48 protein-coding genes (2 of these 48 running past the window's edge) are annotated in these 57007 nt (G+C 73.1%); 20 read left to right on the top strand and 28 right to left on the bottom strand.

Going from position 1 to position 57007, the window contains the following annotated elements; genetic code table 11:
• The 4 genes in view from ACIGHB_RS09650 to ACIGHB_RS09635 are tightly spaced (at most 32 nt apart) and all read left to right on the top strand, a layout consistent with a single transcriptional unit that may run on beyond the window.
• Positions 1-636 carry the 3' portion of a DUF6457 domain-containing protein gene (locus ACIGHB_RS09650; RefSeq protein ID WP_399911140.1) on the top strand. It extends 420 nt beyond the left edge of the window, so 636 of the gene's 1056 nt are visible here — the last part of the coding sequence; the start codon falls outside the window, past its left edge; its stop codon occupies positions 634-636.
• Positions 606-2078, top strand: a complete 1473-nt coding sequence (locus tag ACIGHB_RS09645) for a molybdopterin molybdotransferase MoeA (RefSeq protein WP_399911137.1) — start codon at positions 606-608, stop codon at positions 2076-2078. Before ACIGHB_RS09650 ends, ACIGHB_RS09645 begins: the two co-directional genes overlap by 31 nt.
• Positions 2066-3157 (top strand): potassium channel family protein, encoded by a 1092-nt coding sequence (locus ACIGHB_RS09640; RefSeq protein ID WP_360308052.1) that lies wholly within the window; start codon positions 2066-2068, stop codon positions 3155-3157. The genes ACIGHB_RS09645 and ACIGHB_RS09640 overlap by 13 nt, the downstream gene beginning before the upstream one ends.
• A 32-nt stretch (positions 3158-3189) precedes the next feature.
• The gene (locus ACIGHB_RS09635) at positions 3190-4170 is read left to right on the top strand and encodes an NAD(P)H-quinone oxidoreductase (RefSeq protein WP_399911134.1); all 981 of its coding nucleotides are present in this window, start codon (positions 3190-3192) and stop codon (positions 4168-4170) included.
• Positions 4171-4419: 249 nt separating this feature from the next.
• Here ACIGHB_RS09635 and ACIGHB_RS09630 read toward each other — a convergent pair whose 3' ends face one another.
• The 6 genes from ACIGHB_RS09630 to ACIGHB_RS09605 form a co-directional block, all read right to left on the bottom strand.
• Positions 4420-4977 carry a bacterial proteasome activator family protein gene (locus ACIGHB_RS09630; protein ID WP_360308058.1) on the bottom strand — a complete coding sequence of 186 codons (558 nt, stop codon included), beginning with the start codon at positions 4975-4977 and terminating at the stop codon, positions 4420-4422.
• Between the two features lie 98 nt (positions 4978-5075).
• The gene (locus ACIGHB_RS09625; protein WP_399911131.1) at positions 5076-7940 is read right to left on the bottom strand and encodes an ABC transporter permease; all 2865 of its coding nucleotides are present in this window, start codon (positions 7938-7940) and stop codon (positions 5076-5078) included.
• Positions 7937-8680, bottom strand: coding sequence for an ABC transporter ATP-binding protein (locus ACIGHB_RS09620; protein WP_360308064.1), 744 nt, complete (start codon positions 8678-8680; stop codon positions 7937-7939). The genes ACIGHB_RS09625 and ACIGHB_RS09620 overlap by 4 nt, the downstream gene beginning before the upstream one ends.
• Before the next feature lie 95 nt (positions 8681-8775).
• On the bottom strand, positions 8776-9504 hold the full coding sequence (locus ACIGHB_RS09615) for a PadR family transcriptional regulator (protein ID WP_399911126.1): 729 nt from the start codon (positions 9502-9504) through the stop codon (positions 8776-8778).
• A gap of 98 nt (positions 9505-9602) precedes the next feature.
• The gene (locus tag ACIGHB_RS09610; RefSeq protein ID WP_399911123.1) at positions 9603-10718 is read right to left on the bottom strand and encodes a hypothetical protein; all 1116 of its coding nucleotides are present in this window, start codon (positions 10716-10718) and stop codon (positions 9603-9605) included.
• A 79-nt stretch (positions 10719-10797) separates the two neighbouring features.
• A complete protein-coding gene (locus tag ACIGHB_RS09605) occupies positions 10798-12450 on the bottom strand; it encodes a protein kinase (protein WP_360321826.1) in 1653 nt (550 codons plus the stop codon).
• A gap of 290 nt (positions 12451-12740) precedes the next feature.
• On the opposite strand from ACIGHB_RS09605, the gene ACIGHB_RS09600 reads away from it, so the two are divergent.
• A complete protein-coding gene (locus tag ACIGHB_RS09600; RefSeq protein WP_399911119.1) occupies positions 12741-14462 on the top strand; it encodes a protein kinase in 1722 nt (573 codons plus the stop codon).
• A 14-nt stretch (positions 14463-14476) separates the two neighbouring features.
• Here ACIGHB_RS09600 and ACIGHB_RS09595 read toward each other — a convergent pair whose 3' ends face one another.
• From ACIGHB_RS09595 to ACIGHB_RS09585, 3 genes are all read right to left on the bottom strand, one after another.
• A complete protein-coding gene (locus ACIGHB_RS09595; protein WP_399911116.1) occupies positions 14477-15493 on the bottom strand; it encodes a phosphotransferase in 1017 nt (338 codons plus the stop codon).
• 15 nt (positions 15494-15508) lie between these two features.
• The gene (locus ACIGHB_RS09590) at positions 15509-15940 is read right to left on the bottom strand and encodes a pyridoxamine 5'-phosphate oxidase family protein (protein ID WP_399911113.1); all 432 of its coding nucleotides are present in this window, start codon (positions 15938-15940) and stop codon (positions 15509-15511) included.
• 154 nt (positions 15941-16094) lie between these two features.
• Entirely contained in the window at positions 16095-16754 is a 660-nt protein-coding gene (locus ACIGHB_RS09585) for a response regulator transcription factor (protein WP_360321814.1), read from the bottom strand.
• Between the two features lie 344 nt (positions 16755-17098).
• Here ACIGHB_RS09585 and pdhA point away from each other — a divergent pair, with 344 nt between their 5' ends.
• The 6 genes from pdhA (at position 17099) to ACIGHB_RS09555 (ending at position 23037) form a co-directional block, all read left to right on the top strand.
• Entirely contained in the window at positions 17099-18280 is a 1182-nt protein-coding gene (pdhA, locus tag ACIGHB_RS09580) for a pyruvate dehydrogenase (acetyl-transferring) E1 component subunit alpha (protein ID WP_360321811.1), read from the top strand.
• A 2-nt stretch (positions 18281-18282) separates the two neighbouring features.
• A complete protein-coding gene (locus ACIGHB_RS09575) occupies positions 18283-19263 on the top strand; it encodes an alpha-ketoacid dehydrogenase subunit beta (RefSeq protein WP_399911109.1) in 981 nt (326 codons plus the stop codon).
• A gap of 10 nt (positions 19264-19273) precedes the next feature.
• Entirely contained in the window at positions 19274-20707 is a 1434-nt protein-coding gene (locus ACIGHB_RS09570; protein WP_399911106.1) for a dihydrolipoamide acetyltransferase family protein, read from the top strand.
• A 73-nt stretch (positions 20708-20780) separates the two neighbouring features.
• Positions 20781-20993 (top strand): hypothetical protein, encoded by a 213-nt coding sequence (locus tag ACIGHB_RS09565; protein ID WP_399911103.1) that lies wholly within the window; start codon positions 20781-20783, stop codon positions 20991-20993.
• A 59-nt stretch (positions 20994-21052) separates the two neighbouring features.
• The gene (locus ACIGHB_RS09560; protein WP_360321949.1) at positions 21053-21724 is read left to right on the top strand and encodes a GntR family transcriptional regulator; all 672 of its coding nucleotides are present in this window, start codon (positions 21053-21055) and stop codon (positions 21722-21724) included.
• Positions 21721-23037 carry a nitrate/nitrite transporter gene (locus tag ACIGHB_RS09555; protein WP_399911100.1) on the top strand — a complete coding sequence of 439 codons (1317 nt, stop codon included), beginning with the start codon at positions 21721-21723 and terminating at the stop codon, positions 23035-23037. The genes ACIGHB_RS09560 and ACIGHB_RS09555 overlap by 4 nt, the downstream gene beginning before the upstream one ends.
• A gap of 5 nt (positions 23038-23042) precedes the next feature.
• Here ACIGHB_RS09555 and ACIGHB_RS09550 read toward each other — a convergent pair whose 3' ends face one another.
• The gene (locus ACIGHB_RS09550) at positions 23043-23870 is read right to left on the bottom strand and encodes a maleylpyruvate isomerase family mycothiol-dependent enzyme (RefSeq protein WP_360321943.1); all 828 of its coding nucleotides are present in this window, start codon (positions 23868-23870) and stop codon (positions 23043-23045) included.
• A gap of 163 nt (positions 23871-24033) precedes the next feature.
• Here ACIGHB_RS09550 and ACIGHB_RS09545 point away from each other — a divergent pair, with 163 nt between their 5' ends.
• Positions 24034-24843 (top strand): carbon-nitrogen family hydrolase, encoded by an 810-nt coding sequence (locus tag ACIGHB_RS09545; RefSeq protein WP_360321940.1) that lies wholly within the window; start codon positions 24034-24036, stop codon positions 24841-24843.
• Positions 24844-24925: 82 nt separating this feature from the next.
• Here ACIGHB_RS09545 and ACIGHB_RS09540 read toward each other — a convergent pair whose 3' ends face one another.
• Positions 24926-25534 carry a hypothetical protein gene (locus tag ACIGHB_RS09540; RefSeq protein WP_360321937.1) on the bottom strand — a complete coding sequence of 203 codons (609 nt, stop codon included), beginning with the start codon at positions 25532-25534 and terminating at the stop codon, positions 24926-24928.
• A 190-nt stretch (positions 25535-25724) separates the two neighbouring features.
• Here ACIGHB_RS09540 and ACIGHB_RS09535 point away from each other — a divergent pair, with 190 nt between their 5' ends.
• Complete coding sequence (locus ACIGHB_RS09535; RefSeq protein ID WP_399911095.1) at positions 25725-26936, top strand: trans-sulfuration enzyme family protein; 1212 nt, start codon at positions 25725-25727, stop codon at positions 26934-26936.
• A gap of 7 nt (positions 26937-26943) precedes the next feature.
• Here the strand turns inward: ACIGHB_RS09535 and ACIGHB_RS09530 are convergent, their stop codons facing one another.
• The 3 genes from ACIGHB_RS09530 to ACIGHB_RS09520 form a co-directional block, all read right to left on the bottom strand.
• Complete coding sequence (locus ACIGHB_RS09530; RefSeq protein ID WP_399911093.1) at positions 26944-27429, bottom strand: LURP-one-related/scramblase family protein; 486 nt, start codon at positions 27427-27429, stop codon at positions 26944-26946.
• Between the two features lie 62 nt (positions 27430-27491).
• Positions 27492-28241, bottom strand: coding sequence for a hypothetical protein (locus ACIGHB_RS09525; RefSeq protein ID WP_399911090.1), 750 nt, complete (start codon positions 28239-28241; stop codon positions 27492-27494).
• 3 nt (positions 28242-28244) lie between these two features.
• Complete coding sequence (locus ACIGHB_RS09520) at positions 28245-29867, bottom strand: hypothetical protein (protein WP_399911087.1); 1623 nt, start codon at positions 29865-29867, stop codon at positions 28245-28247.
• Positions 29868-30047: 180 nt separating this feature from the next.
• Here ACIGHB_RS09520 and ACIGHB_RS09515 point away from each other — a divergent pair, with 180 nt between their 5' ends.
• Positions 30048-31856 (top strand): NHL domain-containing thioredoxin family protein, encoded by a 1809-nt coding sequence (locus ACIGHB_RS09515; protein ID WP_399911084.1) that lies wholly within the window; start codon positions 30048-30050, stop codon positions 31854-31856.
• A 13-nt stretch (positions 31857-31869) separates the two neighbouring features.
• On the opposite strand, the gene ACIGHB_RS09510 is transcribed toward ACIGHB_RS09515, so the two are convergent.
• The 3 genes from ACIGHB_RS09510 to ACIGHB_RS09500 all read right to left on the bottom strand — a co-directional run bounded on the left by ACIGHB_RS09510 (position 31870) and on the right by ACIGHB_RS09500 (position 35947).
• Positions 31870-33177 carry a M18 family aminopeptidase gene (locus tag ACIGHB_RS09510; protein WP_360318044.1) on the bottom strand — a complete coding sequence of 436 codons (1308 nt, stop codon included), beginning with the start codon at positions 33175-33177 and terminating at the stop codon, positions 31870-31872.
• Positions 33178-33365: 188 nt separating this feature from the next.
• On the bottom strand, positions 33366-35195 hold the full coding sequence (locus ACIGHB_RS09505; RefSeq protein WP_399911081.1) for an acyl-CoA dehydrogenase: 1830 nt from the start codon (positions 35193-35195) through the stop codon (positions 33366-33368).
• A 275-nt stretch (positions 35196-35470) separates the two neighbouring features.
• Positions 35471-35947, bottom strand: a complete 477-nt coding sequence (locus tag ACIGHB_RS09500) for a hypothetical protein (protein ID WP_399911079.1) — start codon at positions 35945-35947, stop codon at positions 35471-35473.
• 80 nt (positions 35948-36027) lie between these two features.
• On the opposite strand from ACIGHB_RS09500, the gene ACIGHB_RS09495 reads away from it, so the two are divergent.
• The 3 genes from ACIGHB_RS09495 to ACIGHB_RS09485 all read left to right on the top strand — a co-directional run bounded on the left by ACIGHB_RS09495 (position 36028) and on the right by ACIGHB_RS09485 (position 38947).
• Complete coding sequence (locus tag ACIGHB_RS09495; protein ID WP_360318050.1) at positions 36028-36528, top strand: SseB family protein; 501 nt, start codon at positions 36028-36030, stop codon at positions 36526-36528.
• Positions 36529-36683: 155 nt separating this feature from the next.
• A complete protein-coding gene (locus ACIGHB_RS09490; RefSeq protein ID WP_360318052.1) occupies positions 36684-37646 on the top strand; it encodes a pirin family protein in 963 nt (320 codons plus the stop codon).
• Between the two features lie 233 nt (positions 37647-37879).
• A complete protein-coding gene (locus ACIGHB_RS09485; RefSeq protein WP_360318054.1) occupies positions 37880-38947 on the top strand; it encodes an AI-2E family transporter in 1068 nt (355 codons plus the stop codon).
• 15 nt (positions 38948-38962) lie between these two features.
• On the opposite strand, the gene ACIGHB_RS09480 is transcribed toward ACIGHB_RS09485, so the two are convergent.
• Positions 38963-39775: an MBL fold metallo-hydrolase gene (locus tag ACIGHB_RS09480; protein ID WP_399911074.1), complete on the bottom strand. Its 813-nt coding sequence runs from the start codon at positions 39773-39775 to the stop codon at positions 38963-38965.
• A 190-nt stretch (positions 39776-39965) separates the two neighbouring features.
• The gene (locus ACIGHB_RS09475) at positions 39966-42113 is read right to left on the bottom strand and encodes a SpoIIE family protein phosphatase (protein WP_399911071.1); all 2148 of its coding nucleotides are present in this window, start codon (positions 42111-42113) and stop codon (positions 39966-39968) included.
• A gap of 209 nt (positions 42114-42322) precedes the next feature.
• Between ACIGHB_RS09475 and aspS the strand changes: the two genes are divergently transcribed.
• On the top strand, positions 42323-44140 hold the full coding sequence (aspS, locus tag ACIGHB_RS09470; protein ID WP_399911068.1) for an aspartate--tRNA ligase: 1818 nt from the start codon (positions 42323-42325) through the stop codon (positions 44138-44140).
• Positions 44141-44194: 54 nt separating this feature from the next.
• On the opposite strand, the gene ACIGHB_RS09465 is transcribed toward aspS, so the two are convergent.
• From ACIGHB_RS09465 to ACIGHB_RS09450, 4 genes are all read right to left on the bottom strand, one after another.
• Positions 44195-44698 (bottom strand): GNAT family N-acetyltransferase, encoded by a 504-nt coding sequence (locus ACIGHB_RS09465; protein WP_399911065.1) that lies wholly within the window; start codon positions 44696-44698, stop codon positions 44195-44197.
• Between the two features lie 3 nt (positions 44699-44701).
• Positions 44702-45091, bottom strand: coding sequence for a hypothetical protein (locus tag ACIGHB_RS09460; protein ID WP_399911062.1), 390 nt, complete (start codon positions 45089-45091; stop codon positions 44702-44704).
• Between the two features lie 32 nt (positions 45092-45123).
• Complete coding sequence (locus tag ACIGHB_RS09455; protein WP_399911060.1) at positions 45124-45297, bottom strand: hypothetical protein; 174 nt, start codon at positions 45295-45297, stop codon at positions 45124-45126.
• A 64-nt stretch (positions 45298-45361) separates the two neighbouring features.
• Positions 45362-45871: a hypothetical protein gene (locus ACIGHB_RS09450; protein WP_399911057.1), complete on the bottom strand. Its 510-nt coding sequence runs from the start codon at positions 45869-45871 to the stop codon at positions 45362-45364.
• 159 nt (positions 45872-46030) lie between these two features.
• On the opposite strand from ACIGHB_RS09450, the gene ACIGHB_RS09445 reads away from it, so the two are divergent.
• Positions 46031-46369 (top strand): DoxX family protein, encoded by a 339-nt coding sequence (locus ACIGHB_RS09445; protein ID WP_360318070.1) that lies wholly within the window; start codon positions 46031-46033, stop codon positions 46367-46369.
• A gap of 59 nt (positions 46370-46428) precedes the next feature.
• Here ACIGHB_RS09445 and metG read toward each other — a convergent pair whose 3' ends face one another.
• Both metG and ACIGHB_RS09435 read right to left on the bottom strand, forming a co-directional pair.
• Positions 46429-48033, bottom strand: coding sequence for a methionine--tRNA ligase (gene metG, locus ACIGHB_RS09440; RefSeq protein WP_399911055.1), 1605 nt, complete (start codon positions 48031-48033; stop codon positions 46429-46431).
• 84 nt (positions 48034-48117) lie between these two features.
• Positions 48118-50127: a VWA domain-containing protein gene (locus ACIGHB_RS09435; protein ID WP_399911052.1), complete on the bottom strand. Its 2010-nt coding sequence runs from the start codon at positions 50125-50127 to the stop codon at positions 48118-48120.
• A gap of 252 nt (positions 50128-50379) precedes the next feature.
• Here ACIGHB_RS09435 and ACIGHB_RS09430 point away from each other — a divergent pair, with 252 nt between their 5' ends.
• Positions 50380-52446 carry a PhoX family protein gene (locus ACIGHB_RS09430; protein WP_399911049.1) on the top strand — a complete coding sequence of 689 codons (2067 nt, stop codon included), beginning with the start codon at positions 50380-50382 and terminating at the stop codon, positions 52444-52446.
• 40 nt (positions 52447-52486) lie between these two features.
• Here ACIGHB_RS09430 and ACIGHB_RS09425 read toward each other — a convergent pair whose 3' ends face one another.
• From ACIGHB_RS09425 to ACIGHB_RS09415, 3 genes are all read right to left on the bottom strand, one after another.
• Positions 52487-53476, bottom strand: a complete 990-nt coding sequence (locus ACIGHB_RS09425) for a hypothetical protein (protein WP_360318079.1) — start codon at positions 53474-53476, stop codon at positions 52487-52489.
• A 74-nt stretch (positions 53477-53550) separates the two neighbouring features.
• On the bottom strand, positions 53551-55023 hold the full coding sequence (locus ACIGHB_RS09420; RefSeq protein WP_360318081.1) for an APC family permease: 1473 nt from the start codon (positions 55021-55023) through the stop codon (positions 53551-53553).
• Positions 55024-55489: 466 nt separating this feature from the next.
• Positions 55490-57007: the 3' portion of an FUSC family protein gene (locus ACIGHB_RS09415; RefSeq protein WP_399911045.1), read on the bottom strand. The gene runs 435 nt beyond the window's last position; the window shows 1518 of its 1953 coding nt (coding positions 436-1953); its start codon lies off the right edge, out of view; the stop codon is at positions 55490-55492.

The following is a 57007-nucleotide window of genomic DNA, read 5'->3' as shown; positions in this document are numbered from 1 at the left end:
GCCGTGGGGCTTCCCGGTGCCGAGGCCGTGCTCGTGCTCTCCGCCGATCTCCCGTTCCTCGACGAGGCGACCGTCCACCGGCTCCTCGCCGCGCTCGACGCCGAGCCGGAGGCCGAGGCCGCGCTCCTCACCGACGCCGACGGCCGCGACCAGCCGCTCGTCGCCGTCTACCGCGCCGGCCCGCTGCGCCGGGCGCTCGACGAGCTGCGGAACGCCCACGACGGTCTCGGCAACCTCCCCCTCCGCCTCCTCACCGCCGGGCTCCGTGTCGTCCGCGTCCCGGCCGGCCCCGACGAGGCGTCGGCCTCCTTCGACTGCGACACCTGGGAGGACATCGCCACGGCCCGGGCCCGCATCAGGGACCATGGAGCCGTGCTGGACGAATGGATCACCGCAGTCAAGACCGAACTGGGCCTCGACCTGGACGTCGACACCGGCGTCCTGCTCGACCTGGCCCGTGACGCCGCCCACGGCGTCGCCCGCCCCGCCGCGCCCCTGACGACCTTCCTCGTCGGCTACGCGGCGGCGAAGGCCGCAGAGGACGGCACGGCCCCCGCCGAGGCGGTCGCCGAGGCCGCCCGCAAGGCCGCCGCCCTCGCCCAGCGATGGGCGGCCGAACAGGACGAGGCCGGATGACGCCCGGACAACCCGCCCCGGCCCCCGCCCCCGCGTCCGAGCGGGGGCGCGGGCACCACCGCGCCACCCCCTGGCCCGAGGCGCGCGCCCTCGCCGCCCGCGCCGGAGCCGAGGCGCGGGCCGGGAAGGACCGCCCGCCCGTCCGCGTACCGCTCGGGCAGGCCCTCGGCCGGACCCTCGCCGAACCGTTGCGGGCCCTCACCGACCTGCCGTCCTTCGACAGCTCCGCCATGGACGGCTGGGCGGTCGCGGGCCCCGGCCCGTGGACCGTGCGCGAGGAGTCCGTCCTCGCCGGGCACGCCGGAGCCGCCGCCCTCGCCCTCGGAGAGGCGGTACGCATCGCCACCGGCGCCCGCGTCCCCGCCGGCGCGACCGCCGTCATCCGCACCGAGCACTCCCGCACCGAAGGCGACGAGCGCGCCGAGAGCATCGAGGGCGCCGATTGCGCCGAGCGCACCGAGCGCACCGAGCGCGCCCAGAACGCTCCCGCCGTCGGCCGGGCAGCGGCCGGAACGGTTCTGCTGCTCCATCCCCTCCGCGAGGTCGTCACCGGCCAGGACATCCGCCCCCGGGGCCAGGAGTGCCGCACCGGTGACGAGCTGCTGCCCGCCGGTACCGTCGTCGGCCCGGCCGTGCTCGGCCTCGCCGCCGCCGCCGGATACGACGAGCCCGCCGTGCTGCCCCGCCCGAGCGTGGAGATCCTCGTCCTCGGCGACGAGCTGCTGACGGCGGGACTCCCCCACGACGGCCTCATCCGGGACGCGCTCGGCCCGATGCTCGGGCCCTGGCTGACCGCGCTCGGCGCCGAGGTCCTGGCGACCCGCCGGATCGGCGACGACGCGGAGGCCCTGTACCTGGCCGTCACCACCTCCGCCGCCGACCTCGTCGTCACCACCGGAGGCACCGCCGCCGGGCCCGTGGACCACGTCCACCGGGTCCTCGACAAGGCCGGCGCCACCCTGCTGGTCGACGGAGTGAAGGTCCGCCCCGGCCACCCCATGCTCCTCGCCCGCCTCGACGCCGGACGCCATCTCGTCGGCCTGCCCGGCAACCCGCTCGCCGCCGTCTCCGGCCTCCTCACCCTCGCCGCGCCCCTGCTGGCCGCGCTCACCGGAGAGCCGTCGGAGCGGGCCCCCGAGACGACGGAGCGGGCCGACGAGCCGGCCCCCGAGCCGACGGCCAAGGCCACGGGTGGCGCACCCGCCCTCCGTGACGCCGTCCAGGGCCACCCGTACGACACCCGCCTCGTGCCCGTCGTCCACCGGGACGGGCTCGTCGTCCCGCTGCGCTACAACGGGCCGGCGATGCTGCGGGGCATCGCCGCCGCCGACGCCATGGCCGTCGTCCCGCCGGGCGGAGCGGAGCCCGGGCGACGCCTTGAGCTCCTCGCCCTCCCCTGGCCGACCGCGACGCAGCTCGCCCAAGGAGCATGTTTCACGTGAAACTTCCCAGCCGTGACGTCATGGCCCGCCATGCCGACGAGAAGGTCACCGGTGCGCGGATCCACCTGCCGAGGGCGAGGGTGGACCCGCTCCGCCAGGTCGGTCAGCGCCTCCTCATGGCCCTCGGCGTCCTGTTCCTGACGGTCCTCATCGTCTACGCCGACCGCGACGGCTACCACGACAACGCCAACGAGAGCGTCGACTTCCTCGACTGCGTCTACTACGCGACCGTCACCCTCTCCACCACCGGGTACGGCGACATCGTCCCGTACAGCGACGCCGCCCGGCTCGTCAACGTCCTGGTGATCACGCCGCTGCGCGTGCTGTTCCTGATCATCCTGGTCGGCACCACCCTCGAGGTCCTCACGGAGCGGACCCGGGAGGAGTTCCGGCTGAAGCACTGGAGGTCCACCTTGCGCGACCACACCGTGATCGTCGGTTTCGGCACGAAGGGGCGGTCCGCGATCCAGACCCTCTGCGCCACCGGCCTCCGCAAGGACCAGATCGTCATCGTCGACCCCTCCGGCAAGGTCATCGAGGCGGCCAACCTCGACGGCTTCGTCGGGGTCGTCGGCGACGGCACCCGCAGCGACGTCCTCCTCCGGGCCGAGGTGCAGCGGGCCCGCCAGATCGTCATCGCCACCCAGCGCGACGACACCGCCGTCCTGGTCACCCTGACGGCCCGCCAGCTCAACCGGGGCGCGAAGATCGTCGCCGCGGTCCGCGAGGAGGAGAACGCGCCGCTGCTCCGCCAGTCCGGTGCCGACGCGGTCATCACCAGCGCCTCCGCCGCCGGCCGGCTGCTCGGCCTCTCCGTGCTCAGCCCCAGCGCCGGCACCGTCATGGAGGACCTGATCCAGCAGGGCTCCGGCCTCGACCTGGTCGAGCGCCCGGTGACCAAGGCGGAGGCGGGCCGGAGCGTGCGGGAGACCGACGACCTGGTGGTCAGCGTGCTGCGCGGCCACCGGCTGCTCGGCTACGACGACCCGTCGGCCAGCCCGCTCCAGCTCACGGACCGGGTCATCACCATCGTCCGGGCGGCCCCGATCACCCCGCTCACCACGCCGCCGGAAGACTGACGCCACGGACGCGCGGGAGTAGCCTCGCCGCCATGCATGCGATCACGATTCCGGAACCCGGTGGTCCCGAGGCCCTCGTCTGGGCCGAGGTGCCCGATCCCGTGCCCGGCGAGGGCGAGGTCCTCGTCGAGGTGGTGGCGAGCGCCGTCAACCGCGCCGACGTCCTCCAGCGGCAGGGCTTCTACAACCCGCCGCCCGGCAGCTCCCCCTACCCCGGTCTGGAGTGCGCCGGGCGGATCACGGCCCTCGGCCCCGGCGTCTCCGGCTGGTCCGTCGGCGACGAGGTCTGCGCGCTGCTCGTCGGCGGCGGCTACGCCCAGCGGGTCGCCGTCCCGGCCGGCCAGCTGCTGCCGGTCCCGAAGGGCGTCGACCTGGCCACGGCCGCCGCGCTCCCCGAGGTCGCCTGCACGGTCTGGTCCAACGTCTTCATGATCGCCCACCTGCGCCCCGGCGAGACCTTGCTCGTGCACGGCGGGGCCAGCGGCATCGGCACGATGGCGATCCAGCTGGGCAAGGCGGTCGGCGCGAAGGTCGTCGTCACCGCGGGCAGCCCGGAGAAGCTGGCCCGCTGCGCCGAGCTCGGCGCGGACGTGCTGATCGACTACCGCACCCAGGACTTCGTCGAGGAGCTCCGCAAGGCCACCGACGGGGCGGGCGCGGACGTGATCCTGGACATCATGGGCGCCAAGTACCTGGACCGGAACGTCCAGGCCCTCGCCGTCAGCGGCCGTCTGGTCGTCATCGGCCTCCAGGGCGGCGTCAAGGGCGAGCTGAACCTCGGGGCGCTGCTCGCCAAGCGGGCCGCCGTCATGGCGACGACCCTGCGCGCCCGCCCGCTCCAGGAGAAGGCCGCGATCGTCGCGGCCGTCCGCGAGCACGTCTGGCCGCTGGTCGAGGGCGGGACGGTCCGCCCGGTGGTCGACCGGACGCTGCCGATGCCGGAGGCGGCCGAGGCCCACCGCGTCCTGGAGTCCGGCGCGCACGTCGGCAAGGTCCTCCTGCTGACCCCCTGAGCGACCAAGGCCCCCTGAGCGACCAAGGCCCCCTGAGCGACCAAGGCCCCCTGAGCGACCAAGGCCCCCTGAGCGACCAAGGCCCTTCGGCCGGCGCGCCTGAGCGAGCGCCCGAGGCCCTCCGGCCGACCCTCTGAACGACCGAAGCCCCCCGGCCGCCACGGACCTCCGGCCGCTCACCCCCGGGGCATGCGGAGACGGGCCCGGTGCGCTCGTCGCGCGCCGGGCCCGTCACGTACGGGAAGTGCCCTACAGGTACGGCCCCGAGCCGACCGCGCGCCCGCGCCCGCGGCCGCCCTCGTCGTCGTCATCGTCGTCGTGCCCGGCGCCGGGGGGCAGGGCACGCCGCATCTGCTCCAGTTGGGCGCGCGCCGCCATCTGCTGGGCGAACAGCGCCGTCTGGATGCCGTGGAAGAGGCCCTCCAGCCAGCCCACCAACTGGGCCTGCGCGATCCGCAGTTCCGCCTCCGAGGGGATGGCCTCGTCGGTGAACGGCAGGGAGAGCCGCTCCAGTTCCTCCACCAGCTCCGGCGCGAGACCGTCCTCCAGCTCCTTCACCGAGCTGGCGTGGATCTCCTTCAGCCGGACCCGGCTGGCCTCGTCGAGAGGTGCCGCCCGAACTTCCTCCAGAAGCTGCTTGATCATGCTGCCGATCCGCATGACCTTCGCAGGCTGCTCGACCATTTCCGTCACCGGGACCTCGCGGGGTTCGTCGTCGCCCTGGGCGCCGCCGAGAGCCATCCCGTCCTGTCCCACGATGAGGACCTGGGGGCTCTCCGGCGACCTGTCATTCCTCGGCATCTCCATGCCGCCATTCTCTCGCACACACGCTTCAACACGAGGTGTGCCCGGGGAGGAGGGTGATCCACCCTCCTCCCCGGGCACGTTCGGGCCACGGAAAGGTGTCAGGTCGCCGCGCGGCGGGCCACGGCCCCCTTCGAGCGGGTCACCAGGGCGGCGAGCAGCGCCGCGCCGAGCGGGACGGCGACGAGCAGCGCCGCCAGCGTCTCCCAGGGCACCACGATCGGCACGTACGGCGGGGTGAGGTCGCCGCCCCAGCCCTCGGCGATGGTCTGCTCGTGGAAGCGGATCTGCTCGCGCTCCTCGGTGAGCCGCAGGCCCATCGCGGGCAGGAGCCCGGCGACCGAACCGAGCACCACGCCCATCGCGGCGACCACCCCGCACTGGAAGCCGCTGAGGGTGCGGCGGACGCGCGGCGGGGCGCCGACGGCGGCGAGCGTCTTCAGATCGGCCTCGGCGTCGGCCTGGGCCAGGCCGGTGGCGATGCCGGCGGCGCCGATGGTGACCAGGCCGGCGAAGACGGTCAGCGCGATCAGGAAGATGCTGTCGTCGGAGACGTACCCCTCCTCGACGGTGAGGTCGATTCCGGCGCCGAGGGTGGCCAGTTCCGCGTCGAGCTTCTGGCGCTGCTCGCTGCTGGGCATGGCGTCGGTGCCGAAGTAGGCGCCGACGGGGACCGTGGTGAGACCGGCGGCCTTGGCGGTCGCGGGCGTCATGAGCACCTGGAGGCCGTAGGTCTTCGGGTCGCCGGGCACCAGATGGGCCGTGATCGAGGAGACCTTGCCCGGGGCGGGCTTGTTCTCCGCCATCGCCTTGTCCGCGGCCTTCATGTCGGTGATCTGCTTGATGCCGATCGTTCCGTCCTTGGCGACGAGCGGCTTGGAGAAGACGACGGCCTTGCCGGCCGCGAGCGCCTCGGCGGCGCCCGCGTCGGTGATGCCGAGGACCTTCAGGAGGCGGGCGTCGCCGACGAGGAGCCCGCCGTCGACGTAGACACCGCCACCGCCCGAGGGCTGCTTGCAGCGCCAGTCCTCGCGCATCATCGTGCGCCGCTGTTCGGGGGTGAACTTCTCGGACGGGTCGCTGCCGTCGGCGGTCGCGACCCACATCGGGCACACGTTGGCGGGCGGAACGACCACCTCGTACTGGCCGCAGCCGGCGCCGCCGCCCCAGGCGGGGCAGGACGCCTTGCCGACGGCGACGCGGGAGACGTCGGCGCGGGTCTCGACGGAGAAGTAGCGCTGGACGGCGTCGGCGACGGTGGGAACGTCCCGGCCGGCCTCCTCCATCTGGAAGAAGGAGACGGCGCCGTGCGGCAGGCTGGCGGTGTACTCGGCCCGGTACTGGGCGTCGCTGCTCGACGTGTACGTGGCGACGGCGACGGTCCCGGCCACGGCGGCGAGGACGGCGGCGACGGCGGGAGCCGTACGGCCCCGGTTGCGGACGGCGTCGCGGAGCGCGAGCCGCGGGGAGAGCGGCAGCCAGCGGCCGGTCCGGCCGAAGAGCCCGACGATGGCCGGGGTCATGGCGACCACGCCCAGCTCGGCGAGGGCGGAGCCGCCGGCGACGATGGCGAACTGGTCGGTGACGACGGAGCCGTAGAGGGCGATCGCCGCGCCGAGGAGCAGCGCCACGAGGCCGACGACGGGCAGCACCTTGCTGGTGGAACGGACGCCGCGGCGGCCGGTGAGCGAGGCGAGCACGGTCTGCCGGGAGGCGGTGACGGCCGGGACGATCGCGGCGAGCAGGCCGGTGAGGACGGCGAGCAGCGCGATGCCGAGGAGTTCGAGCGGCCGGACGTCGAAGGCGCCGAACCGCTGGCCCATGAAGTCCTCCAGGAACGGCTGGAGGACGAGCGTGAGGATCAGGGCGAGCACCGTGCCGACGACGGCGGCGGCGACACCGATGACGAGGCCGCCGCTCAGCACGATGGCGCGGATGTGGCTGCGGGAGCCGCCGTTGGCGCCGACCAGGCCGAGCTGGCGGCGGGAGCGGCGGGCGCCGACCGCGAAGGCGGGTCCCGCGAGCAGACAGATCTCCAGCATCGCGAGACCGACGACGGTGGCGACGGAGGCCAGGAGCATGGCGTCGGCGGCACCGCTGGAGCGGTAGTCGCCCCAGCCGTCCTTCTGGTAGAGCGGGACCTCTGAGTCGGCCGGCGGGTCGAGCCGGACGGCGCGGGAGACGACCGCGACGCCCTTGGCGTTGATCTCCTTCACGTTGTTCCACGTGAAACCACCGTCGTGCTGCACGAGGTACGAGGTGGTGCCGACGGAGGCGAGCGCCCCGGCCTTCTCCGCGGCCTTCGCGTACGGCGCGAGGAACGCCCCCGGCAGCGCGGTGATCTGGGCGGCCGTCAGGGTGTCGGGCAGCTCGTAGGAGCCGACGATCCGGTACGGCCGGTCGAAATTGCGAGCGGAAACGGTGGAGCCGACGGAGAGCCCGCTCTTCTCCAGGAAGGCCGTGGTGGCGATCACCTCGTCGTTCGCCCGCGGGTACCGCCCGTCGAGGAGCGTGGTGATGCCCTTGGCGAGCGGGTCGTCGGCCTTGAGCTCCCGGACGTCGGTCTGGAGCAGGCCGTGCACGGTGGTCAGCTTGGCCGCGCCCGAGGTGTCGCTGATCCAGCGGGCGCCGGCCGGGATGGCCTTCCGGAGGTCGGTCGTGCCGCTGGGCCAGGGGACGCCGTCCTCGTCCTTCGCCGGGTAGAACTGCTGGCCGTCCGGGGACTGGAAGAGCGCCGCACCGCCGAAGCCGGGATCGCTGAAGGAGGCGTCGGCGGCGCCGATGGACCGCTCCAGCTGTTCGGCGACGGAGAGCTCGGAGCTGCGGATGGTGAGGTCGGCGGCGCTGACCCCGAGGATGGGCAGCGCGATCATCGCGAGGACGAGCGAGCTGCGGCCCTTGGCGCGCCAGGCGTCGCGGCGGGCGATGCGGACGGCCGCCCGCCAGGAGTGGAACCAGGTCTTCACGCGTCCGCCACCCGGCCCGTGAGGAGGGAGTCGGCCTCGCTGCGCACGGTCTGGTCGACGATGGCGCCGTCGCGGAGGAAGACCACGCGGTCGGCCCAGGCGGCGAAGCGCGGCTCGTGGGTGACGAGGACGCCGGCGGCGCCCGCGTCGCAGCGGGAGCGGAGCAGGGCGAGGACGGACTCGCCGGTCTCGGAGTCGAGGGCGCCGGTGGGCTCGTCGGCGAGGACGAGGCGGCGGTCGCCGACGAGGGCGCGGGCGATGGCGACGCGCTGCTGCTGGCCGCCGGACATCTCGTCGGGGAAGCGGTCGGCGAGGTGGCCGAGCCCCATCTCCTCCAGGGCGGCGAGGGCTTCGACGCGGGCCTTGCGGGCCGAGGTGCCGTCGAGCTCCCGGGGCAGGGAGACGTTCTCGGCGGCGGTGAGCGCCGGTATGAGGTTGTAGTCCTGGAAGACGTAGCCGATGCTGCGGCGGCGCAGGGCGGCGAGTTCCTTGAGCCCGGCGGTGGTGATGTCGGTGCCCTCGACGATCACCTGGCCGGAGGTGGGGGTGTCGAGGCCGCCGGCGATGGTGAGCAGCGTGGACTTGCCGGAGCCGGACGGGCCCATGACGGCGACGAGTTCGCCGGGGTGCACGTCGAGGTCGATGCCGCGCAGGGCGTGCACCTCGGTGGCGCCGGACCCGTGGACCCGGGTCAGGTTCTGCAGGCGCAGCACGGGCTGCGCGGCGAGCGGTGTGGACATGGAGGGGTCCCCCTAGGGCGTGCGCGGCGGCTGCGGCGCACGGTGGTGAGCGGTGTGGTGAGAAGAACGCGGTGGTACGGGGCCTGGGCCCCGGGTCAGCGGGTCCGGCCCGCGGCCCCGCCCGGATCCCGGCCCCCCGACCCGGCCCCGGCCCCCACCCCGCCCGTCCCCGCCCCGGGCCCTGGCCGGACCCCTGCCGCGGACCCCGGCTCCTGGACGGAGGCGGGGCCGGGGGCGGCGACGGGGGCGGGAGCGGGCGCGGTGGGAGCGGGGATGAGGGTGGCGGAGAGGCGGATGAGCCGGGACTCGCAGTGGTCGAGCCAGCGGGCCTCGGCCTCGGTCTGGAAGATCAGCTGCTCCAGGACGAGGAGCCAGGCCACGTCGTCGCGTTCGTGCGCGTCGCCGCCTTCGAGGGCGGCGAGGGCCTGGGCCTTGAGGCGGGTGTAGTCCTGCATGGCCTTCACGGTGTGCCGGCGCTGGGACTGGATGACCTCGCGGATGTCGACGCCGGGTGCCCCGACGGCCATGGCGAGCTTGATGGCGAGCTCGTCGCGGGCGGGGCTGGTGCGGTCCACGGGCTGCTCGAACCAGGCGCGGAGCTCGGTGCGGCCGGCGTCGGTGATCGCGTAGAGCGCGTGGCCGGCGCCGTCCTCGCCGTTCTGGGCGACCAGGCCGTCCCGTTCGAGCCGGCCCAGGGTCGTGTACACCTGGCCGACGTTGAGCGGCCAGGTGGCGCCGGTGCGGGACTCGAACTCGGTGCGCAGCTGGGAGCCGTAGCGGGGGCCGTGTTCGAGGAGGGCGAGGAGCCCGTGGCGGATCGACATACCGAGTATGTATACCGGGTATGCCGAGGCCGACAACCGTCCGCAGGGGGACCCGGAGGGTCCGACTCAAGGGGGACGGGGAGGGTCGTCGGGCCGGTTCAGCGGCGGCGCAGGCGGAGCCCGAGGAAGCCGAGTCCGAGGCCCATGAGGGTGAGCCCCACGCCGAGGGTGAGCAGGGGAACGGGCTGGTCGGAGGTGGTGCCGTCGGTTCGCAGGGAGAGCTGCGGGGCGGTGCCGGGGCGGCTGGCGGGGGCCGCTTCGGGGCGGTCGGCGGCCTCCGTCCCGGGTACTCCGGTGTCCTCCTCGGGGAGGCCGGGGTCCTCTTCGGGGAGGCGGTCGGCGGCGGCGGATTCTGTAGCGGTTCTGTCACGGGAGGGGGTGGCGTTGGGCTCCGGCTCCTCGGGGGTGGCCGGTTCGGGGCGGCCGGGCCGGGTGCGTCCCTCGCCGGCGGGCCGGCCAGCGAGGGAGGGGGAGCCGGTGGGCTCGGGGGCGTCGCTGGTCCGGGCGGCGGGCTTGCCGGGGCGGGGCGCGGCGGAGCCCGCGGGCGGGGTGGTGGGGGTGCCGGCGGCGGAGGAGGTGACGGGTGCGGCAGTGCTGGTGCTGGTGCCGGTGCCGGTGCCGGTGGCGGGGGCTGTGGCCGTGCCCGGGCGGGTGCCGGGGGGCGTGGGGGGCCGGCCGGTGCCGGTGGTGGCGCCCGGGGCCGGGGTCGTACCCGGTCGTGGGGTGGCGCCGGGGCCGCCGGTCGTGGCGGGGCCGGTCGTGGTGGCGGCGGGCGGGGTGCCGGGCGGCCGGGTGACGGTGCCGGGCGCGGTGGCTCCGGCGGTGGGGCCGTGCGCGGGGGCGGCGGCCCGTCCGGAGGGCGCCCCGGCGGCCCCGTTGGGGGGTCCCGGGGGGATCTCGGTGGCTTCGGCGAGGGCCGCGCCGGAGATCCCGTACAGGGTGAAGGCGCAGGCCAGCGCGGGTGCGAGGGCGGTTCTGCCGAAGTTCCTGAAGGCGGTGGCGGGGGCGGGGGCGGACCGGGCGGCCCGTGACCGCGCGTGTGTCCCCGCCCGTACGCGGCGGTGTCTGCCGCCTGTTCTCCAGCCGCCTCTACCGCTGCCGCTCTCGCTGTCGCCGCCGCCTTTACCGCTACCGCTACCGCTGCCGCTCTCGCTGCCTCTACCGCTGTCGCCGGCGCTGCCGCGTCCGCCGGTCCCGCCGCGTGTGGGAGTCACCGGGAAACCCTCCCCTGCTGTGCCGCCGAGGTGTCCGACTCAGCGTCACATACAGGGGCAACTCCGGCATCCGGGGCGGCTACTTCTGGGGGTTGCCGGTGGAGATCTGGAGGGTGAAGTCCGCCTCGTCGGGCCGGATGTCCGTACCGGCCGGCGGGTACTGCTCCAGGACCGTGTCCTCACCGTAGGTGTTCTCGTCCACCGGGACCTGCTTCTTCGTCTTCCAGCCGGCCGCGTTCATGCAGTCCTTCACCGAGGTGAGGTTCTTGTAGGTGAAGTCGGGCACCTCGAACTTCTCGGGGTCGTCGCTCGACTCCTTCGGCTCGGTGCACTCCTTGGTGTCGATGGTCTTCGACAGGTCGGGACCCTTGTGGCCGGGGCTGTCGGTCTGCGTCTGCTCGGTGCCCCCGGTGCCCGTGGCGCCCGTGGCACCGGTCGTCCCGCCGGTGTCGTCCTTGTCCAGCATGTTGAACGCGACGACACCGCCGACGGCGATCACGGCGACCGCGAGGGCGCCCGCGAGCAACGGCATGGTGCGGCGCCCGGCGGCGGCCGGGGCGGGCGCCGGCGCGGGCGCGTAGGAGACCGGCGGCGGGGTCTGGTAGCCGGGGGCGGGCGTCGGGGCCTGCTGCGGATAGCCGTACCCGGGCGCCGGCGCGTGGGCCGCTGCCGGGGCGGGGGTCGGCGGACCGTACGGACCGGGCTGCGGGGTGTGCGCCGGGTACGGCTGCTGCACGTGCGGGGCGGAGTGCGGCGGCGGGGTCTGGCCGACCGGCGGGAAGACGGCCGAACCGACGCCCGAGCCGCTGCCGACCGGGGCGCCGGGCACGATCACCGGGGCCGCGGTCTGGCCGGCCGACAGCACCCGCAGGCACTCGTCGCGCATGGCGGCGGCGCTGGGGAACCGCTCGTTCGGGTTCTTCCGCAGCGCACGGGCGATCAGCGCGTCCATCGCGGGCGTCACGGAGCGGTTCACCGAGGACGCGGCGACCGGCTCCTCCTGCACGTGCGCGTAGGCGATGGCCAGCGGCGAGTCCGCGTCGAAGGGCAGGCGGCCCGTCAGCAGCTGGAACAGCATGATGCCGACCGAATAAAGGTCGGAGCGGGCGTCCACCGGCCGGCCGAGGGCCTGCTCGGGGGAGAGGTACTGCGGGGTGCCGACGACCATGCCGGTCTGGGTCATGGAGGTCACGCCGGACTGCATGGCGCGGGCGATGCCGAAGTCCATGACCTTCACGACACCGCGCTTGGTCATCATCACGTTGCCGGGCTTGATGTCGCGGTGGACCAGCCCCATCTCGTGGCTGACCTCCAGGGCGGCGAGCACGTCCGCCGTCACCTTCAGCGCCTTGTCGGCGGGCATCGCCCCGTACTGGCGCACGTCGGCGGCGAGCGCCGAGCCGAGCGGCTGCCCCTCCACGTACTCCATGACGATGTACGGCATGAGCCCGCCGTCGAGGGTGTCCTCGCCGGTGTCGAAGACCGAGACGATGTTGGTGTGCGAGAGCTTCGCCACGGCCTGCGCCTCGCGGCGGAACCGCTCGCGGAACGACTGCTCGCGCCCGAGCTCGGTGTGGAGCGTCTTGATCGCGACCTGGCGGTCCAGCGCGCTGTCGTACGCGAGGTAGACCGAGGCCATGCCGCCCTCGCCGAGGAGGTCGCGCAGCTGGTACCGGCCGTTCGCGACCGAACCGCCCGCGTAGCGGCCGCCCTGAGCGCCGTCGTGGCTCATGTGTGCTGTCCCCCTGCGCCCCGCGGCGTCGGTCCGTCGTCGTCCGGCCGGATCCCGATGTCCCGCCGATTCTGCGCCAAGTCTGCCCGAGGCCCCTGACACGTCAAGCCGGGTGCCCGTTCCGTGACCCTCCGCACAAGCGGAGGCGCGCGGGGACCGGGCGAAACTCACGGAATTTGCACAGGCGTACACGAGAAGGGTTGGATGGCCGGTCATCGCGGACCGTGATGTCGTACGGAGCCTGTAGCGTGACGACTGGACACGGCACGGACAGACGACGGCGAGGACTCATGGAACCCGGATCCGACGCAGGTGGCGGTATGCCGGGCGCTGGCGCCGAGTCATGGGGAGTCGGCCGCGTCGTCGGCGACGGCCGCTACCGCCTGACGCACCGTCTCGGACGCGGCGGCATGGCGGAGGTCTTCGCCGCGGAGGACGTACGGCTCGGCCGTACGGTCGCGGTGAAGCTGCTCCGCTCCGACCTCGCGGAGGACCCGGTCTCCAAGGCGCGGTTCACGCGTGAGGCGCAGTCGGTCGCCGGCCTGAACCACCACGCGATCGTGGCGGTGTACGACTCCGGCGAGGACGTCGTCGACGGCCGCCCCGTGCCGTACATCGTGATGGAGATCGTCGAGGGCCGCACCATCCGTGACCTGCTGGTCAGCGCGGAGGCGCCCGGTCCCGAGCAGGCGCTCGTGATCGTCTCCGGCGTCCTGGAGGCGCTGGCGTACTCGCACCAGCACGGCATCGTGCACCGTGACATCAAGCCGGCCAACGTGATCATCACGCACGCCGGCGCCGTGAAGGTCATGGACTTCGGCATCGCCCGCGCGCTGCACGGCGCGCAGGCGACGATGACGCAGACCGGCATGGTCATGGGCACGCCGCAGTACCTCTCCCCGGAGCAGGCGCTCGGCAAGGCCGTCGACCACCGCTCCGACCTGTACGCGACGGGCTGTCTGCTCTACGAACTCCTCGCGCTGCGTCCTCCCTTCACCGGTGAGACGCCGCTGTCGGTGGTCTACCAGCACGTGCAGGACATCCCGGTCCCGCCGTCCGAGGTCCGCGGCTCGACGCCGCCGGAGCTGGACGGTCTGGTGATGCGTTCACTCGCGAAGGAGCCGGACGACCGGTTCCAGAGCGCCGAGGAGATGCGCGGGCTGATCCAGTACAGCCTGGAGATGCTCCACCAGCAGGGCAGCCACACCGGCACCTGGAACACCGGTCCGGTCACCGTGCACGAGGGCGGGCAGACGCCCGTCCACGGCATGGCCGCCACGACGGCCATGGGCCACCCGCCGCTCGGCGAGACCGCCCAGGGCCGGATCGTCCCGCTGCCCAACCCCGACGACGGCGGGTACAGCGGGTACGGCGGTTACGACGACGGCACCGGCGGCACCGGCGGCTACGGCCAGAACGGCGGCTACGGCGAGCACGGCGACGGCCGGGGCAAGCGCAACAGGATGGTGCTGTTCGCGGCGCTCGCGGTGATCGCGATCGTCGCCGGCGTGGTCTTCGCGGTGCAGATGGCCGGTGACGGGAAGAAGAACGACCCGGTCACGACGCCGACGACGGTGTCGGACTCGCCGTCCACGACCTCCGAGGAGCCCACCGCCTCCGAGGAGCCGTCCGAGCAGCCGAGCACCGAGCAGCCGAGCGACACCACCGGTGGCGGCGGTGGCGGCGACGGCGGCACCACGCAGGAGCCGTGGAACCCGCCGACCAACGCGACGACGAACCCGCCGACGCACACCGAGCAGCCGACGACGGAGCCGACCCCGACCGGGGAGCCGACGACGGAGCCGACTCCCACGGAGGAGCCGACGACGGAGCCGACCCCGACCGAGGGGGAGACGACCGCCCCGACGGACGGCGGTGCCGACAACGGCGGTGCCGACAGCGGCGGTGCCGACAGCGGCGGCCAGACCGACCCGACCGGCGGCGGCAACGGCGACACCAACCCGCCGTCGCCCGGCAACGACACCGGCCTCACCGGCGCCACCACGCCGTAGGGCGTCTCCGGACCTCAGTCGGAGAAGGCGTCGCGGACGGCGTCGTACTCCCGGGTCCACCACACGGCCAGGGCCGACACCGCGGGAAACTGCGGGTCGGCCCTGTGGTCGTTCAGCTGGTACCGCCAGCGCAGCGTCCAGAAGTCGTTCAGCCGCTCCCACCACACCCGGTGCACCGCCGCGGCCAGCTCGGCGCCGTCCGCGCCGGTGGCCCGCCGGTACGCGCGCGCGTAGGCCCGCACCTTCTCCAGGTCCAGCTCGCCCCCCGGCCGTACGAAGAAGATCGCGGCGGCCCGGACGGCCTCCTCGGCGCGCGGGCGCACGCCGAGCCGGTCCCAGTCGACGATCGCGGCCGGTTCGGCGCCCCGGTAGAGCACGTTCAGCGGGTGGAAGTCACCGTGCACCCAGCCGGCCGTGGCGGGCGCCGGAGGGCGCCGGTGGGCGTGCTGGGCGAGCAGCCTGCGGCGCTCCCGCAGCCGGTGCTCGGCGAGCGCGTCGAAGCTGCCGTGCGGGCGGTGGGCGCGGGCGAGGCGGATCAGCTCGGCGATGTCGCTGAACGTGTCCTCGGGGCGGGCGCTGTCGTGCCGGTCGCCCGGCGGCGGGGGCTCCATGACCCGGTCCAGGGTGGTGTGGACGCGGCCCAGGAGGGCGCCGAGGCGGCGGGAGCCCCCGGTGCTGAGCTGGGCGCCGTCGCGGTGCCGGCCCTCGACCCAGGGGTGCAGGGCGTAGCAGCGGCCGCCGATGACGGCGACCGTGCGGCCGCGGCTGTCGGGCAGCGGCGGGGCCACCGGCAGGCCGAGGGCGTGCAGCCGCTGGGTGGCGCGGTGCTGGCGGGTGATGGTGGCCCGGTCGGCGGTGGGGGCGTCGAGGTGCTGCTTGAGGAAGTAGTGGCCGCGGGTGGTGGCGAGCCGGTAGCCGCGGTTGAGCAGGCCCTCGGTGACGGGGACGCAGGACAGGGGCTCGCCGGCGTGCGGGTGGCGGCGCAGCAGGGCGCCGACCGGAGGAGCGGAGTGGTCAGATGAGCGCGGCACTCCGCAGATGTTAGATCACGCTGCGTGGTGGAGATGGCGCGGTGCGGAACCGGCCGCGGGGCCGTAATCGATGCTGTGCACCGTCACGAACTGCGGTTCGATCCGCATGTAGACGGGGACGAAGGGCTCGCCGTCCACGCTCAGGGGTTCGGGGCCGAAGGCGGACAGTTCCGCCGCGGTCGGCTCGACGATCTCGGCGGTGCCGGTGAACTGCACCGTCCACAGGACGCCGGAGGCGGGATCGAGGTCGTCCGCCCCGTAGGCGACGACGCTGCCGCTGCACGCCTGGTGGTAGCCGAGACCCTCGTGCATGCGGATCACCACGCTGTCGCCGGAGACGATGTGCCGGGCGGGCGCGACGAAAGGCATCGCCCGCATGCTCGTGGCGACCCGGCCGTACGACGCACGGCCGAGCAGTTCGATGGCGCGGATCTCCTCGGTGGACATGCCTCCACTCTCCGCCACCGGCACCCTGTCGGGAAAGGGGCCGGGGCCCCGCGTCGGCGGGGACGTAGGTCCCGAATCCCGGCGGCGGGCCCGGGCTGCTCCCTTCGGGTGAGACCGTCGGGGAGGGCGCGGGCCCGGCGGGGCGTGCGGTGGCTCAGTGCCGCTCGGCCTGCATCCGCGCGACGTACGCGGCGGCCTGCGAGCGGCGCTCCATGCCCAGCTTCGACAGCAGGCTGGAGACGTAGTTCTTGATGGTCTTCTCCGCGAGGTGGAGGCGCTCGCCGATGACCCGGTTGGTCAGGCCCTCGCCGATCAGATCGAGGATCTTGCGCTCCTGCTCGGTGAGATTGGCGAGCCTGTCGTCACCCTTCGGATTGTTGCCGTCCCGCAGCCGCTCCAGGACCCGCGCCGTCGCCACCGGATCGAGCAGCGACTTGCCGGCCGCCACATCGCGGACCGCGTTCAGCAGTTCGTTGCCCCGAATGGCCTTGAGGACATATCCCGAGGCCCCGGCCATGATCGCGTCAAAAAGCGCCTCGTCGTCCGCGTACGAGGTGAGCATGAGGCACTTGATCGACTCGTCCTGGGAGCGGACCTCGCGACAGACCTCGACCCCGCTGCCGTCGGGCAGCCGGACGTCGAGCACCGCCACGTCGGGGCGGGTCGCGGGGATTCTGACCAGGGCGTCGGCCGCGGTTCCGGCCTCGCCGACCACCTCGATGTCGTCCTCCACGGAAAGCAGCTCGTGGACGCCGCGCCGGACGACTTCATGGTCATCCAGCAGAAATACCCGGATTTTTCCTTCTTCGCGCACGGAGCCAGTCTCACATATTGGCTCTTCCGGTGCCCGGGGTGCGCGGGTTACGGTGCCGGATGTTCCGACGAGGGTGTCGGGCCGCTGCTCGGTGCGCTGACCTGGGCGACTTTCCGCTTTTCTCGATTTACTTGGAAATCCAAGCAAAATCGCAGGTCAAGTGGGGTTTCGCAGGAATGCCGCGCTATGGGTAACGTGCCTCATGACGGCGCTCGTCCGGGACACCTGTCACGCCCGACCCCGGCCGCGTCGCACCCACCCCGTGCGCAGGGTACGGATAAGGCGGAGAGCCGCACTGGCCCAGCCGGCGAACCCGGGGGCCGGACCGACGGAGGAGCACGCACGTGACCGTGGAGAGCACTGCCGCGCGCAAGACGACGCGACGCAGCAGCGGCGCCAAGCGCACCACAGGCGCCGGCGCCGGCGCCAAGAAGGCCGACCAGACCCTGGCCGGGGAGCCCGAGCTCGTTCAGCTGCTGACGCCCGAGGGCGAGCGCGTCCACCACCCCGACTACGACATCGACCTGAGCGCCGAGGAACTGCGCGGGCTCTACCGCGACATGGTCCTCACGCGCCGCTTCGACGCCGAGGCGACCGCCCTCCAGCGCCAGGGCGAGCTGGGCCTGTGGGCCTCGCTGCTCGGCCAGGAGGCCGCCCAGATCGGCTCCGGCCGGGCCCTGCGCGACGACGACTACGTCTTCCCGACGTACCGGGAGCACGGCGTGGCCTGGTGCCGCGGCGTCGACCCGACCAACCTGCTCGGCATGTTCCGCGGCGTGAACAACGGCGGCTGGGACCCCAACAGCAACAACTTCCACCTGTACACGATCGTCCTCGGCTCGCAGACCCTGCACGCCACGGGCTACGCCATGGGCATCGCCAAGGACGGCGCGGACTCCGCCGTGCTCGCCTACTTCGGCGACGGAGCCTCCAGCCAGGGCGACGTCAACGAGTCGTTCGTCTTCTCCGCGGTCTACAACGCCCCGGTCGTGTTCTTCTGCCAGAACAACCAGTGGGCCATCTCCGAGCCCATCGAGAAGCAGACCCGCGTCCCGCTCTACCAGCGCGCCCGCGGCTTCGGCTTCCCCGGCGTCCGCGTCGACGGCAACGACGTCCTCGCGTGCCTGGCCGTCACCCGGTCGGCCCTGGAGCGCGCCCGCCGCGGCGAGGGCCCCACCCTGATCGAGGCGTTCACCTACCGGATGGCCGCCCACACCACCTCCGACGACCCCACCCGCTACCGCCGCGACGCGGAGCGCGAGGCGTGGGAGGCGAAGGACCCGATCCTGCGCCTGCGCGCGTACATGGAGAAGGCGGGCCACGCCGACGCGGCCTTCTTCGAGGAGCTGGAGGCCGAGAGCGAGACGCTCGGCAAGCACGTCCGCGAGGTCGTCCGCGCCATGCCCGTCCCGGAGCACATGGCCATGTTCGACCACACGTACGCGGACGGGCACGCGCTCGTCGACGAGGAGCGCGCCCAGTTCGCCGCCTACCAGGCGTCCTTCGCGGACGGAGAGGCCGAGTAATCATGGCTGTTCAGAAGGTTCCCCTCGCGAAGGCGCTCAACGAGTCCCTGCGCAAGGCCCTGGAGACCGACCCGAAGGTCGTCGTCATGGGCCTGGACGTCGGCAAGCTCGGCGGCGTCTTCCGCATCACCGACGGTCTCCAGAAGGACTTCGGCGAGGACCGGGTGGTCGACACCCCGCTCGCCGAGTCCGGCATCGTCGGCACCGCGATCGGCCTCGCGCTGCGCGGCTACCGCCCCGTCGTGGAGATCCAGTTCGACGGCTTCGTCTTCCCGGCGTACGACCAGATCGTCACCCAGCTGGCCAAGATGCGGGCCCGCTCGCTCGGCACCGTGAAGATGCCGGTCGTCATCCGCATCCCGTACGGCGGCGGCATCGGCGCCGTCGAGCACCACTCCGAGTCCCCCGAGTCGCTCTTCGCGCACGTCGCGGGCCTCAAGGTCGTCACCCCGGCGAACTCCTCCGACGCCTACTGGATGCTCCAGCAGGCCATCCAGAGCGACGACCCGGTCATCTTCTTCGAGCCCAAGCGCCGCTACTGGGACAAGGGCGAGCTCGACACCGAGGCCATCCCCGGCGAGCTCCACAAGGCCCGCGTGGCCCGTGAGGGCACCGACCTCACGCTCGTCGCCTACGGCCCCATGGTGAAGACCTGCCTGGAGGCGGCGGCCGCCGCCGCCGAGGAGGGCAAGTCGGTCGAGGTCGTGGACCTGCGCTCGATCTCCCCGCTCGACTTCGACACCATCCAGGCGTCGGTCGAGAAGACCGGCCGCCTGGTCGTCGTCCACGAGGCACCGGTGTTCTTCGGCTCCGGCGCGGAGATCGCCGCCCGGATCACCGAGCGCTGCTTCTACCACCTGGAGGCCCCCGTCCTGCGGGTCGGCGGCTACCACGCGCCGTACCCGCCGGCGCGCCTGGAGGAGGAGTACCTGCCGGGTCTGGACCGCGTGCTCGACGCCGTCGACCGCTCGCTGGCGTACTGAGGAGAGCACGATGACGATCCGCGAATTCAAGATGCCCGACGTGGGCGAGGGCCTGACCGAGGCCGAGATCCTCAAGTGGTACGTCCAGCCCGGTGACACCGTCACCGACGGGCAGGTCGTCTGCGAGGTGGAGACCGCCAAGGCCGCCGTGGAACTGCCGATCCCCTTCGACGGCACCGTCCACGAGCTGGTCTTCCCCGAGGGCACCACGGTCGACGTCGGCCAGGTCATCATCTCGGTGAACGTCGGCGGCGCCGCCCCGGCCGAGGCCCCCGCCCCGGCCGCGCCGGCCCCCGTCGAGACCCCGGCACCCGCCACCGCGGAGGACGAGGAGCCGCAGGGCCGCCAGCCGGTCCTCGTCGGCTACGGCGTGGCCGCGAGCTCGACCAAGCGCCGGGCCCGCAGGACCGCCACCGCGCCCGCCTCCGTGGCGTCCGCCCCGGTCGTGCCGGCATCCGCGCCCGCCCCGGTCGTGCCCGAGCAGCTGAACGGGCACGGCAGCGTGACCGCCGCGCCCAGGCCGCTGGCCAAGCCGCCGGTGCGCAAGCTCGCCAAGGACCTCGGCGTGGACCTGGCCTCGGTCGTCGCCACCGGCCCGGACGGGATCATCACCCGCGAGGACGTCCACCGCGCCGCGGCGCCCGCGCCCGCCCCGGTGGCCGCTCCGGCCCCCGCGGCCCCCGCGCCCGCCCCGGTCGCGCCCGTGCCCGCGGCCGTCACGGCCCCGGTCGCCGAGGCCGGTGCGCGCGAGACCCGGATCCCGATCAAGGGCGTCCGCAAGGCCACGGCGGCGGCGATGGTCGGCTCGGCCTTCACCGCCCCGCACGTCACCGAGTTCGTGACCTTCGACATCACGCGCACGATGAAGCTGGTCGAGGAGCTCAAGTCCGACAAGGACATGGCGGGCCTGCGGGTCAATCCGCTCCTCCTCATCGCCAAGGCCGTCCTGGTCGCGGTCAAGCGCAACCCGGAGATCAACGCGGCCTGGGACGAGGCGGCGCAGGAGATCGTCCTCAAGCACTACGTGAACCTGGGCATCGCCGCGGCCACCCCGCGCGGACTGATCGTGCCGAACATCAAGGACGCGCACGCCCAGACCCTGCCCGAGCTGTCCCGCTCCCTGAGCGAGCTCGTCGCCACCGCCCGCGAGGGCAAGACCACCCCGGCGGCGATGCAGGGCGGCACCTTCACCATCACCAACGTCGGCGTCTTCGGCGTCGACACCGGTACGCCCATCCTCAACCCGGGCGAGTCCGCGATCCTCGCTGTCGGCGCGATCAAGCTCCAGCCCTGGGTCCACAAGGGCAAGGTGAAGCCGCGTCAGGTCACCACGCTGGCGCTCTCCTTCGACCACCGCCTGGTCGACGGCGAGCTGGGCTCCAAGTTCCTGGCCGACGTGGCCGCGGTCCTGGAGCAGCCGAAGCGGCTCATCACCTGGTCGTAGTCGTCCGGTTGGCGTGTTTCACGTGAAACATCCGGTGGTGGCCCCGTGCCGCCACCGGATGTTCTGCTTTCCCATGGACCTGCACCTCGAACCGCCCCACACCGCCGGCCCCGTACGCCTCGGCATCGGTGTCGAGGTGCACCTGGAGGAGGACGGCCCGGTCACCGTCGTCGAGTTCCGCTGGCCGGGGGAGGGGCGGACGAGCACCACCCGGGTCCTCCTCGGCGGCGGACGTCGTCGGGGGCGCGGCCTCCTACGACTTCATGCTCCGCTGAGGCGGAAGTAAGGCGTCCAGGATGCGGACGCGCCTGTCAGACGCATCCCAGTTGTATCTATGCTGTGCGCATGCCATCAGCAGCGCCCCCCGTCGAGCAGCCCGCCAAGCAGCCACCCGCCGCCGAACGCGTCTACAGCCACGTCAAGCGCGCGGTCCTCGACCGCCGTTACGAGGGCGGCACCCTGCTCACGGAGGGAGAGCTGGCCCAGGCCGTCGGCGTCTCCCGGACCCCCGTCCGCGAGGCCCTGCTGAAGCTGGAGATGGAAGGGCTGCTGAAGCTCTACCCGAAGAAGGGCGCCCTCGTCCTCGCCGTCTCCGCCCAGGAGATCGCCGACGTCATCGAGACCCGGCTCCTCGTCGAGGAGTTCGCCGTCCGCAAGGCCGTCCCCGCCCCGCCCGCCCTCCTCACCCGCCTCGAAGAGCTCCTGGCGGAGCAGCAGCGGCAGGCCGGCGCCGGTGACCTCGCGGACGTCGCCGTCACCGACCGCTGCTTCCACGCCGAGATCGTCCAGTACGCCGGGAACCAGATCCTCGCCCGCCTCTACGACCAGCTCCGCGACCGCCAGCTCCGCATGGGTGTCGCCGTGATGCAGGCCCACCCCGACCGGGTCGCCCAGAACATCACCGAGCACGCCGAGATCCTCGACCACCTCAGGGCCGGGGACGCGGAGGGCGCCGCGGCCGCCGTCCGCCGCCACCTCGGCCGCGTCGGCGTCCTGGTCCGGGGTGAGGGCCGGTGAGCGGCCGGAACGGCTACGGCTCCGCCGTCACCCTCCCCGGCGACCCGCCCGGCGGCCGGCGCGCCGCCCTCGTCTGGGGCGTCGGCGTCGCCGTCTACTTCGTCGCCGTCATCTTCCGCACCTCGCTCGGCGTCGCGGGACTCGACGCCGCCGACCGCTTCCACGTGGGCGCCTCCGCGCTCTCCACCTTCTCCATACTCCAGCTGCTGGTCTACGCCGGCATGCAGATACCCGTCGGCCTCATGGTCGACCGGCTCGGCACCAAGAAGGTCCTCGCCCTCGGCGTCGTCCTCTTCACCCTGGGCCAGCTGGGCTTCGCGCTCTCCCCCACGTACCCCATGGCGCTGGCCTCCCGCGCGCTCCTCGGCTGCGGCGACGCCATGACCTTCATCAGCGTCCTCCGGCTCGGCGGCCGCTGGTTCCCGGCCCGCCGCGGACCGCTCATCGCCCAGCTCGCCGGCCTCATCGGCATGGCCGGCAACCTGATCTCGACCGTCGTCCTCTCCCGCGCCCTGCACGGCCTCGGCTGGACCACCACCTTCGTCGGCAGCTCCCTCGCCGGCGTCCTCGTCCTGGTCCTGCTGCTGTTCTTCCTCAAGGACCACCCCGAGGGGTACGAGCCCACCCCGGTCCGGCACGCGGGCGCCGCCTACGTCCGCCGGCAGATCGCCGCCTCCTGGCGCGAGCCCGGCACCCGGCTCGGCCTGTGGGTGCACTTCACCACCCAGTTCCCCGCGATGGTCTTCCTGCTGCTGTGGGGACTGCCGTTCCTCGTCGAGGCGCAGGGCCTCTCCCGCGGCACCGCCGGCGAACTCCTCACCCTCGTGGTGCTCTCCAACATGGCCGTCGGCCTCGCCTACGGGCAGATCATCGCCCGGCACGGCGGCGCCCGCGCCCCGCTCGCCCTCGGCACGGTCGCCGCCACCGCCCTGCTGTGGGCCGCGACGATCGCGTACCCCGGCGACCACGCGCCGATGTGGCTGCTCGTCACCCTCTGCCTGGTCCTCGGCGCCTGCGGACCCGCCTCCATGATCGGCTTCGACTTCGCCCGGCCGGCCAACCCGCCGGAGCGTCAGGGAACCGCCTCCGGCATCGTCAACATGGGTGGTTTCGTCGCCTCCATGACGACGCTGCTCGCCATCGGCGTGCTGCTCGACGCGACCGGCGACGACTACCGGATCGCCTTCTCCTCGGTCTTCGTCCTCGAAGCCCTCGGCGTCGCCCAGATCCTCCGCCTGAAGTCCCGCACCCACCGGCGCGAGCGCGAACGGCTCGTCGCCAGCCGCGTGGAGGCCGTGCACGTGCCGGTCTGACGCGCCTAGTTGGGCGTCACCGCGAAGTGGTCGAGGATCGCGGCGGCCAGCTCCGCGTCGCCCTCGGTCTTGATCCGGTCGGCCACCTCGGCCGGCCGGACCCGGCCGCAGGCCAGCCGGACGTACGTCTCCCAGTCCGTCGCCAGCGTCACCGCCGGGCCCAGCGACGGCGCCCCGTCGATGCTGCCCCGCCCCTCCGCGTCCACCCGCACCGTCCGCAGGAACTCCACCGGCCCCGTCACGTCCACCACGACCGCCGAGCTCGCCGGCGCGCCCGCGTCCTTCGCGACCACCTTCGGCAGCGCCTCCAGGAGCAGGTCCCGCACCACGAGCGCGCCCGGCGAGTCCAGGTTCCCCGGCACCCCGAGCGCGGCCCGCAGGTCCTGCTCGTGCACCCACGTGTCGAAGGCCCGCAGCCGGTAGCCCTGCTCCAGGGTCTGCTCCGCGCCCAGCGGGGCCCGGATGACGTGGTCGGGGGAGCGGTTCTCGTTGCGGAGCTGCCGGGCCCGGCGGATCAGGATGTACTCCAGCTCCGAGGTCATCTCCGGCGCCGTGTGGTGCCGCCGTACATCGACCTGCACCTCCATGTAGCGGGCGAAGTCACTGCGCACGTGGTACAGGTCGCGGGGGAGCGAGTGGATCGGCCGCGGGTCGCCGAGCATCTCCGTCTCCATGCCGATCACATGGGACACGATGTCGCGCACCGACCAGCCGGGGCACGGGGTCGCCCGGTTCCACTCGCCCTCCACGAGCGGCTGCACCAGCTCGGCTATCGCTTCGATGGAGTGGGTCCAGGCGTCGGCGTAGTTCTGGAGGCTGGGATGGACGGTCACGGGACCCCTCGACGTTCTTCGGTGCGGGCTGAAAACACGACTGGGCGACAGTGGAATGGGAGGCTCGGACGCTAAGTTACGCTCCCCGGGAGCACCCCGGCAGTGCTTTCGTGTGACGATCGTAGGCCGGTGTTGACGGCTTCAACGCCAGGACGGTGGTAGTGTGCGCGCCTCGCTGATCCAGATCGCGGTAGACCCGGACGAACCGGTCGCCGACCGGCGGGCCCGCGCGGCCCGCCTCGTACGGGAGGAGCGCGGGGCCGCGGACCTCGTCGTCCTCCCCGAACTGTGGCCGGTGGGCGCCTTCGCCGCCGACCTCTTCGGGCCCGAGTCCGAGCCCCTCCACGGCCCCACCTACCGGTCGATGGCCGCCGCCGCGAAGGACGCCGAGGTCTGGCTGCACGCAGGTTCCTTCGTCGAGGCCGCCGGCGGCGCCCTCTACAACACCTCGCTCGTCTTCTCCCCCGACGGCGAGCTCACCGCCTCCTACCGCAAGATCCACCGCTTCGGCTTCGACAAGGGCGAGGCCGTCCTCATGGCCGCCGGCGAGGACCTGGTCACCTTCGACCTGCCGCACCTCACCGTCGGCGTCGGCACCTGCTACGACCTCCGCTTCCCCGAGCTCTTCCGCGGCCTCGTCGACGCCGGCGCCGAGGCGTTCGTCGTCCCCGCCGGCTGGCCCGCCCGCCGCCGCGCCCACTGGCGGCTCCTCGCCCAGGCCCGTGCCGTCGAGAACCAGGCGTACGTCCTGGCCTGCGGCACGGCGGGCAGCCACGCCGGCGTCGAGCAGGCCGGGCACTCGCTGATCGTCGACCCGTGGGGCGAGATCCTCGCGGAGGCCGGTCCCGGCGAGGAGGTCCTACGCGCCGTCCTCGACCCCGCGAAGCCCGCCGCGATCCGCGAGGAGTTCCCCGCCCTCAAGGACCGCGTCCTCGGCGTCGCCGCGCCGCACCGGACCCGGACGCGGACCTGACCGGACGCCGCACCTCGTCTCCGCGTCAGTACCGCGGCTCCCCCTCGGCCGTGCGTTCCCGTCCCGGTACCGCGTCTCGGCCTCAGTGCTGGGTCTCGGCCCAGAAGCCCGTGCCCCGGGACAGGGCCGCGCGGACCGCTCCGCCGCGGGTGAGCGCCGCGCGGTCCACGCCCGCGAAGATTAGGGCCAGCGACAGGTCCGCCGCGACCGCCCGGCCCGTCACCGTGACGTCCAGGCGGCGCGCGCCGGGCAGTCCCGCGCCGCGCACCCGCACGCGGACGCCCGGGTCCTCGGCGTCGGCCGCCCGGGCCAGCGTCCAGGAGCGCCGGTTCTCCGCCCACAGGCGGTAGTCGTCGCCGCCGTACCGCAGCCGGAGCCCGCGCTGCCGGGCCGTGAAGCCCAGCCGGTTGCGCTCCACACGGACCAGCGCGTCACCGAGCCGGAGCGTCGCCCGGTTCAGCGTCGGCAGCCGGATCACGTCCGTGTGGATGCCCCGCGTCTCGTACGAGGCGACCGGCAGCAGCCCGCCCCGCAGCTCCGAGACGATCACCTCCGGCACGGTCTGCCGCAGCGGCGCCTCCACCGTGACCTCGCCGAACTCGGCCGACGCGCCGCGCCAGCCGGCCCGCCGCTCGTACCCCTTCCCCTCCCGCCACGGTCGCAGGGTGAAGGGGGTGACGGTGGTGTGCATCGGGCTCCTCCCGCGGACGCGCTTCCCCCTGACCCTCGCACGTGCCCCGATCGGGCTGGGCGCCGGGTCGAGCCGGGGCTGTGCGCCGGGTCGCGCCCGGCGGGCCCTCGTCGCGCGGTCCGGCGAACTTCGAACCACTTCCCCGGGATTGGCCCTGGGAGCGGTCCGACACCTTCCGGAGACTGGTCCCATGAGCAGCGAACGCGATCACTCCGCCACGCCCGCCGACCTCCGCGCCGAGACCCTGGCCGTCCACCCGCCCCGGGTCGAGGTCACCGGAAGCGTGCCGCTCGGCGTCCCGCTCCACCAGGGCCACGTCTTCGCCTTCGAGTCCGCCGACGCCCTCGCCGAGTCCTTCCACTCCGGCGACTCGTTCCTCTACAGCCGCATGGGCAACCCCACCGTCCGCACCCTGGAGGAGGCCGCCGCCCGCCTGGAGGGCGCGGCCGGCGCGCTCTCCTTCGCCTCCGGGATGGGCGCCATCAACACGCTCCTGCTCGGCCTGCTCTCCAGCGGCGGACACGTCATCGCCCAGCGGTGCCTGTACGGCGGTACGTACGCGATGCTCACCGACCTCGCGGACCGCTGGGGCGTCGAGGTCAGCTACGTCTCCGGCACCGACCCGGAGGAGGTCGCCGCGGCCCTGCGGCCCACGACCCGCCTCCTCTACCTGGAGACCATCGCCAACCCCACCACCCGCGTCTCCGACATCCCCGCCCTCGCCGCCGTCGCCCGCGAGGCGGGTGTCCCGGTCGCCGTCGACAACACCTTCGCCTCGCCGCTGCTCTGCCGCCCGCTCGCGCTCGGCGCCGACCTCGTCGTCCACTCGGCGACCAAGTACCTCGCCGGCCACGCGGACGTCCTCGGCGGCATCCTCGCCGTCGCCGACCCGGAACTCCTCGGCCGGCTGCGTCACTTCGCCGTCGAGCTCGGCGCCTCCACCGACCCGTTCGCCGCCTGGCTGACGCTGCGCGGCATGCAGACGCTGTCGCTGCGGATGGAGCGCCAGTGCGCCAACGCCGCCGAGCTCGCCGCCCGGCTCGCGGAGCACCCGGCGGTCGCCGCCGTCCGTTACCCCGGCCTGGACAACCACCCCGACCGGGCCATCGCCGAGCGGCTGCTGCCGAACGGCGCCGGCGGAGTGATCTCGCTGGACATCGCCGGCGGCCGGGAGGCCGGCCGCGGCTTCGTCGAGACGGTCCGGCTGGCCTCCCTCTCGGTCTCGCTCGGCGATGTGAAGACCCTGGTCATGCACCCGGCCTCCACCTCGCACCGCCAGCTCGACGCCGCCGCGCTGGAGGCGGCCGGCATCGGCCCCGGTACGGTCCGCCTCTCGGTCGGCATCGAGCACGTCGAGGACCTGTGGACGGACCTGGACCAGGCGCTCTCGAAGACGCTGTGACCCGCGGTCAGCCCTCCCGCTCGGCCATCCGGATCACGCACACCGCGACCGCGATCAGCAGCGCCGCGTCGGCGTCCTCGCGGACCACGTCGACCGCGTAGGTGTCCCGGACCCGCAGCCATCGGCGGGAGATGTGGGCGAGGAGTTCGCCGTCGTACTCGACGGCGAACTCCCGGTCCAGGATGCGCCCGCTGACGTCCAGTTCGGTCCCGTCGACGAGCGTCACCCGGTAGTGGTTGCGTAGCAGGGACAGGCGCCTCCGGCGCACGGTCGCCAGCGGTCGCTCGTCCCGCTCGATCGTCATCGCGTCCCGCAGGCTGAGGAGCTTCTCCCGCAGTGTGACGAGCACCCGCCCGTCGGTGTCCTTCAGTTCCAGCGTGTCGCGCAGCCGCAGCGCCTTGCCGTCGACGAGAAAGGCGGGCCGGCCGTTCTCGTCCTCGATCCAGTAGTCGTCGCCGATCGCGAAGATCTTGTCACGTACAAGGTATTTCATGCGAAATGTCTCCCTCTCGTTGTTTCACGTGAAACAGCGAGACGGCGGGGCGGAGAGCCGGCTCACGCGAAATAGCGGGTGAAGGCGTCCGGGTTCGTGCCCAGCATCTCCCCGAACGGCTCATCGAGCTGATGGACCAGCAGCGCGGTGAAGGCGATGAAACCGGCCAGGCCCATCACCATCACCACATGGGTGCGGGTGTGGTGGATCCCGAAGATGAACATGAAGGCCAGGGTGAGCACACCGCCGATGATCAGCCCCGCCCACAGCACCGGCGACAGCCGCTCCTGCGCGGCCGCCTCCCGGCTGCGCCGGGCGTCGTCCACGTACCCGAGCTGGGCGAGCACCTCCTGCGCCGCGATCTGCTCCGAGACGGTCGCGGAGTCGCCGACCTCGCCCTCCTCCCGCAGCTGTTCGAGCAGCCGCCAGCCCGCCGGGTCCAGCGGCTCCCGGGCCGCCATCATCGGCCACTCCACCTCCACGACGTGGTCGGCGTACGTCCGGGCCGCCGCCCGCAGCGGTTCGCGCCGGTCGTCCGGGAGGGCGTCCGCGAGCAGATACGTCTGGTGCAGCGCGCTCGCCTCGGCCTGCACGTGGTCGGAGGCGGCGGCCCGGGTGTCCCAGACGGAGACCAGACAGAGGCCGAGCACGATCGCGTAGAGCACCGAGACCATCATGGCGATGTACTCGGCGACGTCCTCGCGCGGCTCCTCGCTCTCGGGAATGGGGAACAGCCGTGTCTTGACCACGACGGCGAGCGCGCCGAGCAGCGCGACCCCGAGGACGACGACGAGCGTTTCGAGCAGGACCACGGGTCAGTTCCTCCGGTTCCCGAGGAGCGCGGCGGCGAGCGCCGCCGGCACCAGGATCAGCAGCAGCATCACCACGACACCCATCTCGTCCGCCTCCCGCCCCCGGCGCCGCACCCGCCCGAGAAACCCCTCGTCGTCGTCGAGGGCGGCGGCCCGGCGCGCCTGCTCGGCAGGGGTACGCCCACCCACCGGCGCCTCCCCCGCCCCCCGCGCCTCCCCCGCCCCGGCGGCCTCCCGCGCGGCGGCGGCCTCCCGCGCGGCGGGCGGCGCCTCCACACGCCCCTCACCGGCGACACCGGCGACGGGTGCGGTACCGGCGACCGGGGTCCCGGCACCCGCACCCTCCCCCGGGCCGGGTTCCGTTCCAGCGTCGGCCGGAGCCGAAGCCGGAGCCGGAGCCGGTGCCGGAGCCGGTGCCGGAGCCGGTGCGCCCGCGCCGACGGCGGCGAGGGCCGGCGGGGCGTCCGGAGCGGGAGGTCCGACGGGCAGCGGGCCCACCGCCGGAGGAACGGCGGCGGTGGCGCTCCCCGGGGCCCCGGGGAGCGCGGGCACGGGCACGCCAGGGACCCCGGGTGCGCCCCCAGCCCCGGCCTCGCCCCCAGCCTCAGCCCCAGCCCCCGGCGCGGCGGGTGTCCCCGGCGCACCGGGGACCGGGGCCGCGCCCGGCACCGGTCGGGGAACCCCGGGGGGCGCACCACCGCCCCCGCCTCCACCCGCTCCCGCTCCCTCTTCCTCCCCCGCTCCCGCCCCAGCCTCGGCCCCAGCCCCGGGCCCCGCCGCCCCCGGCCCGGCCCCCACCTCACGCTCCGGCTCCCGCCCCGCCTCCCGCTCCGGCACCGTGAACGAGCCCGCCGCGCGTGCGGTGAGCAGCGGCGCGGGGACCAGCCGCCCGCCCGGGGCATAGGTGCCGATCCGGTCGGTCCCGGTGGCGAGGCCGGTGCTGCGGTGCGTCCCGGACGGTCGCCGCACGGTCGCGGTGCAGCGCGCGGCGGTGCCGGGCGCGAGCACCGGGACGAGGCCCGGCCGCCCGCCGCAGTCGACGGCGTCGCCGGAGAGCCCGAGCGCGGGGTCGGTGACGCGCACGTCGCGCAGGGCCCGGTTCCCCCGGTTGGTGACGGTGTACGTGAGGGTGGCCCCGGCCGCGTCGGGGCGCACCCGCTCGCCGAGGACGAGGGAGCCGGTGACGCCGGTGTACCCGGAGCGGGCGGTCGCGGCGGCGGTGAGACCGAGCGAGGGGATCCGCCCCTCGGCGCGGACGGTGGCGGTACGGTCCCCGGGGAGGGCGCGGAAGCGGGCGACGCACTCCATGGAGGTGAGCCCGACGAGCGTCCGGCGCGGGCAGCGCACGCCGGCACCCGACGGGATCCCGGGATCGCGCACCCGTACCCCGTACAGATCGGCCCCGCCGCCGTTGACCAGCCGGTACCGCTTCACCACGTCCCGCCCGGCCCGTACCGGTGTCGGCCCGTCCGCGCCGTACCCGCGCCCGTTGACGGTGACGCTCACCCGCAGCGCCTCGTCCCCGGCCCCGCCGGCCCAGGCGCCGCCCCCGCCGGCGAGCGCGAGGCAGGGCAGGGCGAGGACCCCGACGAGGATCCCGGCCCCGGCCCGAACGGCCCGCCTCACCCGGAAGCGGGAGTAGTCCGATGATCTGCCCGCACACGTCATGCGCCCATGCCACCGCCCACCCGGCCCCGCCCCCGCGCCAGGACACGCGCGAACCCCCCACCCGGCCCCACCGTTCCACCCGTACGCCCGTGGCAGGCCCTTCACGGCCCGTTCACGGGCGGATGGCAAGCTTGAAGCATGAACGATGCTGCTCCGGCGCCCACCCCCGCGCCCGCGCCCCGCCGTGCCCGTGTCCGTGCCCCCGAGCTGATCGGCAAGGGCGGATGGATCAACACCGGCGGCAAGGACCTGAAGCTCGCCGATTTCCGGGGTCGTGTTCTGATCCTCGATTTCTGGACCTTCTGCTGCATCAACTGCCTGCACGTCCTCGACGAGTTGCGGGAGCTGGAGGAGAAGCACCGCGACACGCTGGTGATCGTGGGGGTGCACTCGCCGAAGTTCGTGCACGAGGCCGAGCATCAGGCGGTCGTCGACGCCGTGGAGCGGTACGAGGTGCACCACCCGGTCCTCGACGACCCGGAGCTGGCGACCTGGAAGCAGTACGCGGTGCGGGCCTGGCCGACGCTGGTCGTGATCGACCCGGAGGGGTACATCGTCGCCCAGCACGCGGGTGAGGGGCACGCCAACGCCATCCGGACGCTCGTCGAGGAGCTGGAGGCGGAGCACGAGGCGAAGGGGACGCTGCGGCGCGGCGACGGGCCGTACGTGCCGCCGGAGCCCGTCGCGACCGATCTGCGCTTCCCGGGGAAGGCGATCGCGCTCCCGGACGGCAACCTCCTCGTCTCCGACACCACCCGCCACCAGCTGGTCGAGCTGGCCGCCGACGGGGAGACCGTCGTGCGCCGGATCGGCGGCGAGGGCGTCTTCCGCGAGCCGCAGGGGCTCGCCTTGCTGCCCGACGGGACGGTCGTCGTCGCGGACACCGTGCACCACGCGCTCCAGCGCTTCGACCCGGCGACCGGGACCGTCGAGCGGATCGCGGGCACCGGCCGCCAGTGGTGGCAGGGGTCCCCGACCTCCGGCCCCGCGCTCGACGTGGACCTGTCCTCGCCGTGGGACGTCGCCTTCTGGCGCGGCAAGGTGTGGATCGCCATGGCCGGCGTGCACCAGATCTGGACGTACGACCCCGGGACGAAGACCGTCGAGGTCGCGGCCGGCACCACCAACGAGGGCCTCGTCGACGGCCCCGCCGCCGAGGCGTGGTTCGCGCAGCCGTCCGGGCTCGCCGCCACGGAGGACCGCCTCTGGATCGCCGACTCGGAGACCAGCGCCCTGCGGTACGTCGACACCGACGGGCACGTCCACACCGCCGTCGGCACCGGCCTCTTCGACTTCGGGCACCGCGACGGCGACGCCGGGCAGGCCCTGCTCCAGCACCCGCTCGGCGTGACGGCCCTGCCCGACGGCTCGGTCGCGGTCTCCGACACGTACAACCACGCCCTGCGCCGCTACGACCCGGCCACCGGCGAGGTCACCACCCTCGCCACCGATCTGCGCGAGCCGAGCGACGCCGTCCTGGTCGGCGAGGACATCGTGGTCGTCGAGTCGGCGCGCCACCGCCTCACCCGGCTGCGCCTGCCCGAGGAGGCCGTGCGGGTGGAGGCGGTCGCCCACCGGACGAGGCGGGAGGCCACCGAGGTCGCCCCCGGCGCGCTCCGTCTGGACGTCGTCTTCCAGGCGCCCACGGGTCAGAAGCTGGACGAGCGGTACGGCCCCTCGACCCGCCTTCTGGTCTCCGCCACCCCGCCCGAGCTGCTGCTCTCCGGCGAGGGCACGGGCACGGACCTCTTCCGCGACCTGGAGCTGAACCCGGCCGTGACCGAGGGCGTCCTGCACGTCTCCGCGATGGCCGCGTCCTGCGACGACGACCCGGCCAACGAGTACCCCGCCTGCCACGTCCACCAGCAGGACTGGGGCGTCCCCCTCACGCTCACGGAGGGCGCCCCGAGCCGGCTCCCGCTGATCCTCGCGGGGATGGACGCCTGAGAGGCGCTGAGGCTCAGCCCTCCAGGAACGCGACCAGGGCGTTGGCCAGGAGGTAGGGGTCCTCGGCGCCGCAGAGTTCGCGGGCGCTGTGCATGGACAGGATCGCCACGCCGATGTCGACGGTGGTGATGCCGTGGCGGGCGGCCGTGATGGGGCCGATGGTGGTCCCGCAGGGCATGTCGTTGTTGGAGACGAACGACTGCCACGGCACGCCCGCCTTCTCGCACGCGGCGGCGAAGATGGCGCGGCCGGTGCCGTCGGTGGCGTACCGCTGGTTGACGTTGACCTTGAGGATCGGGCCGCCGTTGACGCGCGGGTGGTGCGTCGGGTCGTGCCGCTCCGCGTAGTTCGGGTGGACGGCGTGGCCCGTGTCGGAGGAGAGGCAGACCGTGCCGGCGAAGGCGCGGGCGCGGTCCTCGTAGCCGCCGCCGCGGGCGTAGACGGAGCGCTCCAGGACGGTGCCGAGGAGGGGGCCCTGGGCGCCGGTGTCGGCCTCGGAGCCGTTCTCCTCGTGGTCGAAGGCGGCGAGGACCGGGATGTACGGGAGCTCGTCCCGCCCGGCGACGGCGATGAGCGCGGCGACGGCGGCGTGCACGGACAGCAGGTTGTCCATGCGCGGCCCGGCGACGAGTTCGCGGTCCCGGCCGAGGTAGGCGGGGGCGTCGACGGCGTGGACCATCAGGTCCCAGCCGGCCACGTCCTCGGCGTCCACGCCGGCCTCGCCGGCGACGAACTCCACGAGGTCGCCCTCGTGGACCTCGCCGGTGCCCCAGACGGGCTGCATGTGGCGCTGGCGGTCGAGCTTGAGGCCGTCGTTGGCGCCGCGGTCGAGGTGGATGGCGAGCTGCGGGACGCGCAGCAGCGGCCGGTCGACGTTGACGAGGCGGTGGCTGCCGTCGCGGAGGGTGAGACGGCCGGCGAGGCCGAGGTCGCGGTCCAGCCAGGTGTTGAGGAGGGTGCCGCCGTAGATCTCGACGGCGATCTGGCGCCAGCCCTGGTTGCCCATGTCGGGGTGGGGCTTGACGCGCAGGTTGGGGGAGTCGGTGTGGGCGCCGACGATCCGGTACGGGGTGTGCGGGGCGGCGCCCTCGGGTACGTACCAGGCGATGATCGCGCCGCCGCGCGTCACGAACTTCCCGCCGCTCGTCCCGTCCCACGCCTCGGTCTCCTCGACCCGGCGGAAGCCCGCCTTCTCCAGCCGTTCGGCGGTGTTGTGCACCGCGTGGTACGGCGACGGAGAGGCCGCGAGGAAGGACATCAGGTCATCGGTGTGGCCGGGGCCGAAGGGTGTGGACGCCGGTCGGGAAGCTGCGCTGCTCATGCGCCCACCTTACGCAGCCCCTCACGGGACCATTCGGGTGACGGGTGGACCGGTCCAATCCGCGCCCCGGGCGTGCCCCTGACCTACGCCGGGCCCACTGCCGACGCACTGCCGGGCGCCCCGGGAAAAGCGGAACGGCCCGCCCCCCTCCCCGGGGACGGGCCGCTCCCGTAGGACCAGGCGGGTTGCTAGAACGCCGCCTCGTCCAGGTCCATGAGGCCGCCGTCCACGCCGTCGGCGAGGAGCCGCTCGGTGGAGACGCCGGGCAGGACGTTCGCGGCGAAGAACTTCGCGGCGGCGATCTTGCCCTGGTAGAACGCGACGTCCTTGCCGGTGGCGCCCGCGGCGAGCTTCTCGGCGGCGACGGCCGCGCCCTTGAGGAGCAGGTAGCCGACGACGACGTCGCCGGAGACCATGAGCAGGCGGGTGGTGTTGAGGCCGACCTTGTAGATGTTCTTGACGTCCTCGCCGGTGGCGGTGAGGTCGGTGATCATCTTGCCGACGATGGCCTCCAGGTCGACGGCCGCCTTGGCGAGCGCGTCGCGGGCGTCGGCCAGCTCCTCGCCGCCGGTGCCGACCGCGAGGAACTTCTTGATCTCCTCGGAGAGGGTGTTCAGCGCGGCGCCCTGGTCGCGGACGATCTTCCGGAAGAAGAAGTCCTGGCCCTGGATGGCGGTGGTGCCCTCGTAGAGGGTGTCGATCTTGGAGTCCCGGATGTACTGCTCGATCGGGTACTCCTGGAGGAAGCCGGAGCCGCCGAAGGTCTGGAGCGACTGCGCGAGCTGCTCGTAGCCCTTCTCGGAGCCGTAGCCCTTCACGATCGGCAGGAGCAGGTCGTTGAGGCCGTGGAGCGCCTTGGCGTCCTCGCCGGCCTCCTCGGCGACCTGGATGGCGTCCTGCACGGAGGCCGTGTAGAGGACGAGGGTGCGCATGCCCTCGGCGTACGCCTTCTGCGTCATGAGCGAGCGGCGCACGTCGGGGTGGTGCGTGATGGTGACCTTGGGCGCGGCCTTGTCCATGAAGTTGGCCAGGTCGGTGCCCTGGACGCGCTCCTTGGCGTACTCCAGGGCGTTGAGGTAGCCCGTGGAGAGGGTGGAGATCGCCTTCGTGCCGACCATCATGCGGGCGAACTCGATGATGAGGAACATCTGGCGGATGCCGTCGTGCTTGTCGCCGATGAGCCAGCCCTTGGCGGGGTGGCGGTCGCCGAAGGTCATCTCGCACGTGTTGGACGCCTTGAGGCCCATCTTGTGCTCGACGTTGGTGGCGTAGACGCCGTTGCGCTCGCCCAGCTCGCCGGTCTCCCAGTCGAACTCGTACTTCGGGACGAGGAAGAGGGAGAGGCCCTTGGTGCCGGGTCCGGCGCCCTCGGGGCGGGCGAGGACGTAGTGGAGGATGTTCTCCTCCATGTCGTGCTCACCGCTGGTGATGAAGCGCTTGACGCCCTCGATGTGCCAGGAGCCGTCCTCCTGCTGGACGGCCTTGGTGCGGCCGGCGCCGACGTCGGAGCCGGCGTCGGGCTCGGTGAGGACCATGGTGGAGCCCCAGCGCTTCTCGACGGCGATCTGCGCGACCTTCTTCTGCGCCTCGTTGCCCTCGTTGTAGAGGACGCCGGCGAACGCCGGGCCGGAGGAGTACATCCAGACGGCCGGGTTGGAGCCGAGCAGCAGCTCCGCGTAGGCCCAGACGAGGGAGCGCGGGGAGACGGTGCCGCCGATGCCCTCGGGGATGCCGAGGCGCCAGTACTCGGACTCCATGAAGGCGTCGTAGGACGCCTTGAAGGTGGCCGGGACCGGGGCGGTGTTGGTCTCCGGGTCGAAGACCGGCGGGTTGCGGTCGGCGTCGGCGAAGGACTCGGCCAGCTCGTTCTCGGCGAGGCGGCGGATCTCGTCGAGGATGCTCTTGGCGGTCTCGACGTCCATCTCCTCGAACGGACCGGTGCCGTACACCTTGTCGCGGCCGAGCACCTCGAAGAGGTTGAACTCGATGTCGCGGAGATTCGACTTGTAGTGCCCCATGGCGACGGCTCCGTAAAGATCGGGGAGGCTTCCTCGTACCGAGGGCTACTCAAGCTCCTGCCCGGATCCCGCGCAGGTCCTACTCACGAGTAGCGCACTCTTCTCTACGATGATGCTACCCACCGGTAATAAGAGCAACCCCTACCGGGAGATCTGTGACACGCCTCGCCCCGCGTGAACACGCCTCGCCCCGCGCGCGGCGCCGTCATCCCGCGTCCGTAGCCGTGTCCCCCTGCGTCCCCAGCCGTGTCGTCCCCCCTGCGTCCCCAGCCGCGTCATCCCGTGGCCCGCAGCCGCGTCACCCCCACGGCCACCGCTCCCCCGCCCGCGAGCAGCAGCGCCGCGCCGGTGCCGGCCACCCCCGGCCCGTGGGCGATCCACCGCGAGCCGACCCGGGTCGCGGTGACCTCGACGGGATCTCTCCGACCTCCGTGGTCCACGAAGGAGAGCCGGGTCGTCCGGGGGGGCGGCGGGCCCGGGGCGGGCTTTCCGCGCAGCGCGTCCAGGGCGGCCCGCCGCCGGTCCTCCTCCGCCGCCGCGACCTGCGCCGGGCTCATGCCGGAGCAGTGCCACACCTCGGCGCCCTTGGCGGTCCGCGTCGGCGCGCAGGTGATCCGGGTGAAGGTGACGGTCTCCAGGCCGGGCGCGCCCGTGCCGACGGCGGTCACCCCCGCTCCCGCGCCCGCGAGGAGCACCCCCGCGCCGATCCATCCGGCCGCCCGCGCGGCCCTGCTCGTCCGTGCCCCGTCCATCCCGACCCCCGTCGCCGAACGTACGCCCAGGGTACGGACGTCGGGCCCTGCGCGGGATGGTCGGTCGATAGGCTGGGGGCATGTACGGATACGGGCAGCACGGGGACGGCGGCGCCGCCCAGCAGCAGTACGCACCGCCCCCGCAGGGGCAGTACCCCCCGCAGGCCGGCATGGCGGGCGGCGGGTACGGGCAGCAGCAGGCGCCGCTCTACCCCGAGCCGTCGCCGCCCTCGCTCGCCGACGCCGTCCGGGCCTTCACCACCGGCACCCTGTCGGCCGAGGACTTCCAGCAGGTCTTCGCCACCTCGAAGGTCTACTGCCCGCGCGGCGACAACCCCGGTTTCCTCGCCCTGCACAACACCCAGCAGCCGGTGATCCCGATGTTCACCACGCTGAAGGAGCTGCGGCGGTACGCGGGCAAGGAGTCGAAGTACTTCGTGATCACCGGTGCCGAGGTGATCGACCTGCTCCCGACCGGCTACGGCTTCGTCCTCGACATGGAGGGCGACCACCGGATCGTCTTCGACGCGAAGGCCGTGGAGCAGATGGTGGACTTCGCGATGCGGCGGATGTACGGCTGACCCAGTCTGGGAGGTACGTGGGAGCGCCCGGGAGGAATTCCTCCCGGGCGCTCCGCGTTCCGGGTGGCAGGAAGTTCAGCATTCAACTAAAGTGGTCGTACGAGGACGGGCCAGAAGGCCACCGAGCCCTCAGGCCGTACGAAGGAGGTCCCGCCATGCCCGCCGTGACTGTCGAGAACCCGCTCACCCTGCCGCGCGTCGCCGCCCCGGCCGACGCCGCCCCCCGCCCCGTGCTCGCCGTCACCACGGCCCCCCAGGGCTTCGAGGGCGAGGGCTTCCCGGTCCGCCGGGCGTTCGCGGGCATCAACTACCAGTACCTCGACCCGTTCATCATGATGGACCAGATGGGTGAGGTGGAGTACGCGCCGGGCGAGCCCAAGGGCACCCCCTGGCACCCCCACCGCGGCTTCGAGACCGTCACCTACATCATCGACGGCACCTTCGACCACCAGGACTCGAACGGCGGCGGCGGCACCATCACCAACGGCGACACCCAGTGGATGACGGCCGGCTCCGGCCTCCTCCACATCGAGGCGCCGCCGGAGTCCCTGGTCGTCAGCGGCGGCCTCTTCCACGGCCTCCAGCTGTGGGTGAACCTCCCGGCCACGGACAAGATGATGGCTCCCCGCTACCAGGACATCCGGGGCGGAAACGTTCAGCTGCTGACCACGCCCGACGGCGGCGCTCTGCTGCGCGTGATCGCCGGCGAGCTGGACGGCCACGCCGGTCCCGGCATCACGCACACGCCGATCACGATGATCCACGCGACCGTGGCGCCGGGCGCCGAGGTCACGCTGCCGTGGCGCGAGGACTTCAACGGGCTCGCGTACGTGCTGGCGGGCAAGGGCTCGGTCGGCGCCGAGCGCCGTCCCGTCCACCTCGGCCAGACCGCGGTCTTCGGCCAGGGCGGCTCGCTGACCGTCCGCGCGGACGAGAAGCAGGACGCGCACACCCCGGACCTGGAGGTCGTCCTCCTCGGCGGGCAGCCCATCCGCGAGCCCATGGCCCACTACGGCCCGTTCGTCATGAACACCCAGGCCGAACTCCGCCAGGCGTTCGAGGACTTCCAGGCCGGCCGCCTCGGCACCATCCCGGCGGTCCACGGAATGGGCGAGTAGCGCCGGGCCCACCGGCCCACGCAGCACGAGCCCGGACCCCGGACGCCGGACCCCGGACCCCGGACGCCGGCCCCGGACCCCGAGCCCCGACCCGCCCCAGCGGCCGGTCGGGGCTCGCCGCCGACGTGGCGGCCGTCGCCCCCGACGGACCGTCATGTCCGGTGTGACGGCCATCGCCCCGGACGGACCGTCATGTCCGGGTTTCCCTCGTATGCGTGTGATCTTATGGGTGGGTGGAGACGAGTCGAACGCCCCTGCTGCCCGAGCCCGCCCGCAAGGTCGGGGCCTGGTGTGCCGTACTGCTCCTCGTGGCGGGGGTCGCCGCCGTCTTCGTCTGGCTCTGCGTGGTCTTCAAGACCGCCGTGACCCCCGTGCTGCTCGCGATCCTCGGCACGGCGCTCCTGGGGCCGCTGTACCGGCGGCTGCTGCGGATGAAGGTCAGCAAGTCCCTCGCCGCCGCGATCACCGTCGCCGCCGTCCTCGTGGTCGTCGGCGGTGCCACGTACATCGTGGTCGCCGCCCTCATCGAGACCGGCGACCAGATCCTCGCCTCGCTCCGGCAGGCCGCCGTCGACATTGCCGAGCACTTCGGGGCGGCCGGGACCTCCCTGGAGGACCTGGCCAAGAACGCCCGGCAGCTCCTGGAGAAGTTCGGCGGGACGGCCGCCTCCGGGGTCATCTCCGGGCTCAGCGTCGTCGGGCAGATGCTCGCCACGGCCGTCCTCGCCCTCCTCCTGATCTTCTTCTTCCTCCGCGACTCCGACAAGGCCGTCGGCGCCCTGCGCGCCTTCGTCCCGTCCGGCACCTCCGACACCGCCGAGGCCATGGCCCGCCGCGCCTTCGAGGCCGTCGAGGGGTTCATGCGCGGCACCACCCTCGTCGCCTTCGTCGACGCCGTCCTCATCGGCGTCGGCCTGCTCGTCCTCGACGTGCCCGGCGCGATCGGACTCGCCGCGCTCGTCTTCGTCACCGCCTACATCCCGTACCTCGGCGCCTTCCTCTCCGGCGCCGTCGCCGTCCTCGTCGCCCTCGCCGACCGGGGCTTCGCCATCGCCCTCTGGGTGCTCGGCATCGTCCTCGCCGTGCAGGTCATCGAGGGCAACGTCCTCCAGCCCATGGTCCAGAGCCGCACCGTCCAGATGCACCCCGCCGCCGTGATGCTGGCCATCACCGCCGGCGCCTCCGTCGCGGGGATCCTCGGCATGCTCCTCGCCGTGCCGCTCACCGCCGCCGCCACCGGCATCCTCGGTGAGCTCCGCGCCCGGTACGGAACCCGCGCCGAGCCGCAGGGCGCCTCCTAGGGCGACTAGGGCGACCTAGACCGGCGCCCCGCCCGGCTCGAAGGACTTCAGCATGGCCTCCAGGGCCGCCTGGTCCGGGCCCACGAACGGGTCGGCGTCCGGCGCCTGGGCCAGCGTCCCCAGCATCCGGTCCGTCATCCGCACGGCGGGCGGCAGATGGGTGCAGAGCACGATCTCCGGGTTCATCTCCCGCAGCGGCGCCAGGCTCGCCCGGTACTTCTCCGGGTCGACCAGGTGCACCCACGGGCTGTCGAGCGTCGCCCACAGCAGCTGCGCGGCGCGCAGCTCCTCCGGCTTCAGGTCGCTCGCGTGCCCGCTCTCGGCCAGCTCGGCGCTGGGCATCGGGCCGCCGAAGCAGTCCGAGCTGAAGCAGATCCTGGTCCGGTCGTCGTAGAAGCCGACGGTCGCCGGGTTGTCGAAGAGCGGAGGCCGGAAGGCGTGCAGGGTGCGGTCGCCGACGTTCAGGGACTGCCCCGGGTTGAGGAAGTACACCCGGTCCATCGGCAGCGCCCGCTCGGTCATCATGATCCCGAAGCCCAGGAAAGTGGTCACCACGCGCGCGCGTGGAGCGGCCTCGAGGAGGGCGAAGATCCCGCCCGTGTGGTCCCGGTCCGGATGGGTGAGCCAGATCCAGCGCACGTCCTCCGGGTCCATCACCCCGCCGAGCGCGGCGACGAAGTCCCGGTCCTCGACCGACAGACCCGTGTCGACGACGACGGGTTCGGCGGCGGTCAGCACATAGGCGTTGGCGGGGATGTGCCCGACGCCGGGCGCTTCCAGGCTGTCGGCGATGACGGTGGTGTCGCTGCCGACCTTGTGGGTGTCCATGGCGCACTCCGTGGTCCCCCCGGCGGCCGTACGACACCAGTCTCCGCCGTACGAGCGCCCCCCGCGCGCCGTACCGGGCAGCGTACGGGGGCGCGGGTACGGGGCCGCGTACGGGGGTTACGCCGCCCGACCTCGTACCGGGCCCGCCTTACGGGCAGCACCCCTACCAGCAGCACCCCGGCCAGCACCCCTACCGGCAGCACCCCTCCGGCCCCGTCGGTTCCGTCAGCTCGAACCAGATCGTCTTGCCCTCGCCGCGCGGCTCCACGCCCCACGCGTCGGCCAGCATCTCCATCAGGACCAGGCCGCGCCCGCTGGACGCCATCTCGCCCGGGTGGCGCTTGTGCGGCAGTTCGTCGCTGGCGTCGGAGACCTCGACCCGCAGCCGGCGGCCCTTCTCGCCGCAGGTGACCCCGGCGGTCAGCAGGGCGTCGCCGTCCGTGTGGACGAGCACGTTGGTGACCATCTCGGAGACCATCAGGACCGCCGCGTCCAGCTGGTCCCCGTCGGTCCAGTCGTGCAGCAGCTGCCGCACCTGTTCGCGCGCCTCCGCGATCCGCTCGGGCTCCGCCTGGGCGATCGTCATCAGGGTGCGGCGCGGGGCCTCCCGTACCGTCGTCGCCGGCCGCCGGGAGAGCAGCAGGACGGCGATGTCGTCCTCGCGCCGGTCCGCGAGCGGGCCGGTGGTGTGGTGCGAACCGGGGCCGTGGACGGCCTCCACGAGCGTGTCGGCCAGCTCCTCCAGGTCGTCGCCCCGGTGCTGCTCCAACAGCTTCCTGACCCGCTCCCAGCCGCTGTCGAGATCGTGCCCGCCGGTCTCCAGGAGCCCGTCGGTGCAGATCATCAGGGTCTCGCCGGGTTCCAGGGTGAGGCGGGTGGTGGGGTAGTCGGTGTCGGCGTCGATGCCGAGCGGCAGCCCGCCGGCCGTCGGCCTCAGCAGCACCGTCCCGTCGACCATCCGTACCGCCGGGTCCGGATGGCCCGCCCGGGCGATGTCCACCGTCCCCGACTCCAGATCCACCTCCAGGTACAGACAGGTCGCGAAGCGCGGCCCGCCGCCCCGGCCCTCCCCGGCCCCGCCGCCGTCGGCGCCGGCGCCGTTGTTGTCGTCCCCGTCGTTCACCCCGTACAGGAACCGCGAGGCCCGCGAGAGCACCGCGTCCGGCCGGTGCCCCTCGGAGGCGTACGCCCGCAGCGCGATCCGCAGCTGCCCCATCAGCGCCGCCGCCCGCACGTCGTGCCCCTGTACGTCCCCGATGACCAGCGCGATCCGGCCGGCGCCGCCGCCCGTGCCGCCGGGCAGCCGGATCATGTCGTACCAGTCGCCGCCCACCTGGAGCCCGCCGCCGGTCGGTACGTACCGGGCCGCCACCTGGATCCCCGGGATCCCCGGCCCGAGCACGGGCATCATCGTCCGCTGGAGCCCCAGTGACAGCTCCCGCTCCGACTCCGCGACCCCGGCCCGGGCCAGCGCCTGCGCCAGCATCCGCGCCACCGTGGTCAGCACCGACCGCTCGTCCGGCGTGAACGCCACCGGGTGCTTGAAGGCCGCCATCCAGGCGCCCATCGTCCGCCCCGCCACCACCAGCGGCACGAACGCCCACGAATGCCGCTCGAAACGTTCCGCCAGCGGCCACGTCATCGGGAAGCGGCGCCGGTACTCCTCCGGCGACGGCAGGTAGATCGCCCGCCCGGTCCGCACCACCTCCGCCGCCGGGTAGTCCGTCGCCAGCGACATCGACGTGAAGGGGCCCTCGTCGCCGTCCCGCTGCCCGTGGTGCCCGATCACCGTCAGCCGCTCGCCCGACATCCCGAAGACCGCGAGCCCGTCCGGGGAGAACCCCGGCATCGACAGCGACGCCGCCACCCGCAGCACCTCCGCCGTCGACCGCGCCTCCGCCAGCGCCCGCCCCGCGTCCAGCAGGAACGCCTCCCGCGACCGCCGCCAGTCGCCCGTGATCGGCGTGTGCGGCCCGGCCGTCCCCGGCTGCGGGTCCGCCACCTCCTGAAGCGTGCCGACCAGCTGGTAGTCGCTGCCCTCGATCAGCGGCTTGGAACGGCTCCGTACCGTACGGACCACCCGGCCCCGCTCGTCCATGATCCGCAGCCGCGCCTCGGCGAGCGTGCCCTCGGCCACCGCCAGGTTGACCACGCCGTCGATCTCGTTCCAGTCCACCGGATGAAACCGGGAGCGCACCGCCGCCTCGCTCAGCCGCACCGGCTCCGCGGGCAGCCCGAGCAGCCGGGCGGCCTCGGCGTCGAGCGAGACGGTCCCGGAAGCGTTGTCCCAGCGCCACAGGCCCGTGGCGATCGCGGCCAGGACGTCCTCGGTGCGCATTGCCCCACTTTATGAATATCGGACAGCGGGCCGCCACTGTGCCCCCACCGGGCGCGGCCGACGGTAATCGAATCGCGATCTTGGCTGTCCCGGTAGGCTGGGTGCGCCCTGACTCCGCCCTCCGGCTCCGCCCACCGGCTCTGCCCTCCGGCTCCGCCCCCGGCGCGGTCAGGAATCACACCACGATCCCGAAGACTGGATGAACGACGATGCATCGGTACAGGTCCCACACCTGCGGCGAGCTCCGCGCCTCTGACGTCGGCACCGACGTCCGGCTGAGCGGCTGGCTGCACAATCGGCGCGACCTGGGCGGCATCCTCTTCATCGATCTGCGCGACCACTACGGCATCACGCAGCTCGTCGCCCGCCCCGGCACCGACGCCTACGAGGCCCTCGACAAGCTGACGAAGGAGTCCGTCGTCCGCGTCGACGGCAAGGTCGTCTCGCGCGGCGCGGACAACGTCAACCCCGAGCTGCCCACCGGCGAGGTCGAGGTCGAGGTCGGCGCGGTCGAGGTCCTCGGCGCCGCCAAGCAGATCCCCTTCACCATCAACGCCGACGACGGCGTCAACGAGGAGCGGCGCCTGGAGTACCGCTTCCTCGACCTGCGCCGCGAGCGCATGCACCGCAACATCATGCTGCGCTCCGCCGTCATCGCCGCCATCCGCTCCAAGATGGTGGCCCTCGGCTTCAACGAGATGGCGACCCCGATCCTCACCGCGACCTCCCCCGAGGGCGCCCGTGACTTCGTCGTCCCGTCCCGCCTCAACCCGGGCAAGTTCTACGCGCTCCCGCAGGCCCCGCAGCAGTTCAAGCAGCTGTTCATGATCTCGGGCTTCGACCGCTACTTCCAGATCGCGCCCTGCTTCCGCGACGAGGACGCCCGCGCCGACCGCTCGCCCGGCGAGTTCTACCAGCTCGACGTCGAGATGAGCTTCGTCGAGCAGGAGGACGTCTTCCAGCCGATCGAGAAGCTCATGACGGAGCTCTTCGAGGAGTTCGGCGGCGGCCGCCACGTCACCTCCCCCTTCCCGCGGATCCCGTTCCGCGAGTCGATGCTCAAGTACGGCAACGACAAGCCGGACCTGCGCACTTCGCTGGAACTCGTCGACATCACCGACGTGTTCGAGGCGTCGGAGTTCAAGGCGTTCGCCGGCAAGCACGTCCGCGCGCTCGCCGTCCCGGACACCGGCGACCAGCCGCGCAAGTTCTTCGACGGCCTCGGCGACTTCGCCGTCTCCCTCGGCGCGAAGGGCCTGGCCTGGGTCCGCGTCGGCGAGGAGAACGCCCTCACCGGCCCCATCGCCAAGTTCCTCACCGAGGAGAACGTCAAGGTCCTCACCGAGCGCCTCGGCCTGAAGCCCGGCCACGCCGTCTTCTTCGGCGCCGGCGAGTTCGACGAGGTCTCCAAGATCATGGGCCCCGTCCGGGTCGAGGCCGCCAAGCGCGCCGGCCAGTTCGAGGAGAACGTCTTCCGCTTCGCGTGGATCGTCGACTTCCCGATGTACGAGAAGGACGAGGAGACCGGCAAGATCGACTTCTCGCACAACCCCTTCTCCATGCCGCAGGGCGGCCTTGAGGCGCTGGAGACGAAGGACCCGCTGGACATCCTCGGCTGGCAGTACGACATCGTCTGCAACGGCATCGAGCTCTCCTCCGGCGCCATCCGGAACCACGAGCCCGAGATCATGTTCAAGGCGTTCGAGATCGCCGGCTACAGCCGCGAGACCGTCGAGACCGAGTTCGCCGGCATGCTCCGCGCCTTCCAGTACGGCGCCCCGCCGCACGGCGGCATCGCCCCCGGCGTCGACCGCATCGTCATGCTCCTCGCCGACGAGCCCAACATCCGCGAGACCATCGCGTTCCCGCTGAACGGCAACGCGCAGGACCTCATGATGGGCGCCCCCACGGAGCTCGACGAGACCCGCCTGCGCGAACTGAACATCCAGCTCCGCAAGCCGGTCGAGAAGAAGCCCACCGACGACCGCCCGGTGACGGACTCGGTCCACCCGGACGCGTCCCGCTAAGCGGCCTCCGCACGAGGGCCCGGGATCCACGTCACGCGGATCCCGGGCCCTTCGTCATGCACCGCCGGACTCCCACCGCACCTCGCCGTCGTGCACCTCCCCGGTCGGTACGAGCCCGGCGGCGCGGGCGACGGCGGCGGAGGCGGCGTGCTCGGGGTGCACGTGCGCGACGACGGTACGGCCCCGCTCCCGCAGCCACCCGACGAGCGCCCGAGCGGCCTCGGAGGCGTACCCGCGCCCCTGCCAGCCCGTCCCGACGACCCAGGCGACCTCGGCGCTGTCCCCGATGACGGTCGCCTGCACGGTCCCGACGAGCCGCGCCTCCTCAGGGGAGCGGATCACCCAGTTGCACCAGATGGTCCCGGGCTCCGGCGCCCCGGCCGCCCACCGCACGTACCGCGCCCGCAACTCCTCAAGGCTCTCCGGCTCGCCCCCGATGAACGCGTGAAGGGCCGGATCCCCCAGCACCTTCGCCATCTCCTCGGCGTGCGAGACGTCCAAGGGCAGAAGCTCCAGCCGCTCGGCCCGGATCACTTCGGCGCGGATGTCGCCCGGCATTCCTCAACTCCCCAGTTCGCGCAGTGTCCGGAGTATCGCATCGAGGTTCGCGAGGGCCACAGCGCAGAAGTCCTGATCGCGCATCAACTGGTTCACGCGGTCATCGAACTGGGGAGAGGCCGCGGATTCGTCGGTTCCGTCCAGAAGGCGTGACGGAGCGAGCAGCCAGTTTCTTCGTGACGAATTGATGAGCCATTCGAGGCACGTGTGAGTCGCCGTCACGGCGCCCTCGACAGCACGGAGCTTGTCCTCGTCAGGTTCGGCGAACCTCCACCCAAGAAATGGCACCTGCTGGTAGCCGTATTGCGGATGCCGACCTCCGCTCAGTCGAATCCACTGCAAGGGCCCCAAGCAACCGAGCGCCTCACATGCCAGGTCAAACCGGTCAGTCATCTCCTTCGCGGTCCTCCTTGGCAGACCCGTCATCAATTCTTCGATCCTCTTTCCAGGCGCTCAAGGTGAGACCAGAGAGGCGTCTTTTCGAAGCTCTCCATGTACTCGTCGAGGATGACGAAGGGGGGCTTGCCGGAAGGTTTCCCGTCCATCCATACGGTGTCGCACTCTTCGCAGATCGTGAGGATGGAATCGGTGTCGATCACGCGACACTCAACCACCCAGCCTTGCTCACATCTCGGGCACCAGATCACTGACAAGTCCTTCGGCTCAGCTGTCAGGGGCGTGGTCTTTCAGGAACGCGCCCGCCAGGGCTGCTGCTTCCTCTTTCGTGGGGGCGGCGGCCTTGTCGCTTCTGGTGCCGTCGGCGGCCGTGGCTGTCCAGGTCCAGGTGTCGGCGGAGGGGGTGAGTTCCGCGTGGCCGCCGAAGAGGGTGAGGGTGGTGGCGCCGGGGGTGGGGCGGGGGACCGCGTCCGGCCACTTCTTGCGGGCGCCCTGGCGGGTGATGCCCCAGACGGCGCCGAGCTGCTCGTAGCTCGCGCCGTAGGAGCCGGCGGTGCCGGCCGCGACGGCGGTCAGGCGCTTGACCTCCTGGTCGACCACCTTCCAGGCGGCGAGGACGGAGAGCGCGATGTCCACCGGCTCGCCGTGCCACATGTGCTCTTCGGGCCGGCCGGTCGTGTGGGCGCGGAGGGCCGCGGCGAGGGGGTGCAGGGCGTCGTAGAGGGCGGATTCGAGGGTGGTCAGGTCTTCGGGGGGAAGCTGCTCAGCGAACGTCATGAGACAACTGTAGTTTACGAGACCTGGCCGTGGGAACTTTTGTTTACATGGATCTTGAGTTCGACTTCGGTGGCGGCCGAGCCGCCGTCACACTTTCGCCGTTCGCTCCGTCACCCCGGTGTACGGCCTCTGCAAGGGGCCATGACCGGAGGAGTCCCGATGTCCGTCACCGCTACCGTCGTCACCGCCGTCGCCGCCTTCATGGCGGGTTTCTCGGGCGCCTCGGTGCTCGTGAGGGCGAAGTTCGTCGTGGAGCCGCTTGCCGCGTACGGGGTGCCCCGCTCGTGGTGGAACGGGCTCGGGGTGCTCAAGCTGGCGGGGGCCGCGGGGCTCGTCGCGGGGTTCTGGGTGCCCGTGGTCGGGACCCTCGCGGCGATCGGTCTGGTGCTGTACTTCGCGGGCGCGGTGATCACCGTCGTACGGGCGAAGGCGTACGGGCACGTGGCCTTCCCGCTGCTCTACATGGCCCCGGCGGCCGCCGCGCTCGCCCTGGTCTGAGGAGCGCGAAGGCCGCCGTCCCCGGCGGGGCGGCGGCCTTCACTGCGTACGTGCGGACGTCAGTCCCTCTTCTCCTCCAGGCGCGGGAAGAGCACCGCGCCCTTCGTCACCGTCGCACCGGCCGGGAGCTGACCCCAGCGGGCCGCGTCCTGCACCGGCTGCGCGGCCAGGGCGCCCAGCGCGGGCTCGGCGCCGAGCGAGTCCCACAGCTTCTGGGACGACTCCGGCATGATCGGGTTGAGGAGGACGGCGGCGGCGCGGAGGGACTCGGCGGCCGTGTAGAGGATCGTCGCCAGGCGGGCCCGGCCCTCCTCCGACTCGTCCTTCGCGACCTTCCACGGCTCCTGCTCCGTGATGTAGCCGTTGACCTGCTTCACGAAGTCGAAGACCGCCAGGATGCCGCCCTGGAAGTCCAGCTCCTCGCCGATCTTCGCGTCGGCCGTCGCGACGGCCTTCGCCAGACCCTCCTGGACCGCCTTCTCGGCGTCGCCGTCGGCCGCCGACGCCGGCAGCTCGCCGCCGAAGTACTTGCCGACCATCGCCGCCACGCGGGAGGCGAGGTTGCCGTAGTCGTTGGCCAGCTCGGAGGTGTAGCGGGCGGAGAAGTCCTCCCACGAGAACGAGCCGTCCTGGCCGAACGCGATCGCGCGGAGGAAGTACCAGCGGTACGCGTCCACGCCGAAGTGCGAGGTCAGGTCCTGCGGCTTGATGCCGGTCAGGTTCGACTTCGACATCTTCTCGCCGCCGACCATCAGCCAGCCGTTGGCCGCGACCTTGCCCGGCACCGGGAGGCCCTGCGCCATCAGCATCGCCGGCCAGATCACCGCGTGGAAGCGGAGGATGTCCTTGCCGATCAGGTGGACGTTCGCGGGGAAGGTCTCGTCGAACTTCTCCGGGTTCTCGTTGTAGCCGACCGCCGTCGCGTAGTTCAGCAGCGCGTCGATCCACACGTAGATCACGTGCTCGCTGTCCCACGGGACCGGGATGCCCCAGTCGAAGGTCGAGCGCGAGATGGAGAGGTCCTCAAGGCCCTGCTTGACGAAGTTCACGACCTCGTTGCGGGCGGACTCCGGCTGGATGAAGCCCGGGTTCGCCTCGTAGAACTCCAGCAGCTTCGGGCCGTACTCGCTCAGCTTGAAGAAGTAGTTCTCCTCCTTGAGGATCTCCACCGGCTTCTTGTGGACGGGGCACAGCTTCGTGCCGTCCTCCGCCTCGATGAGATCGCCCGGGAGCTTGAACTCCTCACAGCCGACGCAGTACGGGCCCTCGTAGCCGCCCTTGTAGATCTCGTCCTTGTCGTACAGGTCCTGCACGAACTCCTGGACGCGGTCCGTGTGACGCTTTTGCGTGGTGCGGATGAAGTCGTCGTTCGCGATGTCCAGGTGCTCCCAGAGGGGCTTCCACGCCTCCTCGACGAGCTTGTCGCACCATGCCTGGGGCGTGACGTCGTTCGCCTCGGCCGTGCGCATGATCTTCTGACCGTGCTCGTCCGTGCCGGTGAGGAACCACACCTTCTCGCCGCGCTGACGGTGCCAGCGCGTGAGCACGTCGCCTGCGACGGTCGTGTAGGCGTGGCCCAGGTGAGGAGCGTCGTTGACGTAGTAGATGGGGGTCGTGACGTAGAACGCCTTCGCCCCCTGCTTCTCGGATCCAGTGGCCGCCATGGTCGAAATCCTAACGGGCGTACGAAGATCCACTCACATCGAGAGCGGCGAGAGCAGGGGGCGGTGCGGGGGCCTCCGGCGGGGCTACAGGGAGAGGCCGGTGACGACGCCCCGGTAGAACTCCGCGTGCGGGGTCTCGACCGGCGCCGGACCCGCGAAGTGCGTGGCCGTACGGTCCGCGGTGAGCTTCCGCAGGTAGTCGAAGCCCTTGCCGTCCTCCTCGCCCCAGGCGGTGAACCGCCAGTGCACCGGTCGGCCGGCCGCCTCCGCGAGGGCCTGCGTCGCGGCGGTACGGGACTCGGGGGGACCGTCCGTCTGGAAGATCACCAGCGCCGGGCGGTCCGGGTCCGCCTTCTCGTGGTGGGCCAGGACCTCCTCGACGGCACGGTGGTAGTTCGTCCGTCCGAGGCGGCCGAGACCGGCGTTGATCTCCTCGACGCGGGTGGGGGTGAGGTCGGCGGGCGTGAGGTCGACGACCCCGTCGATGTCGGTCGAGAAGAAGACGGTGGTCACCGTCGCCTCCTCGTCCAGGTGCGCGGCGAGCGCGACGGCCTGCTCGGCGAGGCGCTGCACGGAGCCGTCCTTGAAGTACCCGCGCATCGACCCGGACCGGTCGACCACCAGGTACACCCGGGCCCGGGCCCCTTCGAGACCCTCCTTCCGCAGCACGGCACCCGCGGCCTTGTACGCCTCCGCGAGCTGCGGCGCGGCGCTCTTGACCCGCGCGAGCGAGACAGCGGCGGTCTTGCGGCCCGTGGCCTCGGAGAGGGTGGCCTCGCCCGCCAGGACGGTCGGGGCGGTCGCGACGGCGACGGCTCCCGCCGTCGTCCCGTCCTCCGCCACGGTCTCCGGCTCCGCCGCGTCCGCGACGACCGCCTCCGGCTCCGCCTGGGCCGGGACGACCGCCACCGGCTCAGGCTCGACCGGTACGGCGGGCGCGGCGCCCGGGGCGGCGGGGACGGTCTCGTCGGCGGCGACGGCCGTCGGCTCCGCCTCGGCGGTCTCGGCGACGGCGGCTTCGGCCGTCGTCTCGGACTCCGCCTCGGCGGTGGCGCCGGCTTCCGGCGCTCCTGCGTCGGACGCGGCCGCCGGCTGCGCCTCCGTGGCCGCCTCCGGCGCGTCCGTACCGGCCTCGGCCTCCGCCTCCGCCTCGGGGGAGGTGTCCTCGCTCGGGGTGATGGCGTCCGCCTCGGCGGCCTCCTCCGCCACCGTGTCGGTGGCCGCCTCGGTCCGCGCCTCCGGCGCGGCCTCGACGGTCTCGACCTCCGGCTGCGCCTCGGCCGGGTCGGCGGGGACGGCGGCGACGGTGGGGGAGGCGGGGGCGGTCTCGTCCGGGACGACGGCCGCCGGCTCCGCCTGGGCGGTCTCGTCCGTGGCGTCCGCCTTCGGCTCCGCCTTCGGCTCCGCCTCAGCGGGGACGGCCTCGACGGTGGTCGCCCGCGGTTCCGCTTCGGCGGTCGTGGCCGCTTCCGGCGCCGCATCGGTGCCCGGCTCCGCTTCCGCGGCGACGGGCGTCTCGGCCTCCGCCGAAGGGGCGGGCTCGGACGGCTCCGTTTCGGCTGCGACGGTGGTCGCCGGTACCGGCTCCGCTGCGGCGGGCGGCTCGGTCTCCGCCTCCGGCTTCACGGCGTCCGTGTCCGGAAGGGCCTCCGTCTCGACGGCCTCGGCGACGGCCTTCGGTGCCGTCTCGACGGCCTCGGCGGCCGGCTCCGCGAGTTCCGTCGCGGGTGTCGGCTTCGCGGTGGACGTGCGGGCCTTGGGGATCTGGGGGTTGTCGAAGGCCGCGGCCACCAGGTCGTCGGCGGCCTTGCGGGCGGCGTCCTCGGGAGCCTCCGGCAGGGGGGACCTCGTGGCGGGGACCTCCGCGAGAGGCGTCTCCGCGTGAGGGGTCTCCGCGGTGGGAGTCTCCGCCGTGGGGGCCGACTTGGTCGGAGTTTCCGAGGGCGCGGGCTCCGGGGTGGCGGCGGGCGCCGGGTCCGGGGTCCGGTCCTGCGCGGGCGGGAGCGCGGGCGCGTCTCCGGGCTCGCGGGACTGGGGCGGGACGGAAGGGGTCGCGGGATCTTCGCGGTCGCGGCCGAATACCTTGCGCAGCAAGCTCCGAATACCCATGGGCGAACCCTTTCGCATGAGTTGGATGCGGTATGCGTCCTTCATCCCTGGCCAGGGCGGACACGTAAGGTTAGCGGCCGCGTCCTCCGCTTCCCGGGACCCCGTCGGTCACAGTTGCCGCTCATTCATCCGGCGTTCATTCCACCGCCGCCCGCGTGCAGATGTGCACACATACCGTCACGGCCGAATGGATTCCCGACACCATGTCGGCGCAGTGCTGCGCCGGAGGAGGACGAAGTGCGCAAGCTGCTGCCGATGCTCGGCTCCCACTCCCACGGGGGCGGTCGTTCCGCGCTCACCTGCCGGTTCCGTTGCGGTGACGCCTGCTTCCAGGAGGTGCCGAACTCCAGCGACAACGAATACGTCGGCGACGTCATAGCCGGGGTCCTGTCGCGCCGTTCCGCGCTGCGGGCCGCCGCCGTCGTGACCGTGGCCTCCGCCGCCGGCGGTTCGCTGGTGGTCGCGGGCGCGCCGGAGGCGCAGGCCCACGGCGGGCACTGGCCCCGCCCCACGCCCCAGGCCGACGGCGCCCGCGGCCTCCGCTTCGCGCCCGTCGCGCCGAACACGGCCGACCAGGTCACCGTCCCGTCCGGGTACGGGCAGAACGTCGTCATCCGCTGGGGCGAGCCGATCCTCCGCGGCGCGCCCGCCTTCGACGCCGAGAAGCAGACGGCCAAGGCGCAGGCCGGCCAGTTCGGTTACAACAACGACTTCCTCTCCCTGCTGCCGCTGCGCCGGGAGTACGGGCGGCAGGTGATGGTCGCCAACCACGAGTACACCGATGAGCAGTTGATGTTCCGCGGGTACGACGCCGCGAACCCGACCCGCGAGCAGGTGGAGATAGCGTGGGCCGCGCACGGCCTCTCCGTCGTCGTGGTGCAGGAGGAGCGCCGGACCGGCAAGCTCACCCCGGTCTCCCGCCACTACCTGAACCGCCGCCTCCACACCACCAGCGAGTTCGAGCTGACCGGACCGGCCGCCGGTTCCGCGCTGGTGCGGACCTCCGCCGACCCGGCCGGCCGTACGGTCCTCGGCACGCTCAACAACTGCGCGGGCGGCACCACCCCGTGGGGCACCACCCTCCACGGCGAGGAGAACTTCAACCAGTACTTCGCCAACGGCTCGTCCGACACGGACAAGCGGTACGGCGTCGGCACCGGCGCCTCCGAGCGCAAGTGGGAGCGGTTCGACAAGCGCTTCGACCTGGCGCAGGAGCCGAACGAGATCCACCGCTTCGGCTGGGTCGTCGAGCTCGACCCGTACGACCCGGAGTCCACGCCCCGCAAGCGGACCGCGCTCGGCCGGTTCAAGCACGAGGCCGCGCAGCCGCGTCTGACCCGCGACGGCCGTCCGGTCGTCTACATGGGCGACGACGAGCGGTTCGACTACTTCTACAAGTTCGTCTCCTCGAAGCGGATGATGAAGGGCGACTCCCGGCGGGCCCGCGCCCACAACCTCACCCTGCTCGACGAGGGCACGCTGTACGTCGCCAAGCTGACCGGCGACTCCCCGGCCGCCGGGATCGACGGCACCGGCAAGCTCCCGAACGACGGCGAGTTCGACGGCTCCGGCACCTGGATCCCGCTGGCCACGGCCGGCCGTGACGGCGCCGTCTCGCACGTGCCCGGCATGACCGCCGAGGAGGTCTTCGTCTTCACGCGCCTCGCCGGCGACAAGGTCGGCGCGACGAAGATGGACCGCCCCGAGGACGTCGAGCCGTCGCCGCGCTCCGGCCGCGTGTACGTCGCCCTGACGAACAACACCAACCGTGGCAAGGGCACCAACCCGGGCGCCGACGAGGCCAACCCGCGCAACCTCAACAAGCACGGGCAGATCCTGGAGCTCGCCGAGCACTGGGACGACCCGTCCTCGGACGGCTTCGCCTGGCGTCTCTTCCTCGTCGCCGGCGACCCGAACGACCCGGCCACCTACTTCGCCGGGTACCCGAAGGAGAAGGTCTCCCCGATCTCCTGCCCGGACAACGTGGCCTTCGACCCGCACGGCAACCTGTGGATCTCCACCGACGGCAACGCGCTGGGCACCCACGACGGCCTCTTCGGCGTCGCGACGCAGGGCGAGCGCCGGGGCGAGCTGAAGCAGTTCCTCACCGTCCCCAGGGGCGCCGAGACCTGCGGTCCGATCATCCAGGACCGCCGCGTCCTCGTCGCCGTGCAGCACCCGGGCGAGCTCGACGGCGCCACCGTCGAGAACCCGGCCTCCGCCTGGCCCGACGGCCCCGGCAAGATCGTCCGCCCGTCCGTCGTCGCCGTCTGGCGCAACGACGGCCGCGACATCGGCGTCTGACCGAAGCCGGCTCCGGAGTTTCTGGAGCGCCTGGGGGTGGTCAGCCGACCCCCAGGCCCTCCCGGAAGCGCACGAACTGCTCCTCCGGCTCGCCCGTGTAGGCCCACGGCACCCACGCCGCGTGTCTGCCGAGCATGCCGAGGAGCTCCCGCGCCGGTTCCACCTGCCCCGCGTAACAGGCGGCGTGGGCGAGGAAGTTGAGGTCGCCGACCTCTTCCGGGGCGACCGGGCGCGAGCGGTCCCGGCCGCCGATCCAGCGGTCGTAGGTGCGGCGCAGCTCGGTCACCGCGAGCTCGTGCTTCCAGTGCTGGTCGAAGCCGCGCACCGGGCCGCGGCCCAGCGCCCCGTCCGCGATGTAGCGGTACTCCTCCACCCGCGCCACCTGCACCAGGACCGGCAGCGCGGACCCGGGCGGTGCCACGCCCGCCGCGTCCCGCGCGAAGTCGTACATCGAGCCGTGGGTGCCGTGCCAGCGCGCCGACAGATAGCGCAGGACCTGCACGTGGCCCTCGGTGTTGTACGGGTCGCGGCGGCGCAGTTCGTCGAACCAGTACCGCAGTTCGCGGCGCGGTACCCCGCCCTCGTACAGGCGGGCCACGGACAGCAGCGACACCCACGGCATGGGGTCGGCGGGGGCGGCGTCCGCCGCGGCGCGGCAGGCGTCCACGGCCGTGTCGAGCCGGGTCCGGTCCACGGCGGCGCCCCGGCCGGCCGCGATGGCCGCGTCGAAGACCCGTACCACCTCGGTCGCGGCCCGCAGCACCGCCGCGTCGGCGCTGCGGGGCTCGGCGGCCCGCCACGTCTCGACGGTGGAGCTGCCGGCGGCGGCGTGCGAGAGGAGCCGGATCCGGTGGGTGCGGCGGGCCCAGTCGTTCCCGGTCGCGGCGATCAGGTCCCGTACGCCCTGCCAGCGGCCGATCACGATGTCGTGGCGGGCCTCCGTCAGCGCGCGGTCACCGAAGTCCGGGTCGAAATCGGGAGTGAACCGCTCCGCGCGGGACCGTCTGAGGGCGCGTCGGCGTACGCCCATGAGGACCTCCTTCGGTCGGTACTTCTGATGAGGGAGGGGCAGGAACCCTTGGTTGGTCGGTAATGCGTCGTTCTTCAGAAGTCCGTGGCGTAACTCTTGTCCCGCAGGCGGGTGTCCGGGGAGGCGGGGGCGGACTCGCCGGCGGCGGCGAGGGCGCGGGAGGCGTCCAGGCGGGCGGGCCGGTAGTAGTCGCTGCCCTTGCGCCAGTACACGGCCATGGGGACGAGTCCGGCGGCGAGCCCGCCGAGGCCGATGGTGAGGGCGGTGGTGGACAGCTCGCCCAGCGACTCGACGAACGCCCACAGCATGAACGCGGAGCCGAGCAGCGGCCACACCCCGCCCAGCAGCAGGTTCTTCGCGGAGCGCAGCAGCAGCGACTTGTAGGCGACGACGGCGGCGATGCCCGCCAGGCCGTAGTAGAAGGCGATCTGGAGGCCGATGGCGGAGACCGCGTCCCGCAGGATCCGCTGCACGGAGCCGGCGGAGGCCGCGGCGGCGAAGAGGACGAGGGCGGCGGCGCCGACGGCGGCGACCGCGACCCACGGGGTGTTCCAGCGGGGGTGGACCCGGCCGAGGGCGGCGGGCAGGGTCCGGTCGCGGCCCATCGCGAAGAGGGAGCGGGTCACCTGGAGCAGGGTCGTCTCCAGGGTGGCGACGGTGGACAGGATCACGGCGACGACGAGCAGTTTGCCGCCGACGCCCGGCCAGATCTCCTGGCCGAGGACGGCGAGGACGTTGGGGCCCGCGGTGAGGATCCGGTCGGCGGGCAGCAGCACGTTCACGGCGACGGTGAACGCCACGAAGAGGAGGAAGACGAAGCCGACGCCGACCAGCGCGGCGAGCCCGGCGGTCCGGCGGCTGTTCCGGGTCTCCTCGCTGAGGTTGCTGGTGACGTCCCAGCCCCAGTAGTAGAACGCGGCGATCAGCGCGCCCGCCGCGAAGCCCTCCGGCCCGTGGAAGTGGCCGAGGCCGAACCAGGACCAGTCGAAGGCGACCGCTCGGCCGCGGTGGGCGACGGCCGCGAGGACGAAGGCCAGCAGGATCGCCATCTCGATCCCGGACATGAGGAGTTGGGCGCGTACGGTGAGCCGGGCGCCGCCCAGCACGACGCCGAGCATCAGCAGGAACCAGCAGGCTCCGACGCCGGCCGCGAGGGGCGTGGAGGTGGCGAGGTCCGCGTCGAAGAGGGCGAGGGTCAGGGACCCGGCGGGCAGTGAGCCGGCCACCATGAACACGGTCGCCGCGAAGACCAGGGCCCAGCCGGAGAGGAAGCCCAGGAAGGGGTGGAGCGTGCGGCCCACCCACGAGTAGCCGGCGCCCGCGTTGACGTCGATCCGGCCGAGGCGGGCGTAGGCGAGGACGATGCCGAACATGGGTATCGCGCAGTAGAACAGCGCGGCGGGCCCCGCGAGCCCGACCGCCCCGAAGAGCACGGCGGTCGTCGCGGCGAGCGAGTAGGCGGGGGCGCTGCCCGCGACGGCCATGACGATCGTGTCGAAGGTGCCGAGGACATTGGGCTGGAGCCCTCTGCTGGTGGTCGTGCGCATGACGGTGTCCTCGGAGTCCTGGGAGCGGGTGTGGGGGGTTCCGGACGACGGAGGGGGAGGAGGCTGGGGGGAGGTGGGGCTGGGGCTGGGGGAGGCGGGGAGGCGGGCAGGGGGGAGTGGCCCGTTCGGCGAGCCGGTTGGCCGGCCGGACCCGGGCGCGGGCGGGCGGCGGGCGCTGATCACAGCGGGGCGGTCGAGCGCATCGTAGTCGTCCCGGTGGATTCCGGTAACGGTGGCAGGAGGGTTCCGTTCCGTGACCGCCGGTAAGTTCTCCCGCACGCCCCCGCGTACGGTCTCGGAGGGGGTTTGACACGTCCCCGCACGGCTTCCGTACGCGTCCTCGGCGCGTCCTCGCACGGCTTCCGGACGGCGTCCCCGGGGCGTCCCCGCACGGCTTCCGGACGCGTCCCCGGCGCGTCCCCGCACGGCCTCCGGACGCTTCCCCGGCACGTGCCGGAAGGGGCCGTCAGCCCAGTTCGGGGCCGGCGATGGCGCGGGCCGCGCGGACCTCCTGGCGGAGGGGGGCGAGGACGCCGTCCTCGTCGCCCGGGAGCTCGGTGCGGACGGCGAAGAGGGTGTCCGTGCCGCGCAGTCCCTCCGCCAGTTCGCGCAGCTCCCGCGCCACTGCCGCCACCTCCTCCGGGTCCGGCGGGGCGGCGCCGTGCGCGACCCGGATCCGGGCGGCCGTGGTGGCGTCCACGATCCGTTCGACGGCGATGGCCAGCGGCCACCAGGCGGCGGCGCGGGTGCCGGTCGGCGGGGGCTCGGTGAGGGCGCGCTGGAACTCGGAGCGGACCGCCGACAGATCCCGGTACAGCTTGCGGCGGGCCCGCAGCCGCCCGGCGTCGGCGTCGGCGCCGAAGGCGCGGTCCACGTACGCGGCCGAGTCGGCGACCGCGTCGGCGAGCCGGTCGCCGATGCGGCTGTGCCAGGACTCCGGCCACAGCAGGTAGCCGGCGATCAGCGCGATGGCGCAGCCGAGGAGGGAGTCGTACAGGCGGGGCAGGACGAGGTCGAAGCCCTGCTGGTTGAGGGCGTCGGAGAGGAGCAGGATGACGGGGGTGATGGCCGCCGTCTGGAAGGCGTACCCCTTCGCCGAGAAGGCCGGGATGAGCGCGGCGAGCACCATCATGACCGGCACGTCCCACCAGCCGCGGGGCACTTCGGCGAGGACCAGCGCGGCGGAGACGAGCCCGAGGCAGGTGCCGACGGCGCGCAGGACGGCCCGCGAGAAGACCGAGCCGAAGTCGGGCTTCATCACGAAGGTGACGGTGAGCGCCACCCAGTACGAGCGCGGCACCGAGATCAGCGACACCAGGGCCTGGGCGAGGCCGATGCAGAGCGCCAGGCGGAGCCCGTACCGCCAGGACGGCGCGGAGAGCAGCATCGTGCGGGCGGCGCGGCGGGCGCGGACGGTGAGGGACGCGGGCCGGCCGAGCCGGTCGTCGACGTTGTAGGGGTCGGGTTCGGCCTCGTGGACGACGGTGGCGGCGTGCCGGAGGGCGTGTTCGACGGCCTTCTCGGCGGGGCGGGTGGACGGCGGGAGGTCCGGTTCGGCGTGCTCGGCGCGCCCGGTCTCGACCGCGTCCGCGAGCGCGCGGATCGTGGCGGCGACGGCGGGCGGCAGCGGGCCGTACAGCCGGACGCGCAGGTCGGCGGCGGGCGCCGCCTCCAGGAGCGGCACCAGCACGTTGAGCTGGGCGAGCAGCCGGGCCAGGTGGGAGGTGCGGCCGTGCTGGCGGGTGCGGCGGGCCAGGATCAGGTCGTACGACTGGTTGAGCGAGGCGGTGACCGCCTGCCGTTTCTCCTGGTACGCCTCCGAGCCCGCCGCCTCGTACAGGTCGGCCACCGTCCGGTACGTGGCGGCCACCGCGGCCCGCTCGGGCGCGGCCCGCCGCAACGGCCAGCCGAGCAGCGTCAGGACCAGCACGACGAGACCGCCGGCGGTGAGCAGCAGCGGCGCCGTCCACCACGGTTCCGGCAT

Source organism: Streptomyces sp. NPDC085460 (genome assembly GCF_044541975.1).
GTDB lineage: Bacteria > Actinomycetota > Actinomycetes > Streptomycetales > Streptomycetaceae > Streptomyces.
This window is presented reverse-complemented; position numbering and strand designations above follow the sequence as displayed.

Excerpts from the sequence above, each read along its gene's own strand:
- ACIGHB_RS09590 (WP_399911113.1), bottom strand. The coding sequence starts at position 15,940 with ATGTCCACCGAGGAGATCCGCGCCATCGAACTGCTCGGCCGTGCGTCG.
- ACIGHB_RS09475 (WP_399911071.1), bottom strand. The coding sequence starts at position 42,113 with ATGCGCACCGAGGACGTCCTGGCCGCGATCGCCACGGGCCTGTGGCGC.
- ACIGHB_RS09565 (WP_399911103.1), top strand. The coding sequence starts at position 20,781 with ATGGACCTGCACCTCGAACCGCCCCACACCGCCGGCCCCGTACGCCTC.
- ACIGHB_RS09575 (WP_399911109.1), top strand. The coding sequence starts at position 18,283 with ATGGCTGTTCAGAAGGTTCCCCTCGCGAAGGCGCTCAACGAGTCCCTG.
- ACIGHB_RS09640 (WP_360308052.1), top strand. The coding sequence starts at position 2,066 with ATGTTTCACGTGAAACTTCCCAGCCGTGACGTCATGGCCCGCCATGCC.
- ACIGHB_RS09490 (WP_360318052.1), top strand. The coding sequence starts at position 36,684 with ATGCCCGCCGTGACTGTCGAGAACCCGCTCACCCTGCCGCGCGTCGCC.
- ACIGHB_RS09425 (WP_360318079.1), bottom strand. The coding sequence starts at position 53,476 with ATGGGCGTACGCCGACGCGCCCTCAGACGGTCCCGCGCGGAGCGGTTC.
- ACIGHB_RS09540 (WP_360321937.1), bottom strand. The coding sequence starts at position 25,534 with ATGCACACCACCGTCACCCCCTTCACCCTGCGACCGTGGCGGGAGGGG.
- ACIGHB_RS09600 (WP_399911119.1), top strand. The coding sequence starts at position 12,741 with ATGGAACCCGGATCCGACGCAGGTGGCGGTATGCCGGGCGCTGGCGCC.
- aspS (WP_399911068.1), top strand. The coding sequence starts at position 42,323 with ATGCATCGGTACAGGTCCCACACCTGCGGCGAGCTCCGCGCCTCTGAC.
- ACIGHB_RS09635 (WP_399911134.1), top strand. The coding sequence starts at position 3,190 with ATGCATGCGATCACGATTCCGGAACCCGGTGGTCCCGAGGCCCTCGTC.
- ACIGHB_RS09620 (WP_360308064.1), bottom strand. The coding sequence starts at position 8,680 with ATGTCCACACCGCTCGCCGCGCAGCCCGTGCTGCGCCTGCAGAACCTG.
- ACIGHB_RS09530 (WP_399911093.1), bottom strand. The coding sequence starts at position 27,429 with ATGAAATACCTTGTACGTGACAAGATCTTCGCGATCGGCGACGACTAC.
- ACIGHB_RS09480 (WP_399911074.1), bottom strand. The coding sequence starts at position 39,775 with ATGGACACCCACAAGGTCGGCAGCGACACCACCGTCATCGCCGACAGC.
- ACIGHB_RS09615 (WP_399911126.1), bottom strand. The coding sequence starts at position 9,504 with ATGTCGATCCGCCACGGGCTCCTCGCCCTCCTCGAACACGGCCCCCGC.
- ACIGHB_RS09570 (WP_399911106.1), top strand. The coding sequence starts at position 19,274 with ATGACGATCCGCGAATTCAAGATGCCCGACGTGGGCGAGGGCCTGACC.
- ACIGHB_RS09445 (WP_360318070.1), top strand. The coding sequence starts at position 46,031 with ATGTCCGTCACCGCTACCGTCGTCACCGCCGTCGCCGCCTTCATGGCG.
- ACIGHB_RS09495 (WP_360318050.1), top strand. The coding sequence starts at position 36,028 with ATGTACGGATACGGGCAGCACGGGGACGGCGGCGCCGCCCAGCAGCAG.
- metG (WP_399911055.1), bottom strand. The coding sequence starts at position 48,033 with ATGGCGGCCACTGGATCCGAGAAGCAGGGGGCGAAGGCGTTCTACGTC.
- ACIGHB_RS09500 (WP_399911079.1), bottom strand. The coding sequence starts at position 35,947 with ATGGACGGGGCACGGACGAGCAGGGCCGCGCGGGCGGCCGGATGGATC.
- ACIGHB_RS09505 (WP_399911081.1), bottom strand. The coding sequence starts at position 35,195 with ATGGGGCACTACAAGTCGAATCTCCGCGACATCGAGTTCAACCTCTTC.
- ACIGHB_RS09460 (WP_399911062.1), bottom strand. The coding sequence starts at position 45,091 with ATGACTGACCGGTTTGACCTGGCATGTGAGGCGCTCGGTTGCTTGGGG.
- ACIGHB_RS09450 (WP_399911057.1), bottom strand. The coding sequence starts at position 45,871 with ATGACGTTCGCTGAGCAGCTTCCCCCCGAAGACCTGACCACCCTCGAA.
- ACIGHB_RS09605 (WP_360321826.1), bottom strand. The coding sequence starts at position 12,450 with ATGAGCCACGACGGCGCTCAGGGCGGCCGCTACGCGGGCGGTTCGGTC.
- ACIGHB_RS09515 (WP_399911084.1), top strand. The coding sequence starts at position 30,048 with ATGAACGATGCTGCTCCGGCGCCCACCCCCGCGCCCGCGCCCCGCCGT.
- ACIGHB_RS09535 (WP_399911095.1), top strand. The coding sequence starts at position 25,725 with ATGAGCAGCGAACGCGATCACTCCGCCACGCCCGCCGACCTCCGCGCC.
- ACIGHB_RS09420 (WP_360318081.1), bottom strand. The coding sequence starts at position 55,023 with ATGCGCACGACCACCAGCAGAGGGCTCCAGCCCAATGTCCTCGGCACC.
- ACIGHB_RS09645 (WP_399911137.1), top strand. The coding sequence starts at position 606 with ATGGGCGGCCGAACAGGACGAGGCCGGATGACGCCCGGACAACCCGCC.
- ACIGHB_RS09630 (WP_360308058.1), bottom strand. The coding sequence starts at position 4,977 with ATGGAGATGCCGAGGAATGACAGGTCGCCGGAGAGCCCCCAGGTCCTC.
- ACIGHB_RS09465 (WP_399911065.1), bottom strand. The coding sequence starts at position 44,698 with ATGCCGGGCGACATCCGCGCCGAAGTGATCCGGGCCGAGCGGCTGGAG.
- ACIGHB_RS09560 (WP_360321949.1), top strand. The coding sequence starts at position 21,053 with ATGCCATCAGCAGCGCCCCCCGTCGAGCAGCCCGCCAAGCAGCCACCC.
- ACIGHB_RS09510 (WP_360318044.1), bottom strand. The coding sequence starts at position 33,177 with ATGAGCAGCGCAGCTTCCCGACCGGCGTCCACACCCTTCGGCCCCGGC.